The sequence below is a fragment of the Enterobacter cloacae complex sp. P6RS genome (genome assembly GCF_014982245.1).
Classification (GTDB): domain Bacteria; phylum Pseudomonadota; class Gammaproteobacteria; order Enterobacterales; family Enterobacteriaceae; genus Enterobacter; species Enterobacter bugandensis.
The window spans coordinates 1-57,671 of record NZ_JADCLB010000014.1; the positions used below are offsets into that span (position 1 = coordinate 1).

Here is a 57,671-nt window from a genome sequence, read left to right on the forward strand (position 1 = left end):
TGTTAAAGAGCAGTGCCGCTTCGTTTTCGCTGCGGCGCGGGGTGTGCATATTACGCTTTCCCGCTTCAGAGTCAAGCGTTTATTTTGCTTTTCTCTGCTGACCCGGCGGCGTGTGTGCCGTTGTTCCGTGTCAGTGGAGGCGCATTATAGGGAGTTATTCTGAAGTGACAAGCACAAAATACAAAAAACTTTTCGTTCGCTCACTTTTCAAACTTAACGCTTATTTAAGTCGCGAATCGCCCGCTAAATGGGCAATTTCCCGCGCAAAACTGGCCACCTGCGACCAGTCGGTATAAACCACTTCTTTACGCGTATCGGTTTCGCCACCCGTCATCTTCATTATCAGGCGGATCATGAAGCGGTCATACCAGCGGTAGCGAGGATAGCGTAGCGCACCGGCAAAGACGGCGCACAGGTCTGGCTGCCACGGCGAGCCGAGCAAAAACTTGCGCGTGTAGCTGTTGGTCTGCGGCGTACGCTTCTCAGCTTTACGGGCAACCAGATTGACCGAGTAAAACGCGCCCGGCAATGTGTTGAGTACCGCCGTATGCTTTTTCACAAAGCGATCCAGCGCCGGATGGAAGTGTCCGTAACGAATGGAGGCGCCAATCACCACGCGATCGTACTCCTGCCAGGCAATCTCCTCCGCGCGATTCAGGTTCACCACATCCGAGTAAATGCCCAGCTCTTTTAATTCCGACGCCAGATACGCGGCAATCTCACGCGTTTGTCCGTCTCGCGTAGAGAAAAGAATCAGTGTTTTCATCAACGGCTCCTTATTCGCGCCAGAATGTTGGGGTAAACAGTACCAGCAGCGTAAAGACCTCAAGGCGACCAAACAGCATATTGGCAATAAGGATCCATTTCGCAACCGGGTTCATGCTGGCAAAGTTATCCGCCACAACCCCCAGGCCAGGCCCGAGGTTGTTCAGTGTTGCGACGACGGACGCAAAGGCGGAGAAATCATCCACTCCCGTCGCGATGATAGCCAGCATGCTGACGATAAAGACCAGCGCATACGCCGAGAAGAACCCCCACACCGCTTCGAGGATACGTTCCGGCAGCGCGCGGTTCCCCAGCTTAATGCTGTAGACCGCATTCGGGTGGACCAGGCGCTTCAGCTCACGGTTCCCCTGCTTGAACAGCAGCAGAATACGAATCACCTTCAGACCACCGCCCGTCGACCCGGCGCAGCCGCCGATAAACGCGGAGCACAGCAGAAGTACCGGCAGGAACAGCGGCCAGCGCGCGATGCTGTCCGTGGTAAACCCGGCGGTCGTCGCCATCGACACCACCTGGAAAAACGCCTGATTGAGCGTGGTCAGCGCCGAGTTGTAAACATCATGGAACCACAGCACCAGGGTGCAGATGACGACCAGGGTAAGCTGGACGCCAATGAACATGCGGAACTCAGGATCGCGCCAGTACACCTTCAGGCTACGTCCGCTCAGTAAAGAGAAGTGCAGGCCGTAGTTACAGCCGGAGATCAGCAGGAAAATCGCAATGATGGTGTTAATCGTTGGGCTGTCGAAGTAGCCCACGCTGGCATCGTGAGTGGAGAACCCGCCAATGGCAATCGTCGCGAAGCTGTGCCCGATAGCATCAAACGCAGGCATCCCGGCAAACCACAGCGCAAGTGCGCAGGCTACCGTCAGCAAAACATAAATCAGCCACAGAGTTTTCGCCGTCTCGGCAATACGTGGACGCATCTTGTTGTCTTTCAGCGGCCCCGGCATTTCAGCCCTGTACAGCTGCATCCCCCCGACGCCCAGAATCGGCAGGATGGCCACCGCCAGGACGATGATCCCCATCCCCCCGAACCACTGCAGCATCTGGCGATAAAAGAGAATAGCGTGGGGTAACGAATCCAGCCCCACCAGCGTCGTCGCACCGGTGGTCGTTAAACCAGAAAACGATTCAAAAAAGGCATCCGTGATGCTGAGGTTAGGCTGCTCAGAGAAGATAAAGGGCAGCGAACCGACGCTTCCCAGCACCGTCCAGAACAGGACCACAATCAGAAAGCCTTCGCGAGATTTCAGCTCACCTTTCTGACGACGGTTCGGCCACCACAGCAGCGAGCCGATCGCCAGCGCGACAAAGAAGGTCTGGGTAAAAGCCCGCCCCGCGCCGTCCCGGTAGATAAGCGCCACCAGTCCAGGGAGAATCATCGTCCCCGAAAAGAGTATGACCAGCAGTCCAACGATTCGGGTTATGGCACGAAAATGCATCTCTGCCGCTTCCTTTGGTATTCAAAAAGTGAGGTGGGGATTATTCTTCAATCGGCAGCAATTGCAACGAACCGCGACTGAAATCAGCCAGTTTTGCTGAAAAAGCAGCCAGTTCTGCCTGAGGAAGCGCCACGCGTAATTGCACCATTGCCTGGTAATCACTGTGCGCAATCACGCCGTTAAATTGTTTGAGCAGTGTTTCAATGCCCGATAGCTGAGCGTAATCGCACAATAAAGTATATTCGGTGAGCGGCGTTTTGCGGGTGGTCGTCAGGATATTCAGTGCCTGCTGAACGCCGCCGCCATACGCTTTTACCAGCCCACCCGTACCTAACAGGATGCCGCCGTAGTAGCGCACCACCACGGCGGTAATTTCACCCACGCCGCTGCCCATCAGCTGGGAGAGCATGGGTTTACCGGCTGTGCCCGCCGGTTCACCGTCGTCTGAAAAACCGAGCTGTTGCGAATCGTCCGGTGGCCCTGCCACCCACGCCACGCAGTGGTGACGTGCGTCAGGGTGCTCCGCGCGAACGGATTCGACAAACGCTTTCGCCGCCTCTACGCCGTCGGTGTGCGCCAGCAGCGTAATAAAGCGGCTTTTCTTGATTTCCTCAACAAAGGTGACCGGTTCAGCCGGTATCAGCCAGCTTTCCATCAGGCCAGCTTCAGGTCTCGCGTCATATTCTCGATACCGTTCTCGTGAACCACCACGTTATCTTCGATACGAATGCCGCCAAACGGTTTCAGCGCGTCGATTTTTTCCCAGTTGAAGTGCTTGCTGAACTGCCCTTCACGCCACGGCGCCAGCAGGGATTCAATAAAGTAGATCCCCGGCTCGATGGTCAATACCATGCGCGGCTCAAGAATACGGGTGCAGCGCAGGTAAGGATATTTAGACGGTGCCGCCAGGTGCGTGCCGGTATCATCCTGCATGAAGCCCGCAACGTCGTGAACCTGCAGGCCCAGCGGGTGGCCGATACCGTGCGGCATAAATGGCCCGGTCAGGTCGTTTTCGACCATCGCCTCTTCGCTCATGTCTTTCACAATCTGATGCTTACGCAGCAGTTTGGCAATGCGCTGATGGAACTGGATGTGGTAATCCACGTAGCTGGTTCCGGCCTTCATGGTGCCAATCAACGCCAGCTGTTCGTCGTTTACGTCCTTAATAAGCTGCGCAAAATCGGTATCCGCATTCGCCGCCCAGGTGCGGGTCAGATCGGCCGCATAGCCGTTGTACTCTGCGCCTGCGTCCAGCAGGAAGCTGCGCATCTCAGACGGAACCTGATGATCCAGTTTGGTGTAGTGGAGAACAGACGCATGCTCATTCAGCGCGACGATGTTGCTGTACGGTACGTCGGTGTCACGATGACCGGTTGCGGTCAGGTAGGCCAGGTTGATATCGAACTCGCTCATGCCTGACTGGAACGCTTCGTGCGCGGCGCGGTGACCATTCACCGCCGTTTTTTGCGCTTCACGCATGCAGTAGAGTTCATAGTCGGTTTTATACGCGCGGTAATAGTGCAGGTAATCCAGCACGCCTTTCGGATTGAGTTTGTCAGCCGGAATATCCAGACCGAGCGCACGTTCAGGTACAGGGCCAATGTAGCCGATGTTGCCGCGCGCCGCTGGCAGCTGGCTGCCAATGCCGTCCGCTTTTGGCAGGGCGATCACCTCAATTTCTTCGGTCCAGAAAGAGGTCGGCAGCGGTTCGACGTTGTGCCAGTAATCAACCGGCAGGTAGAACCACAGTTTCGGCTTGTTCACGCCGTCCACCAGCAGCCAGCAATTCGGAACCTGTGTCACCGGCACCCAGGCTTTAAACTGCGGGTTAACCTTAAACGGATAGGCGTGGTCATCAAGAAAAGTATTCATCAGCTCGCCGGAGTGGATCAGAAGAGCATCCAGCTTGAAGCGGGCCAGTACATCGCGGGTACGTTCCTGTAGGGTAACGATATGATTTTTATAAAGCGAAGCCAGTGAGTCCATCATTCTTCCTTTCGTTTTTTTGACCTCAAGTCATCGCATCTTAGCACACCTCACTCCGGCTGCGTGATTTCCACCGACCGTGATCAACGCAGCAATTTCTTAATGAGTAATTTGCATTTTATTAACATAAATTCCACACTCCGTCTCATCTGGTATGACCAGATCCACTTGCTGGATTCAGGAGACTGACATGCTTTACAAAGGCGACACCCTGTACCTCAACTGGCTGGAAGATGGCATTGCCGAACTGGTGTTCGATGCCCCCGGCTCAGTGAATAAGCTTGATACCGCGACGGTGGCCAGTCTTGGCCAGGCGCTGGAAGTACTTGAAAAGCAATCTGAATTAAAAGGGCTGCTGCTGCGTTCTAACAAAGCGGCCTTTATTGTCGGTGCCGATATCACCGAATTCCTCTCGCTGTTCCAGGTTCCGGAAGAACAGCTGAGCCAGTGGCTGCACTTTGCCAACAGCGTCTTTAATCGTCTGGAAGATCTGCCTGTTCCAACGATCTCTGCCGTGAACGGCTACGCGCTGGGCGGCGGCTGCGAGTGCGTGCTGGCGACCGACTACCGTCTGGCGACGCCAGACCTGCGTATCGGCCTGCCGGAAACCAAGCTGGGCATCATGCCGGGCTTTGGCGGTTCCGTGCGTATGCCCCGCATGCTGGGCGCCGACAGCGCCCTGGAAATCATTGCCGCTGGTAAAGACGTGGGTGCAGAACAGGCGCAGAAAATCGGCCTGGTCGACGGCGTCGTGAAACCAGAGAAGCTGGTTGAAGGTGCACTCGCTATTCTGCGTCAGGCGATTAACGGCGACCTCGACTGGAAAGCCAAACGCCAGCCGAAGCTGGAACCGTTAAAGCTTAGCAAGATTGAAGCCACCATGAGCTTCACCATCGCCAAAGGCATGGTGATGCAGACGGCGGGTAAACACTACCCGGCGCCAATCACGGCGGTGAAAACCATTGAAGCGGCAGCCCGCTTTGGCCGCGACGAAGCCCTGAAGCTGGAAAACCAGAGCTTTGTTCCACTGGCGCACACCAATGAAGCCCGCGCGCTGGTTGGCATCTTCCTCAACGATCAGTTCGTGAAAGGCAAAGCCAAACAGCTGACCAAAAACGTTGAGACGCCAAAACACGCGGCGGTACTCGGCGCCGGTATTATGGGCGGCGGCATCGCTTACCAGTCGGCCTGGAAAGGCGTGCCGGTAGTGATGAAAGACATCAACGAGAAATCTCTGACGCTGGGCATGACCGAAGCCGCCAAGCTGCTGAATAAACAGCTTGAGCGCGGAAAAATTGACGGGCTGAAGCTCGCAGGCGTGATCTCAACCATCCAGCCTGTGCTGGAATACAGCGGTTTCGACCGTGTGGACGTGGTGGTTGAAGCGGTCGTTGAGAACCCGAAAGTCAAAAAAGCGGTGCTGGCGGAAACGGAAGACAAGGTTCGCCCGGACGCCGTCCTGGCCTCAAACACCTCCACCATCCCCATCAGCGAACTGGCGAGCGTGCTGAAGCGTCCGGAAAACTTCTGCGGAATGCACTTCTTCAACCCGGTACACCGTATGCCACTGGTCGAAGTGATCCGTGGAGAAAAAACCTCTGACGAAACCATCGCTAAAGTCGTGGCGTGGGCAAGCAAGATGGGTAAAACGCCGATCGTCGTTAATGACTGCCCTGGCTTCTTCGTCAACCGCGTGCTGTTCCCGTACTTCGCCGGCTTCAGCCAGCTGCTGCGCGACGGCGCGGACTTCCGCAAAATCGACAAAGTAATGGAAAAACAGTTCGGCTGGCCGATGGGCCCGGCGTATCTGCTGGACGTCGTCGGCATTGATACCGCCCACCACGCGCAGGCCGTCATGGCGGCGGGCTTCCCGCAGCGCATGCAGAAAGATTATCGCGATGCCATTGACGCCCTCTTTGACGCCAACCGCTTCGGACAGAAAAACGGCCTGGGCTTCTGGCGTTATAAAGAAGACAGCAAAGGCAAACCGAAGAAAGAAGAAGATGCGGCGGTGGATGGCCTGCTGGCCGACGTATGCCAGCCGAAACGCGACTTCACCGACGACGAAATTATTGCCCGCATGATGATTCCGATGATCAACGAAGTGGTCCGTTGCCTGGAAGAAGGCATTATCGCCAGCCCGGCAGAAGCGGATATGGCGTTGGTATATGGCCTGGGCTTCCCTCCGTTCCACGGCGGCGCGTTCCGCTGGCTGGATACGCTCGGCAGCGCCCGCTATCTCGATATGGCGCAGCAGTATCAGCACCTCGGCCCGCTTTATGAAGTGCCGGAAGGGCTGCGTAACAAAGCGCGCCATAACGAACCCTACTATCCAGCAGTTGAGCCAGCCCGTCCGGTTGGCGCGCTGAAAACGGCTTAAGGAGTCACAATGGAAAAGGTTGTCATTGTTGATGCGATTCGCACCCCGATGGGCCGTTCAAAAGGCGGTGCGTTCCGTAACGTGCGAGCGGAAGATCTCTCCGCGCACCTGATGCGTAGCCTGCTGGCGCGTAACCCGGCGCTGGACCCAGCAGCGCTCGACGATATCTACTGGGGCTGCGTGCAGCAAACGCTGGAGCAGGGATTCAACATCGCCCGCAACGCGTCGCTGCTGGCGGAGATCCCGCATTCGGTTCCGGCCGTTTCCGTCAACCGCCTGTGCGGTTCGTCGATGCAGGCCCTGCACGACGCGGCGCGCATGATCATGACCGGCGATGCGCAGGCCTGTCTGGTCGGCGGCGTTGAACACATGGGCCACGTGCCGATGAGCCACGGGGTCGATTTCCACCCGGGCATGAGCCGCAACGTGGCGAAAGCTGCGGGAATGATGGGCCTGACCGCCGAGATGCTCTCCCGCCTGCACGGCATCAGTCGTGAAATGCAGGATGCTTTTGCCGCGCGCTCTCACGCCCGCGCCTGGGCCGCCACGCAGTCCGGTGCCTTCAAGAATGAGATCATCCCGACCGGGGGCCACGATGCAGACGGCGTACTGAAGCAGTTCAGCTACGACGAAGTTATTCGCCCGGAAACGACGGTCGAAGCGCTTTCTACCCTGCGTCCGGCATTTGATCCGGTCACCGGTACGGTAACGGCAGGGACGTCGTCGGCGCTGTCCGACGGTGCCGCCGCGATGCTGGTGATGAGCGAAAGCCGCGCCCGCGAATTGGGCCTGACGCCACGCGCTCGCGTGCGTTCGATGGCGGTGGTGGGCTGCGATCCTTCAATCATGGGTTACGGCCCGGTTCCGGCCTCGAAGCTGGCGCTGAAAAAAGCGGGCTTAACTGCCAGCGATATCGATCTGTTCGAGATGAACGAAGCGTTTGCCGCGCAGATCCTGCCGTGCATTAAAGATCTGGGGCTGATGGAGCAGATCGACGAGAAGATTAACCTCAACGGCGGCGCGATCGCCCTCGGTCACCCGCTGGGCTGTTCCGGGGCGCGTATCAGCACGACGCTGATTAACCTGATGGAACGCAAAGATGCCCAGTTTGGTCTGGCAACGATGTGTATCGGCCTGGGTCAGGGTATCGCGACGGTGTTTGAGAGAGTGTAAGTAAGGAAAAGTATCTCAAAGCCAATGACGTCAGAACAAGGCGGCAAGCGAGCGAATCCCGATGAGCTTACATTAGTAAGTGATTCGGGTGAACGAGCGCAGCCAACGCAGTTATGGCGTCATTGGCGAAGAGAGACAGTTTAGTTGCCGTTCTTCCCGCCTGTCAGGGGCGGGTTTTTTATTTAAATGAAGGCAAACGCATCGCCAAACAGGCGATCTTCACGCGCATCGCGTTCGTTACAGAACAGGTCGCGGGCAATTTTCGCCATCTCGAAACGGCCTGCAATGTAGATATCATGTCCCGCCAGCGTGCCGTGATCCTGCAGTACCGCCGTCAGCACCGTCCCGCTACGTCCACGCCAGCCCTCTTCCGGCTGCTCGACCACTGGCTCAATGCGCAGGTTAGGATGGTTAACGCTCAGCGCTTCCAGTTCAGACAGGTCGTACAGGTGCTTCTCTTCACGGCCGCCCCAGTAGATGGTGATGTCACGGTCTGGATTACGCGCCAGCGCGGTCAACAGAATAGAGCGCACATAGGAGAAGCCCGTACCGCCCGCGATCAGAATCAGCGGACGGTCTTCGTCATCACGCAACCACGCGTCGCCGTGAGGAATGTCGACCACAATCTCACGCTCTTTCAGGATGCGGTCCATCACGGCCATCGCGTACAGGTTAAGCTCAGACGCACCAATATGCAGCTCAATAAATTCCTGCTCTGCTGGCGTAGAAGCCATAGAGAAAGGACGCTTATCACGCTCATCCATCACTACCATCAGGTACTGGCCGGCACGGAATGAGAATGCCGCTTCAGGAACCAAACGGACGCGATATACGGTGTCGGTAATAGCATCTACCGACGTCACTTTACAGCTTAAGGTTGTCATTCGCTCTCTCTGTCGGGAAGTCTATAGGGCTTAACGGTCAGCTCAGGGTTTACCGTTATTCATTATGGCCAGTTCGTCCCAGATCGCGTCAATTCGCGCGGTCACAGCAGGATCTTTTTTGATCGGGCGACCCCATTCACGGTCGGTTTCGCCAGGCCATTTATTTGTGGCATCCAGTCCCATCTTTGAGCCAAGACCGGAAACCGGCGAGGCAAAATCCAGATAATCTATCGGCGTATTTTCGACTAACACCGTATCACGCGCAGGATCCATTCGCGTGGTTATCGCCCAGATAACGTCGTTCCAGTCACGGGCGTTAACGTCATCATCGCAGACAATAACAAATTTGGTATACATAAACTGGCGCAGGAAAGACCATACGCCCATCATCACGCGTTTAGCATGTCCGGGATACTGCTTCTTCATCGTGACCACCGCCATGCGATACGAGCATCCTTCAGGCGGCAGATAAAAATCAACGATTTCCGGGAACTGCTTTTGCAGGATCGGCACAAATACTTCGTTCAGCGCCACGCCGAGCACCGCCGGTTCATCCGGTGGGCGGCCAGTATAGGTGGAGTGATAAATCGCATCTTCACGTTGAGTAACATGCGTGACGGTAAACACCGGGAAGTTATCCACTTCGTTGTAATAGCCGGTATGGTCGCCGTATGGGCCTTCTGGCGCCATTTCACCCTGCTCAATGTAACCTTCCAGCACAATTTCGGCGCTGGCCGGCACTTCGAGATCGTTGGAGATACACTTCACGACCTCGGTTTTAGTCCCGCGCAGCAGGCCAGCAAACGCATATTCAGAGAGCGTATCCGGTACGGGCGTAACCGCCCCCAGAATGGTGGCCGGATCGGCACCTAACGCGACAGACACCGGGAACCGTTCACCCGGATGTGCAGCACACCACTCCTGGAAATCCAGCGCGCCGCCGCGGTGCGACAGCCAGCGCATGATGAGCTTATTCTTGCCAATCAGCTGCTGGCGATAAATACCGAGGTTTTGCCGCTCTTTATGCGGTCCGCGCGTCACGGTGAGGCCCCAGGTGATCAGCGGCGCAGCATCTTCAGGCCAGCACTGCATGATAGGGATTTTGGTGAGATCCACCGCATCGCCTTCCAGCACTTTCTGCTGACACGGCGCGCCGCGCAGGCGTTTGGTGGGCATGTTCAACACCTGCTTAAACTGCGGCAGCTTATCGAACAGATCGCGGAAACCTTTCGGTGGCTCAGGCTCTTTCAGAAATGCCAGCAGTTTCCCCACTTCACGCAGCGCGGTAACGTCTTCCTGCCCCATTCCCAGCGCGACACGACGCGGGGTGCCAAACAGGTTGCACAGCACCGGCATTGAGTAACCTTTTGGATTTTCAAACAGTAATGCAGGGCCACCGGCACGCAGGGTGCGGTCAGCAATTTCTGTCATTTCCAGATAAGGATCAACAGGAAGTGTAATGCGTTTCAGTTCACCCTGCTTTTCCAGCAGCGTCAGGAAGTCGCGGAGATCGTGGTATTTCATGCAGTTAGTCATGGCCTCTCTGTAAGCGCTTCATTATACGGCGTAAGCCTGCTTGATGCTGTAATTTTGTTAAATTAGCGTGAACTTATCCGCTGTGTTCGAATTTCCCCCATTATAATCAACTTAGCGATCCCTCCAGGGTTTTGATATGCTTGCGCCCCGAACTAAGGGAAAGAGTGATTATGCAGGCCTGGTATTTACTGTATTGCAAACGCGGGCAACTTCAGCGCGCGCAGGAACATCTTGAACGTCAGTCTGTAAATTGTCTGACACCCGTGATCACGCTTGAAAAAATGCAGCGCGGGAAGCGCACAACCGTCAGTGAGCCTTTATTCCCGAACTATCTGTTCGTGGAGTTCGACCCTGAGGTGATCCACACCACTACCATCAGCGCAACGCGCGGCGTCAGCCACTTCGTTCGTTTTGGTGCCCACCCGGCAACCGTTCCGTCGACCGTCATTCATCAGCTGTCTGTTTATCAACAGCCTGAAGGGATCACCGACCCGGAAACCCCTTACGCGGGTGATAGCGTCGTCATTACCGAAGGCGCATTCGAAGGCCTGCAGGCGATTTTCGCCGAGCCGGACGGTGAAGCGCGCTCCATGCTGTTGCTCAATCTGCTGAACAAGCAGGTGCTGCAGAGCGTGAAAAACACCGACTTCCGCAAAGTTTAAACGTTTATCCCGAACAGGCGACGCACGTTGTCATCCGTCTGCGCGGAAAGCCAGTGCGGACCCTCTCCACGCCAGTGCGCTACGCGCTCAACAATGTGCCCCAGCAAGGCGGGCTCGTTTCGCCGCGATGCCGGTTTGGGCTTCATATCTCGCGGCAGCAGGTATGGCGCATCGGTTTCAAGAAGCAAACGGTCTGCCGGGATTATCGGCAGCAGCTCGCGAAGCTCAAGCCCTCGGCGCTCATCACACACCCAACCGGTGATCCCCAGATACAAACCGCGGTTCAGGCAATCCAGCGCTTCCTGGCGAGACCCGGTGAAGCAGTGGAGCACTGCGCCGGGCAGTTTATCCAGCCACGGGTCCAGCAGTGCGAGAAAACGTTCATGCGCATCGCGACAGTGCATAAAGACGGGCATTTCAAGCTCTGCCGCCAGCGCAAGCTGGGCAGTGAACGCCTTTTCCTGTTCTTCAGGCGTCGAGAAGTTGCGGTTAAAATCGAGCCCGCACTCGCCAATAGCCACCACCTCTGCCGTTTTTGCCAGTGTGCGCAGGGTTTCTGCGCTCTCCGCCGTCCACTGGCTGCTGTCATGAGGGTGGACGCCTGCGGTTGACCAGCAGTGTTGATAGCGTTGCGCCAGCAGCAGCGCCTGCTCGCTCTCATGCAGGTTGGTCCCGGTCAGGAGCAGCCCTTTTACGCCAGCCTCAAAAGCACGCGCAACCACCTCGTCACGATCTTTCGCAAACTGCGAGCTGGTCAGGTTGAGTCCGATATCAAACATGCGATTCCCCATAGAACAACCGCCCTGACGGGCGGCTGGTTTTACTCTTCAGTGGTCTTTTCGGACGCATCGTCTTCATCGTCCGACCGGCGTCCTTTTCCCACGTAGAAACGCGAGAAGAATACGCCAACCTCAAACAGGCAGTACATCGGTATTGCCAGCAGCGTTTGTGAGAAGACGTCCGGCGGCGTCAACAGCATGCCGACTACGAAGGCGCCCACCAGAATATAGGGACGTTTCTTACGCAGGTCATCAGGGGTGGTTACCCCAACCCAGCAGAGCAGCACAATGGCCACCGGCACTTCAAACGCCACACCGAACGCCATAAACAGCGCCATCACAAAGCTGAGGTAGCTGGCGATATCCGTCGATACCTGAACCCCTTCCGGCGCGGTATGCGTCAGGAAGCCAAAGGCCAGCGGGAAGACAACGAAGTAGGCAAACGCCATGCCGATATAGAACAGCAGCGAACTGGAGACCAGCAGCGGGATCACCAGTTTACGTTCGTGCCTGTACAGTGCTGGCGCCACAAATGCCCATACCTGATAAAGGATGACGGGTGCAGACGCAATCAACGACACCCAGAAGGTGAGCTTAATAGGGGTGAAAAACGGTGATGCAACGTCTGTTGCAATCATCGTTGCCCCCAGCGGCATCTGCTTGATCAGCGGCGCAGAAACCACCTGATAAATATCGTTGGCGAAATAGACCAGGCACAGGAATATGAGGAATACCGCAATAATGCAGTTTAACAGGCGCTTACGCAGCTCAATCAGGTGCGTAATAAGCGGTTGGGTATCATCTACTGCCATAGTTACGCTTTATCACTCGACGAGGGGGATGATTCGGAAACGGGCGCGGCGGGTTTCGCTTCAGCCGCTTTTACAACCGGCTCTTCCGGCTGCGCCTGTTTTTTCAGTTCAGTTTCCTGCGGCGTTTGTTCAGGCGCTGCGGCCTGGTGCTCCGCACTCGCTGGCGTCACGCCCTCACGCTGCGCTTCGCTGTCCTTCACCACCGGGTTATGAATAGTGTTCGCTTCATCGCTCGCTTTTTCAGGATCGTTAACGCTGTAAGAGCGCTTCATGGATTCCGCCGCTTCGCGCAGCTCATCCATTGAGGCTTTCAGTTCCGGCGTCAGGTTATCCATGCTCGCCTTCTCAACCTTTTTCAGGCTTTCCTGAAACTCCTGCAGCTTAAGTTCCTGCGCCAGCTCGTTCTGAACGGTCGAAGCCAGCGATCTTAGCGCTCGAACCCAGCCCACGACGGTTTTCACCGCTACCGGCAGACGCTGCGGCCCCAGCACGATCAGACCAATCACAAAGACCAGCAGCAGCTCACTAAAACCAATGTCGAACACGACTTACACCTGCTCTTTATCGTGGCGTTTAGCGTCTTCCTTTTTGGCATCTTCCTGCTTATCGGAGATGGATTTAGCAGTAAAGTCAGCGTCCTGGCTGGTTTTATCCTGCTTGCTCTCATCATCGCTCATTGCTTTCTTGAAGCCTTTGATAGACGCGCCCAGATCGGAACCAATAGAACCGAGCTTTTTGGTGCCAAACAGCAGCACAACGATGACGGCAATAATGACTAATTGCCAGATACTGATACCACCCATACATATTCCTCAGGGATAGATGATTAATTGGTCAGGTCGCATTATACGTATGCGACCTGTCGATGGCGATGCAAACTCAGCGCGTTTTTCTCCATCCTGCAAGCCAGACAACAACCCCGCCAGCCATCAGCCAGGCGGGCATCATCTGCCAGTCAGGACGGTTGATCAGCAGCAACGTACCGCTCAGCAGCAGCGTTGCGCCAATGCCAAAGAGGTAGCGTGACTGTCCCTGGCGCACACGGCTGGACTGAAGCTCGCGGGCGATTTTATCCATGCTGTGCTGAAGATTCTTGCTCTGACGCAAACTGTCGTAAACCAGTTCAGGAATTTCAGGCATTTTTTCGATCCAGAACGGTCCTTTCTCTTTCAGCGAACGCACCAGCGCTGGAAGGCCAACCTGATCCTTAATCCAGGATTCCAGGAAAGGTTTAGCCGTCTTCCACAAGTCTAACTGAGGATAGAGTTGTCGACCTACACCCTCAACGTAAAGTAATGTTTTCTGAAGTAAAACTAACTGTGGCTGAACTTCCATATTAAAGCGGCGGGCCGTATTGAACAGGTTTAACAGCACGTGTCCAAAAGAGATCTCTGCTAGCGGTTTTTCAAAAATCGGTTCGCAAACGGTACGGATAGCAAACTCGAACTCTTCGACGTTGGTGTCTGGCGGAACCCAGCCGGAATCCACATGCAGCTCGGCCACCTTACGGTAGTCGCGGTTGAAGAAGGCGATGAAGTTCTCAGCCAGATAACGTTTATCTTCTTTATTCAGCGAGCCCACAATTCCGCAGTCGATACCGATGTATTTCGGATCCTCAGGATGCTCATAGCTCACGAAGATATTGCCCGGATGCATGTCCGCATGGAAAAAACTGTCGCGGAATACCTGGGTAAAGAAGACCTGCACGCCACGTTCGGCCAGCAGCTTCATGTTCGTTCCCTGCTTCTCCAGGGCCACCACATCCGAAACCGGAATACCGTAGATGCGCTCCATGACCATCATGTTCTGGCTGCAATAGTCTGAATAGACTTCAGGCACGTAGAGCATCGGGCTGTTTTCAAAATTGCGGCGCAGCTGAATGGCGTTTGCCGATTCTCGCAGCAGATTAAGCTCATCAATCAGCGTTTTTTCATATTCCCGCACCACTTCCATCGGGCGCAGTCGACGGCCGTCCGGCAGCAGACGCGGAACCCAGCGCGCCAGACGATAAATTAGCTTCATGTCGGCTTTGATGATCGGCAGGATATCCGGGCGGATCACCTTGATCACCACCTCTTTGCCGTTCTCTTTCAGACGCGCAGTGTGCACCTGAGCGATAGAAGCCGACGCCAGCGGTTCTATTTCGAAATCGTCAAACCAGGTTTCAACGGGAAGGTTACCCATCGCCTCCTCGATCTGTTTCTTCGCTCTCACCCCGTCAAACGGGGCGACACGGTCCTGCAGCATCGCCAGTTCATCGGCAATGTGCGGCGGGAAGAGATCGCGGCGAGTTGAGAGCATCTGTCCGAACTTAATCCATACCGGGCCGAGCTCCTGCAGCGCCAGACGCAGGCGTTCACCCAGCGGCTGACCTTTATGGCGATTTGGCATCCAGAACAGCGTCCGCCGCCAGATCCTGAGCGGCAGCGTGATACGCATTTTGGGGATGAGCTCGTCGAGCCCGTAACTCAAAAAGGTGTGGATGATAAAATAGAGGCGCCGAATTTCACCAGGCGTCATTTGCCCTCCAGTTTTTCCAGCCGTTTGCTTAGGGCATCAACCGCACGTTCAACCGCGGCCGTCTCTTCTGCGAACCACGCAACTTCCAGCGGCCCGGGCGCCATGCGCCACTCTTCGGTCAGCACTTCTGCGGCATAACGCTGTTGGCGTTGCAGATTTTTGCGCAGGAACGCCGTGCCGCCATGAATAACTTTCCCGATCCCTTCAGCGGCGATGTCGCCAATAAAAGGCGCCAGCAGCTCTGCCGGGTCAAACTCAGCCAGATCGCTGAGCGCAACGAAGTTCTGCACGACCTGGATGTCGCCTTCCACTTCCAGCTCACCGCTGCGGATAAGCGCCGTTAATTGCTGGCGATCGCGCAGTTTTGGCAGCACGCTCATATGGGTAATGACCGAGCAATCAGCTTCACCTTCCCACTCACCCAGAACGTCAAGCTGACGTTCGCTGAAAACCAGCACGAGCGGCGTCGAGAACTCTTTTAACACAATGCGCAGTACCTTCCCGTTTAGCCGCTGACGTGCGGCTTTCAGCGCCGGAGCGCGATACAGGAAGGCATTCAGCACATTCTCGATGCCTGCGGTGACTAAGGGTTTAAAGGGCACGGGACACCTCCACTCAGAATTTGTAACCGCGATGCAGCGCGACGACACCCGCCGTCATGTTGAAGTACTCAACGTTCTCAAATTCCGCATCCTGCATCATGGCTTTTAAGGTGTCCTGATCCGGATGCATGCGAATTGATTCCGCCAGATAGCGATAGCTTTCCGCGTCGTTTGCCACCAGTTCGCCAATACGCGGCAGCACGTGGAAGGAATATGCGTCGTAGGCTTTGCTCAGCGGGTCGATAATCGGTTTAGAGAACTCGAGCACCAGCAGGCGTCCACCCGGCTTCAACACGCGGTACATGGAACGCAGCGCTTTTTCTTTATCGGTGACGTTACGCAGACCGAAGGAAATCGTGATGCAGTCAAAAGTATTGTCCGGGAACGGCAGCGCTTCGGCGTTGGCCTGCACGTATTCCACGTTACCCACCACGCCGATGTTACGCAGCTTTTCGCGTCCCATTTTAAGCATGGAGTCATTAATATCAGCCAGTACAACGCGACCGGTTTCGCCCACCAGACGGGAGAATTTCGCCGTCAGATCGCCCGTACCGCCAGCCAGATCGAGAACCGTTTGTCCACGACGCACACCGCTGCAGTCGATGGTGAAGCGCTTCCACAAGCGATGAATGCCGAACGACATCAAGTCATTCATCACATCGTACTTCGCCGCCACGGAATGAAATACGTGGGCCACCATGTCAGCTTTCTGCGCTTTGGCTACAGTCTGAAAGCCAAAGTGCGTCGTGTCTTGTGAATCGTCAACCATCTCAGAGCCTGCTAATCAGTCAAATGTTCGTGAAGTGTAACAGATTGGGCGCAATTGCCCTACGATTCAACCACCGCGAAAGAAACGCGCTGGCTGCTCGTCTGGCGATAAATCCGCCGCTAAATCGTTGTCCTGGTTGGGGGTATTTTGTTCATCCCCGCCCTCACGCAGTCGGAACTCTTCGTCCTGCGCTGTGGCCTGTTCGACCAATTCCGGATTAATCTCGCGTTTAACCTCCACTCCCAGGCTGCGGAATGCTTCAGCCTGCGCAAGCAGATTGCCACGCCCGGAGGAGAGCTTTTTCATCGCCTGGCGGTAGTTATCCTGCGCACGATCCAGGCTTTGCCCGACGGAGGTCATGTCGTCCACGAAGAGGCGCATTTTGTCGTACAGCTTGCTGGCGCGGTCGGCAATCTGCTGCGCGTTACGGCTCTGGTGTTCGTAGCGCCACAGGTTAGCAATGGTGCGTAAGGCCACCAGCAGCGTGGTGGGGCTGACCAGCATAATGTTATTTTTCAGCGCTTCGGTGATCAGTTCGGGCTGTCTGTCGAGCGCCAGCAAAAACGCGGGTTCGACCGGGATAAACATCAGCACGTAGTCCAGCGAGCGCAGCCCAGGCAGTTGCTGATAATCCTTTCTACCCAGCAGGCGAATATGGTTACGCACGGAGGCAATGTGCTCCTGCAGCGCCGATTCGCGCGTATAGTCGTCTTCAGCGTTGAAGTAGCGCTCATAGGCCACCAGCGTCATTTTGGCGTCAATGACCACATCTTTGCCCTGCGGCAGACGCACAATCACATCCGGCTGCATTCGCGAGCGGGCATCGTTTTCGATACTCACCTGCGTTTCGTATTCATACCCTTCCCGCAGGCCAGAGGCCTCCAGCACGCGGGTGAGCACCACTTCCCCCCAGTTACCCTGGGTTTTGTTATCGCCTTTCAGCGCCCGCGTCAGGTTGACCGCCTCCTGCGCCATCTGGGCATTCAGCTGTTGAAGATTGCGGATCTCATGCGCCAGCGTGTGGCGTTCGCGGGCTTCCTGACCAAAGCTGTCCTGTACCTGACGGCGAAAGCCGTCCAGCTGTTCGCGCAGCGGCGTCAGCAGGCTGTTCAGGCTCTGGCGATTTTGCTCATCAACGCGGCGGTTGCTGTGCTCAAAAATACGGTTGGCGAGGTTCTCGAACTGCTCGCTGAGGCGCTGCTCGCTGTTGATCATCTGGCGGATTTTGTCTTCGGCGTGCAGCTGGGTGGATTCAAGGCGGGTAGTCACTTCGCGGAGATCGGCCTCCAGCGAGGTGTTGATGTCGCGCAGGTTACGCAGTTCGTTATTGAGCAGTTCACACTCGTCGCGCCAGTGGTCGGTCAGCGCAAGCTGTTGTTTTGCGGCGCTTAAATCGGCGACGATCTCTTCGCGTTCAGCCAACTGCTCGGCCTTCTGCTGTGCATGCTGATAGCTGGATATCAGCCAGCCTATCGCCACGCCAGCCAGCGCAATTACCGCATAAATCAGGATTGAGATATCCATAACGCCCCCTGCATCAACGTATTACCCGCACAAAATAAGATTGTGCTGTATAAACGTCCAGTTTGAAAGGGTTTTCCTGCGAGGCGCTACGCAAAAAATAAAGGCCGAACGCGTCGGCCTTTTATCTCAGAGAGGAGGACTAGATCAGGCGGCGAGCCGCTTCAACCACGATTTTCACCGCGTGACTTTCTGTCTGCTTCATGGTTTCGGCGTTCGGGATCTCCTGCTGGGTGCGGTTGACGATAACGCCCGCCACCATACCGGCACGCAGACCCTGGCTTGCGCACATGGTCAGCAGCGTTGCGGATTCCATCTCGTAGTTCATCACGCCCATGGATTGCCACTCTTCCATTGAGCCTTTGAAGCGGCTCACTACGCGGCCTGAGAAGGTGTCGTAACGCTCCTGGCCCGGATAGAAGGTATCAGAAGAGGCAGTTACGCCCACATGAGTGGTTGCGCCCACGGATTTCGCCGCTTCAACCAACGCGGTGGTGCACTCGAAGTCAGCCACTGCCGGGAATTCCATCGGTGCAAAGTGCAGGCTTGCGCCGTCCAGACGCACGGATGCGGTCGTCACCAGCACGTCGCCGACGTTGATGTGCGGCTGAATCGCGCCGGTGGTGCCGATACGCAGGAAAGTACGAATGCCCAGCTGCGCCAGCTCTTCCACGGCAATAGAGGTAGACGGGCCACCGATACCGGTAGAGCACACAATCACCGCTTTGCCATCCAGCTCTGCGCGCCAGGTGGTGAATTCACGATGGGCAGCCAGCTTGACCGGCTTATCCATCAGCGCGGCGATCTTTTCCACACGCTCTGGGTCGCCAGGGACGATAGCGAGCGTAGCCCCTTGTAAATCGTTTTTAGTGAGGCCGAGATGAAAAACATCAGACTTAGACATAGGTGACTCCTCTGTGGGTCGGTTAGTCAGAAGAAGTAAAACGGTACTTTACAGAAGCGGTAAGCATAATTTCGTGACGCATCTCACCATGAATGAAAATGATTGCATTGAATTTCCATCAAAAAGTGATTCACATCACATTAACAAGTTATATCGTCGGGTGCTGCACAAAAGATAGACCGTTTAAGGCACTGTGAGTTGTTAACCTGGTGTCTATATTTACCTTTGCGCTAACTCATTGGTACGGAGAATGCCATGACTGAAAAAACCGGATTTGCACCTGCTGCGGCTCCGCATGCTTCAACTATCGTCTCAACCTCAGAAGAGGCCATTACGGCAGGCGAGACCTCCATCCCCTCTCAGGGGGAAAATATGCCTGCATATCACGCGCGGCCAAAGTCAGCAGACGGCCCGCTACCCATCGTGATTGTGGTTCAGGAGATTTTCGGCGTTCACGAACATATTCGCGACCTCTGCCGCCGCCTGGCGCTGGAGGGTTATCTGGCCGTTGCGCCAGAGCTCTACTTCCGTCAGGGCGATCCGAATGACTACAGTGATATCCCGACGCTGTTCAGCAACCTGGTCAGCAAAGTGCCGGACGCGCAGGTGCTGGCAGACCTCGACCATGTCGCCAGCTGGGCGGCGCGCAACGGCGGCGACCCGCACCGCTTAATGGTCACCGGTTTCTGCTGGGGTGGACGCATTAGCTGGCTGTATGCCGCGCATAACCCGCAGTTGAAAGCCGCCGTTGCCTGGTACGGCAAACTGGTGGGCGAAAAGACGCTGAACTCACCGAAGCATCCGGTTGATATCGCTACCGATCTCAATGCCCCGGTGTTAGGGCTATATGGTGGCCAGGATACCGGCATTCCGCTTGATACCGTCGAGACGATGCGCCACGCGCTGCGGGCGGCGAACGCGAAGGCCGAAATCGTGGTGTATCCCGATGCCGGACACGCGTTTAATGCCGATTATCGTCCGAGCTATCACGCGGAATCCGCGAAAGATGGCTGGCAGAGAATGCTGGCATGGTTTAGCCAGTACGGTGGGAAGAAAGCATAAAAAAAGCCCGGTGGCGACTGCGCCTTACCGGGCCTGCGTGTCATCAAGCCTGACGCAAATTCTGCGCCGCCTTCACCATGTTGGCGAGCGCCGCACGTGTCTCCGACCAGCCGCGGGTTTTCAGGCCGCAGTCCGGGTTTACCCACAGGCGTTCTGCCGGGATACGCTGGGCAGCTTTCCTCAGCAGCGCTTCAATCCACTCCACGCTCGGCACGTTCGGGGAGTGAATGTCATATACGCCCGGCCCAATTTCGTTCGGGTAGTCGAACTCTTCAAACGACTCCAGCAGCTCCATGTCTGAACGCGAGGTCTCGATGGTGATCACGTCTGCATCCAGCGCGGCAATCGAATCCATGATGTCATTAAATTCGCAGTAACACATATGGGTGTGGATCTGGGTGTCGTCCTTCGCCACTGCGGCGTTGATGCGGAACGCTTCCACGCCCCACTGCAGGTAAGCATCCCAGTCGCTGCGGCGCAGCGGCAAACCTTCGCGCAGCGCCGGTTCGTCAATCTGGATGATGCCAATCCCCGCCGCCTCCAGATCCGCCACTTCATCACGCAGCGCCAGCGCGATCTGTTTGGCGATGGTTTCACGGGTCACGTCTTCGCGCGGGAACGACCAGCAGAGAATGGTCACCGGGCCGGTCAGCATGCCTTTTACCGGCTTGTCGGTCAGGGACTGGGCGTACTTCGCCCACTCCACCGTGATCGGTTCCGGGCGGCTGACGTCCCCAATGACCACCGGCGGCTTCACGCAGCGGGAGCCGTAGCTCTGCACCCAGCCATTCTGGGTAAAGACGAAGCCGTCCAGGTGTTCACCGAAGTATTCGACCATGTCGTTACGCTCGGCTTCGCCGTGCACCAGCACGTCCAGCCCGAGGCGTTCCTGCTCGATAATCGCCTGCTTGATGTGTTCCGCAATGCCGGTGCGGTAATGATTCGCGTCCAGATTGCCCTTTTTGAAGTCCAGACGCAGGCCGCGGATCTCGGTAGTTTGCGGGAATGAACCGATGGTCGTGGTCGGCCACGCGGGAAGATTGAAGCGGGCGCGCTGGGCTTCGGCACGTACCTCGTACGGGCTCTGACGCTGGCTGTCCCGGGCGGTGATGGCCGCCAGACGTTTTTCCACCGCCGGGTTGTGCACGCGAGCCGAGTGACGACGCGCCTGAATCGGTGCGCTCCAGTCGGTAATCGCCGCCGTATCGCCGCTGTTGAGCGCGTCGCGCAGCAGTGCCAGCTCTTCACATTTTTGCAGGGCGAAGGCAAACCAGCTCTTCACTTCAGGGTCGAGACGGGTCTCCACGCTCAGATCGATCGGACTGTGCAGCAGCGAGCAGGATGAAGCCACCCACAGCTCGCGTTTACCGACGATGTCTTTAATTTGGGCGTATTTCTCGCTCAGATCGGCGCGCCAGACGTTACGGCCGTTGACCAGACCGGCGGAGAGCAACCACTCCTCAGGCAGGCGCTCGTGCAGCTCTGCGACATCGTCCTTACCGTGAACCAGGTCAACGTGCAGGCCCTGAACCGGCAGCGCGGTGATAGTGTCGAGGTTTGGCGTCACGCCCTCGAAATAGGTGGTCAGCAGCAGCTTCACCTGGCCGGTGAGCGCGTCATACGCCGGTTTGAAGGCATCGAGCCACTCCTGCGGCAGCTCCAGCACCAGCGCGGGTTCGTCGATTTGCACCCACTGAATGCCGCGCTTGCCCAGCTCAATCAGCACCTGCTTATATACCGGCAGAATATCGTTCAGCAGGCTGAGGCGGTCAAATTGTTCGCCCTTCACTTTACCCAGCCACAGGTAGGTTACCGGCCCCAGCAATACGGGCTTCACCTGGTGGCCCAGCGCCAGCGCTTCATCCACTTCGTCCAGAAGCTGCGTCCAGGTCAGCGTAAACTGCTGACCTTTGACGAACTCCGGCACCATATAGTGATAGTTGGTGTTAAACCACTTGGTCATTTCCGCCGCTGCCGCTGGCTCACCCGTTGGCGCGCGGCCACGGCCGATGCGGAACAGGGTGTCGATATCCACCGATCCATCTTTGTTCTGATGACGAGCCGGCACGTTGCCCAGCAGCAGGCTGGTCGTCAGAACATGGTCGTACCAGGCGAAATCGCCCACCGGCAGCAGGTCAATACCCGCCTGTTTTTGCTGATCCCAGTGACGGGCGCGCAGCTCCCGCCCCACCGCCAGGAGTTCTTCACGGGAGGCGTTGCCCGCCCAGTAGCTTTCTTGCGCTTTTTTCAGCTCGCGACGCAGGCCAACGCGAGGAAAACCGAGAGTGTGAGTGCGGATTGTCATGGTATGCCCCTTGTCAAATTTGTTATTTAGACGTCCAGATGTTTACACATCTATAATTGGCAGGTACTGTATATTCCTCAAGCGCAAAATGTTCATGGCGGAGTGAAGGACTTTCATGATCGAGATTAAACACCTGAAAACGCTACAAGCGTTGCGGAATTGCGGTTCGCTCGCGGCGGCGGCGGCCACGCTGCACCAGACCCAGTCCGCCCTTTCTCACCAGTTCAGCGATCTGGAACAACGCCTCGGATTTCGTCTTTTTGTGCGTAAGAGCCAGCCTTTGCGCTTTACGCCGCAGGGTGAAATTCTTCTTCAACTGGCGAATCAGGTACTGCCGCAGATCGCCAGCGCGCTGCAGGCGTGTAACGAGCCGCAGCAGACCAAACTGCGGATCGCCATTGAGTGCCACAGCTGTATTCAGTGGCTGACCCCCGCGCTTGAGAACTTCCGCCAGAAGTGGCCGCAGGTGGAAATGGACTTTAAATCCGGCGTGACGTTCGACCCGCAGCCCTCGCTCCAGCAGGGCGAGCTGGATCTGGTGATGACGTCCGACATCCTGCCGCGCAGCGGCCTGCACTATTCGCCGATGTTCGATTTTGAGGTGCGTCTGGTGCTGGCGCCGGACCATCCGCTGGCGGCCAAAACGCGCATTACGCCGGAAGATCTGGCGACAGAAACGCTGCTGATTTACCCGGTTCAGCGCAGCCGCCTGGATATCTGGCGTCATTTCCTGCAGCCGGCAGGCATCAGCCCGCAGCTGAAAAGCGTGGATAACACCCTGCTGCTGATCCAGATGGTGGCGGCCAGCATGGGTATCGCGGCGCTGCCGCACTGGGTGGTGGAGAGCTTTGAACGCCAGGGTCTGGTGGTCACCAAAACCCTGGGGGAAGGACTGTGGAGCCGGCTGTACGCCGCCGTGCGCGATGGCGAGCAGCGTCAGCCGGTTACGGAGGCGTTTATTCGCTCAGCGCGGAACCACGCGTGCGACCATCTTCCGTTTGTGCGGAGCGCGGAGCGACCCAGCGGCGATGGACCCACAGTGAAGCCAGGATCACCGCCCCCCCAATAAGGAAGCTCGGCCAGTGCGGCTGTTCCTGCCAGATGGCAAGGTTCACCAGCAGCCCCGCCGGGACGTGCACGTTGTTCATGATCCCCAGCGTACCGGCGTCTACCTGCGTAGCGCCGTAGTTCCACATAAAGTACCCCAGCCCCGACGCCACCACGCCCAGCCAGACCAGAACGCTCCACTGCACGGTGGTGGTCGGCAGCTTTTGCGGGTTGCCGAGCATAAACCACGCCGCCACCGCGACGATCGCCGCGCCCATATAGAACCACGCAAACGCGTTGTGCTGCGGCATCGGGCGGGTTTCCATCAGGCGCTTATAGCCCACCATACCAATGGCAAAGCTGATGTTGGCAAGCTGGACGAACATCAGCCCTGTCCAGAAGTGATCGCTCACTTTGTCGTAGCGAATGATCGCCGCGCCAATAACCGCCAGCGCGGCGCTTAGCAGATATCCCCAGCGCAGGCGGCGCCTGCTGAGCAGATCGTAAATCAGCGTGATATAGAGCGGCGTCAGCACGGTAAAGAGCAGGAATTCGGAGACGGACAGGTAGACGTAAGCCCGGAAGCTGAACAGATACATGATGCCAAGCTGCATCGCCCCCACCAGCATGTACAGCAGAATAGTTTTCAGCGATTGCCCGCGCGTGCGCAGGAACGGCAGGAACACCAGCGCCGCCAGCCCCACGCGCATCAGCACCGAGAAGTAACTGTCGACCGAACCGGCAAGGTATTCGCCAATCAGGCTAAAGGAGAAGGCCCACAGGATAGTGGTGATAATGAGTAGCGCCACAATGCTTGTCTCTCAGAAAGAAGGACAGGCATTGTAGCGAACTCTTTAGTTGACAACTGAACAATAAACAACCGAATGAAGATTATTCAAGGAACAGTTTGCGCAGGTATTTCGGTACCGCGTTGTCTGCGTTGGTGCCGATGACCTCCAGCTCAGGATGCAGATCCTTCAGGCGCTGGTGCGCGTTTTCCATGATGCAGCCTTTGCCCGCCATAGAGAGCATCTCGGCGTCGTTCATGCCGTCGCCAAAGGCGATACAGTCTTTAAGCGCGAAGCCCAGACGTTTCGCAACCGCTTCGAGCGCGTGACCTTTAGAAACGCCGCCCGCCATCACTTCCAGACAGGTCAGGGTGGAGAAGCTCACGTTGACGCGATCGCCCCAGCGGGCGTTGATCGCCTGCTCAAGCGGCAGCAGCTCTTCGTGGCTGTCGCAGGTGAAGAACACCTTGCTGATCCCCTCTGGATCCAACAGGCCCGGCTCATACAGGGAGTAGTTGAATACCGCTTCCTTGAAGAAACGCATTTCATCCGGGCGGTGGCGGTTCATGAACCATTCGTCGTCACGGTATACGTTAGTGACGATAGCTGGATTGTTATGCACCACGCCGAAGAGATCGGCGGCAATATCGCGATCCAGGTTATGGGTGAAGATCAGGTTGCCGTCGGTATCATGCACGCGCGCACCGTTGGAGGTGATCATGTACGACTTGATCTCCAGATTATCGCGGATCTGCCCCACGTCCACGTGGTGGCGGCCGGTAGCGAACACAAAGTTCACGCCACGGGCGGTCAGAAGCTTTAAGGTCTCTTTCGCATAAGGCGACAGGGTGTGGTCGGGGGAAAGCAGCGTGCCATCTAAATCAGATGCAACAACCTGGTACATAGGAAAATTTAACCTCAATAGAAAATCAGTTATGCCGGTCGAAAAACTCGACGATGGCGTTAAGCGCGACTGAGCGCATAGCGTCCTTTTCAAAAAGGATCTCATGGTACGCGCCGTTGATGACCAGCGGTTTACCCCCTTCACAAGGGTGACCGGCGGCAGCGCGCAGTTCACAATAGCGGTCATGCATGCGGTTATCCACCACACGCTCTTCTTCCGCCTGAATCAGAAGCGTCGGCGTGTCATCATCGCCTACGCCTGCCAGCACCTGCTCACCGGCCAGAATACCCTCACGCACCCAGTGCCAGGTCGGGCCGCCGACGCGCAAGCGCGGTTCATCGGCATAAAAGCGCAGGTTGCGGCGATAGCGCTGCCGACTGTGGGTTAAGACGTTGATGGCGAACGGCAATGCGCGCCAGCGTCCGGTTCCGATGGCATAGCCTTCACGAATGCGCTGATGGCCCTCAGCCCAGTCGAGAAGATGGCGCACCATCCAGTCGGGAAAACGAATGACAATACCGTACATCGGCGCGGTGAGCGCAATGGCGTCGCACTGGTGCTCATACCGCTGCAAAAACAGCGTCGAAATGGCGCCGCCCATGGAGTGCGCAAGGATGTACCGCTTGCGCCAGGGGCCGGGCTGAACTTCCTGCTGCCAGAACGCGGCAAAATCGTCGACATAATCGCTGAAGTGATCCACATGCCCGCGGTGCGTATCCGGCAGCATGCGCCCGGACAGCCCCTGCCCACGGTGGTCGATGATCAGCACGTCAAACCCCATGTTGACCAGGTCGTAGGCCAGTTCGGCATATTTAACGTAGCTTTCGATACGCCCGGGGCAGACCACGATCACCCGGTCATTTTTTTCATTGCGGAAGCGAACGAAGCGCACCGGGATGCCACCGACGCCCGTAAACTCGTCTTCCTCACGCTGCCGCCAGAAATCGGTCAGCGGCCCCATTGAGAAAGCAGCAAACGCGTTTTCTCGTGTTTCCCAGTCCTTTTTCTGCTGAAACATTGGGTTTCCACTCACGTAATCCAGGGAATATCGTTTTTTTTCGTCACTGGTCACAAAATGACTCAACAATAGCGTATTGTGGCATAAAAATAGACGGTTCGGGAGCTTCAAATGACCTTCGAGTGGTGGTTCGCCTACCTGCTGACATCAATCATCCTTAGCCTTTCACCCGGCTCTGGCGCCATTAACACTATGACCACCTCCATCAACCACGGCTATCGCGGTGCGGCGGCGTCCATTGCCGGTTTACAGACCGGGCTCGGCATTCATATTGTGCTGGTGGGGATTGGTCTGGGGACGCTGTTCTCTCGTTCGGTGCTGGCGTTTGAAGTGCTGAAGTGGGCCGGTGCGGCATATCTGATTTGGCTCGGTATCCAGCAGTGGCGCGCGGCAGGCTCGATTGACCTGAATACGCTCTCCAGGACGCAAACGCGCGGCCACCTGTTTAAGCGCGCGGTGTTCGTGAACCTGACGAACCCGAAAAGCATTGTGTTCCTCGCCGCCCTGTTCCCACAGTTTATCGTGCCACATCAGCCCCAGGTGATGCAGTACGTGGTGCTGGGCGCGACAACCATTATTGTCGATATCATCGTGATGATTGGTTACGCGACGCTGGCGCAGCGGATTGCGGCGTGGATCAAAGGGCCTAAGCAGATGAAGGCCCTGAATAAAGTCTTTGGTTCGCTGTTTATGCTGGTTGGCGCGCTGCTTGCGTCAGCGCGTCATGCTTAGCGAGAAATGATGAGATGAATGCCGAAGCCGGCGAACAGCGCGCCGGCGAAGCCGTCGATCCACTTCGCGATGCGCTGATAGCCGCGGCGCATCGCCGGTAAGGCGAACAGGCTGGCCACGATGGTAAACCAGGCGAACGTCTCAACAACGATCAGCAGGAAGATCCCCCAGCGCGCGCCTGCGCCGACGCTGTCACCCACAAACAGCGAGAACACGGAGCCGAAATAGATAATCGCTTTCGGGTTTGCCAGATTAGTCAGGAGCCCTTTTACAAAGCTGCGGCCGCCCGTTGCCAGCTCTACCTTTGGCTCTTCCGGTTTTTTCTCTTCTTTCTTCAGCGCCCCGCGCAGCATCTGGTAGCCCATCCAGCACAGGTACAGCCCGCCGCCAACCATAATGATGTTATGCAGCCACGCCATCTTCGCCAGGATCAGGTTCAGACCGAGCAGCGCGACCGCCGCCCAGACCATAACGCCCATGGTAATACCGAGCACGCCCATCATCGCCTCTTTGCGGGAGCGGCTGACGGCAGTTTGCGACACGAAGAAAAAGTCTGGGCCAGGGCTCATCAGCGCAACGATGTGCACTAACGCCACGGTGAGAAATAGCATTAACATAATTAGCTCGCGGGGAAATAATTCAGTGAGTCATCATCCTGGCACTTTTTCGCCCGTCTGACTACTCCTCATCATCACCATCGGCGTGAGAGCGGATAAGCGCCATAAACTCTTTACCGAAGCGCTCCAGCTTGCGCGTCCCCACGCCGTTAACGCTGAGCATTTCGCTGGCGCTGAGCGGCATCTGCTCGGCCATCTCAATCAGCGTCGCGTCGTTGAACACCACGTATGGCGGGATGTTCTCTTCGTCAGCGATAGCTTTACGCAGCTTGCGCAGTTTGGCAAACAGCTTGCGGTCATAGTTACCGCCGTAGGATTTCTGCATCACGCGCGGCTTGAGGGCGACCACGCGCGGCACGGCGAGCTTGAGTTCAACGTCACCGCGCAGGACCGGACGCGCTGCTTCGGTCAGCTGTAGCGCGGAGTGCTGGGCAATGTTCTGCGTGGCAAAGCCGAGGTGGATTAGCTGACGAATAATGCTGACCCAGTGCTCGTGGCTCTGGTCTTTACCGATGCCGTAAACCGGCAGCTTGTCGTGGCCCATGTCGCGGATACGCTGGTTATTGGCACCGCGCAGTACTTCCACCACGTAGCCCATCCCGAAGCGTTGATTCACGCGGTAAATGGTCGAGAGCGCTTTGCGCGCGTCCATCAGGCCATCGTACTGCTTTGGCGGATCCAGGCAGATATCGCAGTTGCCGCACGGCTCCTGTCGCCCCTCACCAAAGTAGTTGAGCAGCACCAGACGGCGGCAGGTTTGCGCTTCAGCGAAGGCACCCATCGCGTTGAGCTTGTGGCGCTCAATGTCCTGGAGTTGTCCCTGCGGCTTCTCTTCCAGACAGCGGCGCAGCCACGCCATATCGGCCGGATCGTAAAACAGCATCGCTTCCGCAGGCAGGCCGTCACGGCCGGCGCGGCCGGTCTCCTGATAGTAGGATTCGATATTGCGCGGAATGTCGAAATGCACCACAAAGCGCACGTTGGGCTTGTTGATCCCCATCCCGAACGCCACCGTTGCGACCACGATTTGCAGGTCGTCGCGCTGGAATTTCTCCTGCACGTCGGCGCGGATATGGTTTTCCAGCCCGGCGTGATATGCGGCGGCGCTAAAGCCACGGTTTTGCAGACGCGCGGCGGTGTCTTCCACCTTCGCACGGCTGTTGCAGTAGATGATACCGGACTTGCCACGCTGTTCCTGAACGTAGCGCAGGAGCTGGTCCAGCGGCTTGAATTTTTCCATCAGCATGTAGCGGATGTTCGGGCGGTCGAAGCTGCTGACCTGAATATACGGGTCGTTCAGCCCCAGCAGGCGAACGATATCCAGACGCGTGGTGTCATCCGCCGTGGCGGTAAGCGCCATAAACGGCAGTTCAGGGAAGCGCTGACGCAGCTGGCCGAGGGCGGCGTATTCCGGACGGAAATCGTGTCCCCACTGGGAGATACAGTGCGCTTCATCCACCGCCAGCAGAACCGGATTCCAGTGCGCCAGGTGATCGAGGAAGTTGTCCAGCATCAGGCGTTCCGGCGCGATATACAGCAGGCGGATCTGCCCGGTGCGGCACCCGGCCATCACCTCTTGCTGCTGCTCGCGGGTTTGCGTCGAGTTCAGGCAGGCCGCCGACACGCCGTTGGCGAGCAGCTGGTCGACCTGGTCTTTCATCAGGGAAATGAGCGGGGATACCACGACCGTCAGGCCGTTCAGCACCAGCGCGGGCACCTGATAACAGAGGGATTTACCGCCGCCGGTCGGCATCACCACCAGGCAATCGCGGCCTTCCAGCACGGTTTCAATGATGGTTTCCTGGCCCGGGCGGAACTGCTGGTAGCCAAAGGTTTCATGCAAAACCTGTTTAGCCAGCGACTCCTGATTCAATACTTCCGCCTGCGCCACGTTAACCCCATTTGCGAAAAATAAAACAGGCGCTATTTTCAGCGCCTGAGAGAGAAACTTCAACGTTTAACGCAAAAACATTCGAGCAGCTTAGAGAATATCGTTCAGCATTACGCCCACGCCAACGCGAGTCTGATTGAAGTTGTAGTCGATCAGCGACTCGCCGTAGCCGCTATACACCTGGGTATAGAGACGCACGTGCTTCGTCACCGGGTAGCTCAGACCGAGCTCCGCACCGCCGTAGCCGGTGTTCCAGTTGTACTGCCCTTTCGCGCTCAGCACGGCATCACCAAGCTGGTAGCCGACCTTGAGCTGGTAGTAGCCCATATATTTGGTGATATCCGGGTTGTCATCGGTACTGCCGAGCACATACCACGGCTTCACTTCCACCATCCAGTTACCGTTCTGCGCCATCAGGCGCGTATAGGCGCGGTTCCAGCTACGGGAGGTTGGATCGGAACGGCCGTTAGAATCATGGTTAAAGCCCACTTCGACGTCGCGCAGCGTCCAGCCAGCAAATTCATAATCCGTTGCGAAGCCGAGGAAAAGCTGCGGCTCATAGTTGGTTTCACGGAACGGTGAAGATTCCCCGCTGTTGGAGAGCTGCCACCAGGATTTCTGCGTATAAGAGGCACCGAGCACCGAGTTTGGCCCCAGAATACCGCGCCAGAACGGGAACGCGAGGCTAAGCTGGAACTTCACCTCATCCTTACGCGCATTATCAGACCAGTTATAGGAGCTTATCGCTTCTTTGTTGAGATCGCTGGTTTGGGTATAAATCACGTAGTTCGTGTCATACGGGTAGAGCGTGAACGGATTGTCATGCTCCTGCAGCATATTGGCGATAATGCTGCCCTTAACGGCAGGTTTATCATGGACTTCTTTAATCGTCGCTTCCTGCGCATATGCTGTGAGGGGCAGCGCAACCGCCGCCAGTAACCAGGCCAGATACGTCCGCATCGGTGGTGTTCTCCTGCAAAGAGTAAAATTACCTGAATAGTTATGAGGCGAACATTCTACAGACTTCTGCGATAACTGCTGCATCCTCGTTTCTGAAAGTGGAATTCCTTATTGCTGAAGCATAAAATCAACATTTCATTAACAATAAGGATGTAATGTCTCATGTCAGCCATGCTTACCGCCGAAGAAGTGTTAAAACTCGTGGGCGAGATTTTTGTTTACCATATGCCGTTTAACCGTGCACTGGGTCTTGAGCTGGAGCGTTACGAGAAAGAGTTTGCCCAGCTGAGTTTCAACAACCAGCCGATGATGGTGGGTAACTGGGCGCAAAGTATTCTGCACGGCGGGGTGATTGCCTCCGCGCTGGACGTGGCGGCAGGCCTGGTCTGCGTGGGCAGTACGCTGACGCGCCATGACACCATCAACGAAGATGAACTCCGCCAGCGTCTGGCGCGCATGGGCACCATTGATTTACGCGTCGACTATCTTCGCCCGGGGCGCGGAAACCGCTTTACCTGCACCAGCAGCCTGCTGCGTGCCGGGAACAAAGTTGCCGTTGCCCGCGTTGAGCTGCATAACGAGGAGCAGGTTTATATCGCCAGCGCAACCGCCACTTATATGGTGGGTTGAGGCGGCAAATTCGGGTAAAATTGATTCACTTTTTTGTAACGGATTTTCCCGATGGATGCTAAACAGACGCGGCAGGGCGTTTTACTCGCCCTTGCCGCTTATTTTATTTGGGGTATCGCCCCGGCGTACTTCAAATTTATCGCCTATGTTCCGGCCGACGAGATCCTCACTCACCGCGTCATCTGGTCGTTCTTCTTCATGATCGCGCTGATGAGCCTCAGCCGTCAGTGGTCCGGCGTTAAAACGCTGCTGCAAACCCCTAAAAAGGTCTTCCTGCTGGCGCTTTCTGCGGTGCTGATCGGCGGCAACTGGCTGCTGTTTATCTGGGCGGTGAATAACCACCACATGCTCGAAGCGAGCCTGGGGTACTTCATTAACCCGCTGGTGAATATCGTGCTGGGGATGATTTTCCTCGGTGAGCGCTTCCGCCGGATGCAGTGGGTGGCGGTGATTCTCGCCTTCTGCGGCGTGCTGGTGCAGCTGTGGACGTTTGGCTCGCTGCCGGTTATCGCCCTCGGTCTGGCGTTCAGCTTTGCTTTTTACGGCCTGGTACGTAAGAAAATCGCGGTGGAAGCGCAAACCGGGATGCTGTTTGAAACCCTGTGGCTGCTGCCGGTGGCGGCGATCTATCTGTTCGGTATCGCCGACAGCGCCACCAGCCATATGGGCAGCAACCCGTGGTCGCTGAATCTGATGCTGATGGCGGCGGGCGTAGTGACCACCATTCCGCTGCTGTGCTTCACCGGTGCGGCAACGCGCCTGCGCCTCTCCACGCTGGGCTTCTTCCAGTACATTGGCCCGACGCTGATGTTCCTGCTGGCGGTGGTGTTTTACGGCGAAGTGCCGGGTGCGGATAAGATGGTGACCTTTGCCTTTATCTGGGTGGCGCTGGCGATTTTCGTCGCCGATGCGATTTATACCCAGCGCAGAACCCGCAGAGGAATGTAGGTGTTTTGTAGGGCGGGTAAGCGCAGCGCCACCCGCCAGATTTTACAGCCAGTTCCGACGCTTAAAGTACAGATACGGTGCCAGCCCGGCGAGGATCATAAAGATAATCGCCCCCGGGTAGCCAAAGCTCCACTTCAGCTCCGGCATAAACTCGAAGTTCATCCCGTAGCTGGACGCCACCAGCGTCGGCGGCAGGAACACCACGGACACTACCGAGAAGATCTTGATGATGCGGTTCTGCTCGATGTTGATAAAGCCCATTGCCGCCTGCATCAGGAAGTTCACCTTCTGGAACAGAGATTCGTTGTGCGGCAGCAGGGATTCGATATCGCGTAAGATCTCACGCGCCTGCTCCAGCTGACCGCCCGGCAGACGCGCCTTGCGCACCAAAAAGTTCAGCGCGCGCTGGGTATCCATCAGACACAAACGCACCTTCCAGCCGATATCTTCCAGCTCTGCCAGCGTCGAAAGCGCTTCGTCGTACTCATCCCCCTGATGGCCTTCCATGATCACGCGGCTCAGCTTTTCCAGATCGCTGTAGATGTTTTCAATTTCGTCCGCCAGCTGTTCAATTTTAGTTTCGAACAGATCGAGCAGCAGCTCGTAAGCGTTGCCGTCCACCATCGCCTGGCTGCGGGCGCGCATGCGGTAGAGACGGAATGCCGGCAGTTCGCGTTCACGCAGAGTAAACAGACGACCGTCGCGAATGGTAAACGCCACGGTGGAGTTGCCCGCGTGATCTTCCGCATCTTCAAAGAAGAAGAAGGAGTGAATGTGCAGGCCGTCTTCATCTTCAAAGAAACGCGCGGAGGCTTCGATGTCTTCCAGTTCCGGGCGGGTTGCCAGGCTTTGCCCCAGCTCAGATTGTACGCGAAGGCGTTCATCGTCGTCCGGCTCGACCAGATCCACCCATACGGCATCAATGAGGGGCTGTGACTCTTCGGCTTCAAGCCGAGTCAGTCGGTTATTTTCGAGTTGAAATGCGCTCAACATGACCGGGACTCCCAATGCAAAAAATATCGGACAGTTCGGTGGGCACACAGAAACAAATTGGGTTTCAGACCATTAAACAGCCTGACTCAGCGCGACGGGAATAATGCAGTCGCTGACAACCACTAAGGCCATCAGCATGAGGAGATAGCCTTAGGAGTTGTTCCTGGATGACAGGGAATTGAGCCAGTATCTACTGGGTGTGTCCAAGGCGAATGTCCTCTTAGCGTAATCGTGCGCGCATGTTACGCCAGCAGTAACTGTGGCGTCAACACGCAACGGAACGCTGAAGGGCATTAATTGACCTTCACTGTATAAGGCTAGCAGATTATTACAAAATAATGATATTTTTCTGAATGTTAGACTGTTTCCAGCTTCGCGTAGGCCGCCACCAGCCATTTGATCCCCTGCCCCTGGAACGCGACCTGCAGGCGGCTGTGCTCGCCGCTGCCTTCCAGATTCACAATGGTACCTTCGCCAAACTTCGAATGGCGCACGCGCTGGCCCAGCTTGTAGCCGGTGTCGGTTTCAGAGATCGGCGAGCCCATGCGCGGATGGCTAACCGGACGGCTGATGCTGGCGCGCAGACGCACCTCTTCCACGCACTCTTCCGGCAGTTCGCCGATGAAGCGCGACGGACGGTGATAGACCTCTTTACCGTACAGGCGGCGAGTTTCAGCGTAGGTTAGCGTCAGCTTCTGCATCGCTCGCGTCACGCCCACGTAGGCCAGACGACGTTCTTCTTCCAGACGCCCGCCTTCATCCAACGACATCTGGCTTGGGAACATGCCCTCTTCCATGCCGACGATAAACACCTGCGGGAACTCCAGACCTTTGGCGGAGTGCAGGGTCATCAGTTGAACCGCGTCCTGCCAGGTGTCCGCCTGCCCTTCACCCGCTTCCAGCGCGGCGTGAGAGAGGAACGCCTGCAGCGGCATCAGGTCTTCGTCTTCTTCGTTGTAGCTGAACTGGCGCGTTGCCGTGACCAGTTCCTCTAAGTTCTCTATACGGGTCTGCCCCTTTTCGCCTTTTTCCTGCTCGTACATGGTACGCAGCCCGGAGTCTTTAATCACCCGGTCGGTCTGCACGTGCAGCGGCATGTCGGCGGTTTCCTGCGCCAGGGCATCAATTAATTCCAGGAAGCGCTGGAGCGCGCTGGCGGCGCGTCCGGCGAGGGCTTTTTCCTGCAGCAGCTCGCGGCACGCCTGCCACAGCGTCAGCTGGCGATCGCGCGAGGCCTGACGCACCACGTCCAGCGTACGGTCGCCAATCCCGCGGGTCGGCGTGTTCACCACGCGCTCAAACGCCGCGTCGTCGTTGCGGTTGGCGATCAGGCGCAGATACGAAAGCGCATCTTTGATCTCCTGACGTTCGAAGAATCGCATGCCGCCGTAAATGCGGTACGGCATGCTCACCTGCAGCAGCGCCTCTTCCAGCACGCGCGACTGGGCGTTGCTGCGGTAGAGAATGGCGCACTGCTCCAGCGCGCCGCCGTTGTCCTGCCAGGTTTTGATGCGGTTCACCACGAAGCGCGCTTCGTCGAGCTCGTTGAAAGCGCAGTAAATCGAGATCGGTTCGCCGTCGACGCCGTCGGTCCACAGCTTTTTGCCCAGACGCCCGTTGTTGTTCTCAATCAGGGCGTTGGCCGCGCTCAGGATGTTGCTGGTTGAGCGGTAGTTCTGCTCCAGACGGATGGTTTGCGCGCCGGGAAAATCGTTGAGGAAGCGCTGGATGTTCTCCACCTGCGCGCCTCGCCAGCCGTAGATCGACTGGTCGTCATCGCCCACGATCATCACCTTGCCGGTATCTCCGGCCAGCAGGCGGATCCACGCGTACTGGATGTTGTTGGTATCCTGGAATTCGTCCACCAGGATGTTGGTGAAGCGTTCGCGGTAGTGCTGCAGGATGTGCGGTTTGTTGAGCCACAGCTCGTGGGCGCGCAGCAGCAGCTCGGCGAAATCCACCAGGCCGGCGCGGTCGCACGCTTCCTGATAGGCCTTATAGACGTTCTGCCAGGTCTGCTCGACCGGATTACCGAAGCTCTGAATGTGGTGCGGACGCAGCCCTTCATCTTTCTGACCGTTGATGTACCACATCGCCTGACGCGGTGGCCACTGCTTCTCGTCGAGGTTCATCGCCTTGATCAGGCGCTTCAGCAGGCGGAGCTGATCTTCGCTGTCGAGGATCTGGAAATCCTGCGGCAGGTTAGCGTCCATATGGTGCGCGCGCAGCAGACGGTGCGCCAGGCCGTGGAAGGTGCCAACCCACATGCCGCCCTGGCTGGTGCCCATCAGCTGGGCGATACGGTGACGCATCTCCGCCGCCGCCTTGTTGGTAAACGTCACGGCCATAATCGAGTACGGTGAGCAGTTTTCCACGCTCTGCAGCCAGGCGATACGGTGAACCAGCACGCGTGTCTTACCACTCCCCGCCCCAGCCAGAACCAGCAGGTTGGTGCGCGAGGCGGCAACCGCGTCACGCTGTTTGTCATTAAGGCTGTCGAGCAGGTAAGAAACGTCCATTGGCACCGTCACGTCATGTCGGGCAGGCAAATGTTTCCACTCGCCAAAACCCTGTTAATTTATACAGAACAATTGATGATTATATCAGCGTCGTGAGGGATGCCAACCGCGAAATTTCCACGTGCGGCAGAAGACGGCTGTCTGTTGCGGTCATCAGCTCCGCATTTTCTGGCTTGATCCAGCAGGCCTGCATGCCGCAGCGGATGGCACCCGCCACGTCGGTGGTCAGATCGTCGCCCACGTGAAGAATGTTACCGAGCGGCAAATTCAGTTTTTCCGCTGCCAGGTGATACATGTCGCTGAACGGCTTCGCGCGCCCGTGCGGACCCGCGCGCAGCACGAATTCAAAATAATCGCTGAGGCCAAACAGCTCCGGCTGGGCATTGCCGTTGGTGATGGCCACCAGCGGCCACTTTTCGGCAAGCTTCGCCAGCGTGTCGTGGGTTTCCTGTGGCACGTCGATGCGGCTGCGCCATTTGGCGAAGTTTTCCATTGCCGCTTCGGCACCGACGGCGGCATCCTGTGCGCTCAGACCCGCGTTAAGCATCGCCTGCTCAACCGCACGGCGACGCCATTCGGTCACGTCGTGGTAAATATCCGGCTCGGTCTCCCGCAGGGACTGGCGCAGCTTCTGGAAGTCCTTGTTTTGCATCGCTTTCAGCGCCGGATGGTAGTTCTGCACAAACGCCAGCGACTCCTGCTCGGTACGCAGGATCACCTCGCGGTTGTCATAAAGGGTGTCATCAAGGTCAAACGTCAGGGCTGAGATCTGACCGAGTGGGCGGTAAAAACGCATTATTTCCCCCGTTTGGCGCGTGGATGCGCCGCGTCATACACCGAGGCAAGGTGTTGGAAGTCTAAGTGGGTATAGATTTGAGTGGTCGACAGATTCGCGTGACCAAGCAGTTCCTGTACGCCGCGCAGATCGCCGCTCGATTCCAGCATGTGTGTCGCAAAGGAGTGGCGCAGCTTGTGGGGATGCACGTGGCTGTTCAGCCCCTGCTTGATGCCCCACTCCGCAAAGCGCTTCTGCACGTTACGCGCGGAGATCCGCTTGCCGAGCTTTGATAAAAACAGCGCATCCTCTTCCGCGCCAAACAGGCCGCGCAGATCCAGCCAGTGCTCAATCCAGGAGACGGCGTTGCGGCCAATCGGCAGGCGGCGCTCTTTGCTGCCCTTGCCCATCACCCACACTTCGCCGGATTCCAGATCGAGATGCTTTAAGTCGAGGTTCACCAGTTCGGAGAGACGCAGGCCCGCGCCGTACATCACCTCAAGCATCGCGCGGTCGCGCACGGCCAGCGGATCGTTTAGATCGATATCCAGCAGGCGGTTTACGTCGTCGACGTCAATATTTTTCGGCAGATGGCGCGGGGCTTTTGGCGTGGCGATCCCTTTTGCCGGGTTAGCTTTCAGCTTGCCCTGGCTGACAAGCCAGTCGAAAAAGCTGCGCAGGGCAGAGAGCCGGAGCGCAAGGCTCGCCGGGCTAAGATTTTTTTTACGGCTACGCACGACAAACCCGCGTACCGTGGCGGCGTCACATTGTTGCCAGCTTTTCAGGCCGATTTCTTCGGCAATCTGCATGATGGCATCAAGCTGACGCTGATAGTTGAGCAGCGTGATGGGGCTGAGCTGACGTTCCACGCCCAGATAGCGCAGAAACCGGGTGACGTCAGTGGCAAGCAGTCCGTCCGTCATACGCGTTCAATCCAGCGCTCCAGCAGCTCGGGCAGCATCAGGGCGATCTCCTGCAGCAGGTGCGTGGCTTGCCCCTGCTCATAGTGGTGCGCGTCGCGGCTGGTAAATAATATTACCCCCAGGTCGCCATCGCGTCCCATCAGCGACATCGCTACCGAGCCAATCGCTTTGGCTTCCGGCAGCACTACCAGCAGCTCAGGTCCGTTAAGCGGCCCCAGATAGTGATGCTCATGGCCCAGGCGCTGAATGCGCAGCGGTTCAAACGCCTGACGGCTGAGCGCCAGATGGGTAAAGCCGGACGGCGCGCCGATGCGCCAGCGGTCAGGGAACAGACGAATCGTTGCGCCCGCCAGCCCCAGCTCGCGCGCCCAGCGGTGGAAGCGGCTGAGAAACTCTTCTAGGCTGTGCGCCGAAGCCAGACGCGCCTGCAGGTGCAGAAGGCGATAGAACAGGCTTTCGTTGGTGCTGGCCTGCTCCATCAGCAGCGTCATGTTCTCTTCAAGCTGGTTGATGTGGTTACGCGAGCGCGCCATGTGCCATTCGACCAGCGACACGGTCCCGCGAACCGGATGCGGCACGCGCATTCGTTCGACGACGCGTGCATTGCGAATAAAAAACTCAGGATTGTTCAGCAGATAATCAACAACAGCGCTGTCGTCCAGTTCCGTCACTGTTTCCTGCAGTTCTTCCCCTGGTTGTTTCATAGATGGATAAACCCGTCATAAACATGTGTCGCCGGGCCAGTCATGTACAGTGGATGACCCGCTCCTTTCCAGGCGATATCAAGACGACCGCCCGGTAATTCCACGCGAACCTCTTCTGCCAGTAACCCCTGGGAGATACCGACGGCCACCGCCGCACAGGCGCCGCTTCCGCAGGCCTGGGTTTCGCCCGCGCCGCGCTCGTAAACCCGCAGACGGATGTGTTCACGCTTCACCACCTGCATAAAGCCGATGTTCGCCCGCTCCGGGAACCGCTCGTGGCTCTCCAGCACCGGACCGAGCGTTTCGACCGCCGCGGTTTCCACGTCATCCACCTGAATCACGCAGTGCGGGTTACCCATCGAGACAACGCCGCACAATACTGTCTGCTCGGCCGCCCGCATAATATAGGTCTTTTCCGCTTTGTTTGCGCGAAACGGCACGGCGGAAGGCTCGAAGTTAGGCTCGCCCATATTGACGCGCACCAGTTCATCGTCGGTAACGCTGAGCACCATACGACCGTTGGCGGTACTGACGCGGATATCGCGCTTATTGGTGAGCCCTTTCAGGCGGACAAAGCGGGCGAAACAGCGCGCGCCATTGCCGCACTGGTTAACCTCACTGCCGTCAGCGTTGAAAATACGGTAGTGGAAATCGAGGTCAGGATCGTAGGGCGGCTCAACCACCAGCAGCTGATCGAACCCCACGCCCACGTGCCGATCCGCCAGGCGGCGGATCAGTTCCGGGGAGAAAAACACATTCTGCGTTACCGCGTCGACGACCATAAAATCGTTGCCAAGGCCATGCATTTTAGAGAACTGCATCATTTGCTCCATTGCGCGGGTACAGAACGTTGTCGTCAGAGGTTAACCTGAGTCGGACCGCCGTTATCGCCACGATCGTTAGTCTTTGGCGTGGAAGACTCGATGCCGCTGTTAACCGGTTTTGTCGGCGGCGGCGCGGTTTTATCCGCAGGCGGGAAGTAGAGTGGTCCCTTCAGTCCGCAGCCGGTCAGGCTAAACAGCGTGATGAGAACGGCAAGCGTTCGGAAAGCGTTTTTCATTATAAAGTTGCCCGTAAGTTCAAATCTGTTTCTATCATCGCAGGAGAAGACACAAAAGCAAGAGTTTGCCGCTTTCCTGCAACGGGAATTATTTAGCGTTATACTGCCGCCATCACGAAAAACAGGAACAAAACCATGAACGACAGTGAATTCCATCGCCTTGCCGACACCCTGTGGATGACCATCGAAGAACGTATCGACGACTGGGACGGCGACAGCGATATCGATTGTGAAATCAACGGCGGCATTCTGACCCTGAGCTTCGAAAACGGCAGCAAAATTATTATTAACCGTCAGGAGCCGCTTCACCAGGTGTGGCTGGCGGCCAAACAGGGCGGCTATCACTTTGATTTGAAGGGTGACGAGTGGGTTTGCGATCGCAGCGGCGAAACGTTCTGGGATCTGCTGGAACAGGCGGCGACCGCGCAGGCGGGCGAGGAAGTGCGTTTCAGGTAGTTTTGTTGCCCGGTAGCGGCTGCGCCTTACCGGGCCTACAACGGCTCGAACCGTAGGCCGGGTAAGCGTAAGCGCCACCCGGCGAAAAGCCTCAGGAAAAATACTGCTGCAACAGCGGTGCAGTATCCTGATTCGCAGGCGCCGCAGGGGTAATCGCCTGCGTACGGAACGGGATCACCTGCGCTCGCCCATCTACGTTCACAATCTGGTAGAACTGCGGCAGATTGAAGTTGATAAAGCTGGAACCGTAGGTGAAACGGTCATGCGAGGAAGAGTAGAAGCGGCTGACGTCGCGCACCAGCTCCTCTTTGCTGCCTTCACAGTGGTGATACACCTCGGCGCGGTTGGTCTCATCCAGAATGTAGATGTTGAACCCGGCATCGTCGCCCGACTCTTCAAAGAAGAACTGAATAATCCCTTCACTGGCAAAGCCATCCACCACCTGCGGCAGCTTGACGTGGTTGGTTTCCACCTGAACTGAGAGGCCGTGCAGCTTGTTGTGTGAAATCGCGCCGTAGAACTCGATAGCGTTTTCCAGCTTCTGCACCGACACGTTCAGACGCTCGAAGAACAGGCCCCACGTCTGCCCGGAGACGCGCAGCGCTTTAAAGCGCCCTGTTTCCTGACGGGTGCTGGAGAGGCGCAGTTCGATGCACTCAGACACCAACTGCTGCACGCGAGTACGAATTAAACCGCGAAGGTGCTGGCTGTAGCAGAACACTTCGACGCTGTCCGGCGGCGCGGCGTCCTGGTGCATCTTGCCGAGAATGGTTTTCAGCGCTTCAATCATCGCCTGCTCGCCGTTGAAGTGCAGGGTACGCACTTCGTTCCACGAGTTGCGGTAAAGCAGGTCTACGCTGCCCACCAGGCAGTTTTGCTGCTCGCCAAAGCTGAAGACGTCCAGCTTGCGGAAGTCAAAATGGACCACCTGATTGCGGAAGGCCGCCGTCGGGTCGTACTCCAGGTTGACGATGATCGCCAGGTGACGAATCTCACACGGGCTGTAGAGCGCTTTTGGCGTTGGGGCAGGCAGACGCAGCGGGAAGTGGTGCGACACATCCGCCACCATCTCCTGCAGCTTGGCTAAATCGACCACCTCATTGCCCTTGATAAACAGGCGCGTGCGCGAGGTCAGCAGGCCGTTAAACCAGGCCCACGCCACCAGCTTGTTCAGATAGCGGTTATATTCCAGCGGCTGATGGCTGATAATCGAATCCATGCTTGGCGCACGGTTGTACAGATACCACCCGGTGCGGTTTGCGCGGCCCGGCGGCACATAGATAAAGGTCAGGTTTGGTTCAGACAGGTCAGGCGAAATCTGCGGGTTAACCAGGGTCACTTTGCCCGGCAGCGCTTCAAAAGCGGCGTACAGCTTACGGGTTAACACCCCGATATCCTGCGGGCTGGCGGAGACGCTAAGGTTATTGCGGCGCGCAAAGCGGATCAGGTTACGGTAGCTTTGCATCATCGCGTCGAGCAGTTCGTTGTGCGCTTCACGCACCTGATCGATCTTCCAGTTGGCGCGGTTATCAAGCATGGACAGACGCGCTTCGTCCCATCCCCACTCTTTCACAAGCTGACTGACCACTTCACGACGCCAGCCCACGCAGGCGCGCTCACGGCTCAGCTTTTCACAGACCTTGAGATAGAAACATCGACGCACCAGGTCAAGACGCGTGGTGTCATCAATGGCTTTCAGGTATTCGGTAACGCGCTCCAGCATCATGCAGTAGGCGTCGAGCCCGTAGGAGACAATTTCGCCATCGTGCAGGCGCTGCTTGATATCTTTCGCCAGCAGGCGCGGCGTAGGGTATTCCCACGAGTAGGCTTCAAGCAGCAGGGTTTTCAGCACCGCTTTGTACGGTGAATCAATGCTCTTGTAGAGCTGCCAGAGGCTTGCGCCAAAGTACTCTTCGGCGGACAGGGAGCTGAGGCCGCCCAGGTCCAGCCATTCGTTTGGCGTCAGTACGCCCTGCGCGTAAAGCGACATGACGTAGTCGTCGTAATGCTCTTCTTCTTCGCACGGGACCATATTCCACAGAATACGCTTCCCGGCCAGACGAACGGCAGTACGGTAAAATTCATCCAGCAACAGGATGTGCTGAGTCGAGCCGCAGTCCTCACCACCCAGACTGCCGCTTTCATTATGGCGGAAACGGTTTTCATCAATCAGGAAGAAGCTCACTTCCACGCCAAGCGAGGCCGCCCAGCTTTCCAGCAGGCTGCATTTACGCTGCAGCAGCTGGCGCTCTTCGTTATCGAGCCAGGATTGATGGCAGACCCAGATATCCAGGTCCGAAGAACAGCTCTGCCCTACCGATGAGGTGCTCCCCATCGAGTAAACGCCGGTAATCGGCAGTTCACCTTTCGGAGAAACCTGAGGCGGCATGCCGCGGTAGAGTTCCAGCTCGTTCAAATAATGCTGTTGGGTTTCATCAGGCGTGAAGAGGCAAATGCCCTGGGGAACGTTACCATCAAGGTAGCCAGGCATTAGCGGGTGGTGATAGTGCAATAATGTCGGCAGCAGACTGTATACCTGCTGGAAAGCAGGGCCCATGGCAGCAAGCGCGCGATCCACACGCAGTTGATTTATGGCATCCAGTCTCTGTTTCAGAGTCTCAATATAGAGGTACAAGACGTATCGCCTGATGTTTCCGGGTGTCGTAAGCTATTCAAAACACGAATAACAGCGAGCCCGCAGTATTTCAAAAAGATAACCGTTACCCTTTTTTCGCCCTTGTCATTATGGTGATACCGACGAAAAAATGGTCTAAAACGTGATCAATTTAACACCTTGCCGGTTGACCGTAAAGAAAGATGCGCTACATACAAGTGTAGCACCGTTCTGTACGTGTAAATTCCTGAATACGGCTATGGCTTACGAATACGCCGCCTTGTCCCTCTCACGCTTCATCAACCGTAAAACTGCCATCCCAGAGTCAACAATGTTAGGATGGTTAGCGATTGATAATGACGGTAACAAGCATGTTAGACAATGTTTTGAGAATTGCCACACGCCAAAGCCCTCTCGCGCTCTGGCAGGCACATTATGTTAAGCAGCGCCTTGAAGCCTGCCACAGTGGATTGCGCGTCGAACTGGTGCCGATGGTCACGCGCGGTGACGTGATTCTGGATACGCCGCTGGCGAAAGTGGGCGGCAAGGGCCTGTTTGTCAAAGAGCTGGAACTGGCATTGCTTGAGAACCGCGCCGATATCGCCGTACATTCGATGAAAGACGTGCCCGTCGAGTTCCCGGAAGGGCTGGGGCTGGTGACCATCTGCGAGCGCGAAGATCCGCGTGACGCGTTTGTCTCGAACCACTATGACTCGCTCGACGCGCTGCCGGCGGGTAGCGTGGTTGGCACGTCCAGTTTACGCCGTCAGTGTCAGCTGGCGGAGCGTCGTCCTGACCTTATCATCCGCTCGCTGCGCGGTAACGTTGGCACGCGTCTGGGCAAGCTGGATAACGGCGATTACGATGCCATTATTCTTGCCGTTGCCGGCCTGAAGCGCCTGGGGCTTGAGGAACGCATTCGCGTGGCGTTGCCGCCAGAGCTGTCGCTGCCGGCCGTCGGGCAGGGCGCCGTCGGCATTGAGTGCCGTCTGGACGATGCGCGCACCCGCGAGCTGCTCGCTCCGCTGAACCATGACGAGACCGCAACCCGCGTAAAAGCCGAGCGGGCGATGAATACTCGCCTCGAAGGCGGGTGTCAGGTGCCGATTGGCAGCTATGCTGAATTAACAGACGGTGAACTGTGGCTGCGCGCGCTGGTGGGCGCGCCGGACGGTTCACAGATGGTGCGCGGCGAACGTCGCGGCAAGCCGCAGGATGCCGAGCAGCTTGGCGTGTCGCTGGCGGAAGAGCTGCTGAATAACGGCGCACGTGAAATTCTGGCCGAGGTCTATAACGGAGAACCCCCTGCATGAGTATTCTTGTCACCCGCCCTTCTCCCGCAGGAGAGCAGTTAGTGAGCCGTCTGCGCGCACTGGGGCAGGTGGCCTGGAGTTTTCCGCTCATTGAATTCTCCCCCGGTCGGGAGCTCACTGCGCTCGCCGACCAGATGAATACCCTGCAGGAAGGCGACCTGCTGTTTGCGCTATCGCAGCATGCCGTGGAATTTGCCCATGCGCAGCTGCAACAGGCGGGAACACGCTGGCCGACCGCTCCGCGCTATTTCGCTATCGGCAGAACCACCGCGCTGGCCTTACATACCGTGAGTGGAACAGACGTTCGCTACCCGTTGGATCGGGAAATCAGCGAAGTCTTGCTACAATTACCTGAATTACAAACTATTGCCGGAAAGCGCGCGCTCATTTTGCGCGGCAACGGTGGCCGCGAACTGCTGGGTGAAACGCTGCGGGAACGCGGGGCTGACGTCACGTTTGTTGAGTGCTACCAGCGCTGTGCGAAACACTACGACGGTGCAGAAGAGGCGATGCGCTGGCACGCGCGCGGTATTAATACGCTGGTGGTCACCAGCGGTGAAATGTTACAACAGCTTTGGTCGCTGATACCGCAGTGGTATCGCGAAAACTGGTTACTCCGCTGTCGGCTTCTGGTCGTCAGTGAGCGTCTGGCGAACCTCGCCCGGGAACTGGGCTGGCAGGATATTCGGATCGCTGATAACGCCGACAACGATGCGCTGCTGCGCGCATTACAATAACTCTCAAATGGGAAGCCATAATGACGGAACACGAAAAATCCTCCGCCGTGGTTGAAGAGACCAGGGAGACTGTGGAGACGACGCCACAGCCAGAGACGACAGAGAAAACCGCTGAGAAGAAAAACGGCAGCAATAAAACCAGCCTCGCGCTGAGCGCGATTGCCATCGCCATTGCGCTGGCAGCAGGCGTCGGCCTGTATGGTCTGGTAAAGCAACAGAGTGCTAACCAGACTGCCACCAGCGATACGCTGGTCAATCAGCTTACCTCCCTGCAAAAAGCGCAGGAAACGCAGAAAACCGAGCTGGAAGCGGTGATTAAGCAGCAGGCCGCCGCGCTTGCCGAGGCGAACAGCAAACAGGAAGAGCTGACCAAACAGCTGGGCGAAGTACAGCAGAAAGTCGCCACGATCTCCGGCACCGATGCCAAAACCTGGCTGCTCTCGCAGGCCGATTTCCTCGTCAAACTCGCCGGGCGTAAGCTGTGGAGCGATCAGGACGTGACCACCGCCGCCGCGCTGCTGAAAAGCGCCGATGCGAGCCTGGCCGACATGAACGATCCGAGCCTCATTACCGCGCGCCGTGCGATTACCGAAGATATCGCCAGCCTCTCCGCCGTTTCACAGGTGGATTACGACGGCATTATCCTCAAGGTGAACCAGCTTTCGAATCAAATAGATAACCTGCAGCTGGCGGATAACAATGACGACGACTCCCCGATGGACTCTGACGGTACCGAGCTGTCCAGCTCCCTGAGCGAATGGCGCATAAACCTGCAGAAAAGCTGGCAGAACTTTATGGACAGCTTCATCACCATCCGCCGTCGCGATGAAACCGCCGTACCGCTGTTAGCGCCGAATCAGGATATCTATCTGCGCGAAAACATCCGTTCCCGCCTGCTGGTCGCGGCGCAGGCCGTGCCGCGCCATCAGGAAGAAACGTACAAACAGGCGCTGGATAACGTCTCGACGTGGGTACGCGCCTACTACAACACCGATGATGCAACGACCACCGCCTTCCTCGAAGATATCGACAAGCTGAGCCAGCAGAACATCACCATGAACGTGCCGGATAAACTGGCCAGCCAGCCGATTCTGGAGAAGCTGATGCAGACGCGCGTGCGTAACCTGCTGGCGCAGCCGGGCGTTCCGGCCGGGCAGACCGGCACAGCGGCGGCACCAGCGCCAGAAAGCGCGCCACAGGGAGAGTAATGATGCTAAAAGTCCTTTTACTCTTCATTCTGCTGATCGCCGGGATCGTCCTGGGCCCGATGCTTGCGGGTCATCAGGGATACGTCCTGATCCAGACCGATAACTACAACATTGAAACCAGCGTAACGGGTCTGGCGATCGTTCTGATCCTCGGCGTCGTGGTCCTGCTAGCCGTTGAATGGATCCTGCGCCGTATTTTCCGCACCGGTGCCCATACCCGCGGCTGGTTCGTCGGCCGTAAGCGCCGCCGCGCCCGTAAGCAAACGGAACAGGCACTGCTAAAGCTGGCCGAAGGCGATTACCAGCAGGTTGAAAAGCTGATGTCGAAAAACGCCGATCACGCGGAACAGCCGGTGGTGAACTATCTTCTGGCCGCCGAAGCGGCGCAACAGCGCGGTGATGAAGCCCGCGCTAACCAGCATCTGGAACGCGCGTCAGAACTGGCGTCTGGCGACCCGATCCCAGTGGAAATTACCCGCGTCCGCCTGCAGCTCGCGCGCAATGAGAACCACGCGGCGCGCCACGGCATTGACCGTCTGCTGGAAATCGCACCGCGTCATCCAGAAGTCCTGCGCCTTGCGGAGCAGGCCTATATTCGTACCGGAGCGTGGGGCTCGTTGCTGGACATCATCCCGTCGATGGCGAAGGCCGAGGTGGGTGATGATGAACATCGTGATGAACTTCAGCGTCTGGCATGGATTGGCCTGATGGATCAGGCGCGCGCCGACCTGGGCAGCGAAGGCCTGAAAACCTGGTGGAAGAATCAGAGCCGGAAAACGCGCCAGCAGGTCCCCCTGCAGGTGGCCATGGCGGAACATCTTATTGAATGTGACGATCATGACACTGCCCAGGAGATCCTTCTCGACGGCCTGAAGCGCCAGTACGACGATCGCCTGGTCATGGTGATCCCGCGCCTGAAAACCAATAACCCTGAGCAGGTCGAAAAAGTGCTGCGCCAGCAGATCAAAACCGTCGGTGACCGTCCGCTGCTGTGGAGTACCCTGGGCCAGTCGCTGATGAAGCACGGCGAATGGCAAGAGGCGAGCCTGGCCTTCCGTGCGGCACTGAAACAGCGTCCGGACGCGTTTGACTACGCGTGGCTTGCCGATACGCTGGACAAACAGCATAAGCCAGAAGAGGCGGCCGCCATGCGGCGCGATGGGCTATTGCTGACGCTGCAAAATAACGGTAACCCGCAATAAATAAAAAAGGAGGCCAGACGGCCTCCTTTTTTTATCGCCTTTCTCCTGCTACATTCTTTACACCCACATCTGCAAACGAACCCGCCAATGTAACGAAGTCTTTTCATTAACCTTTTTTCACACACGCGCACTTTCTGCAGCGTGGATTAAATCGTTTTTGAAAGGAAATCTTCATGAACTCGCTTTTGTATGCGCTTATTGAAGCGCTGCGCTGCCACCGCTGGCTGCGCCTGCTTGCCTGTGCTTTTATCTTTTCTTCGCTGGGAAATGGTCTAACCCAGGTCGTGGTCTTTGGTTTACTGTTAGCGTGGTCGGCCCCGCCCGCCCTGCTCACTCTCGCTTTTCTTTTCGCAACGGTTCCGGGATTCATCGGCAGCGCGATCGGCGAAAAGCTGTGCTCGCGCTATTCTCCAGTATTTCTGCTGATACTGACCGAGGGGCTGGGATTGTTCGCCCTACTCTTCCCCCTGCTCGGTGCGGGTTATCACAGCATTGCCTCGCTACTCGCCGTGCAATCCACCGAAGCGCTGCTCAGCGGGATGAGCTGGCCCGCGCTGACATTGCTCTTTAAACGCGGACTTAGCGAAACAGAGCTGCCTGCTGCAACCTGTCTGGAAAATGTGATTTTTGCTTCTCAGGTGTTATTAGGTACTGGACTCGGCGTGGTGCTATTCAAGCAGACCTCCGTGTTTACCTTGCTGGCTATTGATGCCGCCAGTTTTCTCGGGTCGCTGCTGCTGCTGTGGCTGGCTGGGCGCCGGTTTTCTGCGCCATTGCTACCTCTCCCCGGTGAAGATGCAGCCCCCGCGCCACTGCGCTGGCGGACGTTGACCGTTCGGCAAAAGCGCAGCCTGCTCATTTTGCCGGCGCTGGCGGCCGTCGGCTCACCGGCTATGGCGCTACTTCCGGCCCTGGCGCAGCAGCTCCATCCTCAGGATGCGGCGGGCCTTGCTCTGCCTCTGCTTTTCGCAAGGAGCATGGGACAACTTTGCGGCCCCATGCTGCTAAAAAAAGAGAGCCTGACGCGCTTTGCCGTCCACACGCCGCGAATCATCGTTTGTCTCGGTATTTTTCTTGCCGCTTATGGAATGCTGCCGTTGTTGTCCGGGTGGATGGCATGTGCGCTGGGGATGATCTTTATCGCGCATCTGGCCTCAAACGTTCTCTTCACAGCCGGCACGTTTGGCGTACTCAGCAGTTTTCATATCACGCAAACCGCGTCAGCCAGCGGTAAAGCCTGGCGCTGGCAAACGCTCAGCGCCTCGCTTTTCACCGGCATTACAGCGATAGTGGCTGTTGGGCTTGGCTCAGTGCTGGCGCTCTATACGGTCTCGTCAGCCGCCCTGCTGTTGGTCGCCCTGATCATGCGTGGGTATCGGGAATAAGACATAAAAAAACGCCTGCTATAAAAGCAGGCGTTAAAACAGGTCTGTAAGACAACATATTTGGTGCTTCACTCAACGTTATGTCCATGGTGTCTGATGAGGCCGAAGCGACATCTGTCAGTGGACGATAAGCACCGTAAATGGCTCTGCGTCATTCCTGAGTTTATGAGGCACTAAGGCGAACATAAGAGATGGAATGAGCATCTACGCGTATATTATTGCACGTAACGTGCCAGATTTACACGCAGAACTTTTACATGGCGCAACATTTTAAGATAAAAGGAAATTATGCTGTTAAGTAGCCTCTGAAGCTTCATAGCGTATCGGTAAAAGCAGAAATATGTCGCCAGGAAGAGACAGTAAATCCTATAAATAATTATTTATTTTATTTTCAATGGCTTGCATGTCACTGAATCGCGACAATGATAAAGGGTACTTTCTGGAGATAACGACAGGGAAGAAAACTTACAGAAAACAAAAAACCCCGCCGAAGCGGGGTTCAAAATTGGTCGGCGAGAGAGGATTCGAACCTCCGACCCACTGGTCCCAAACCAGTTGCGCTACCAAGCTGCGCTACTCGCCGATGTACTGCTTTTTTGAATTTTTAGTTCAATTCATTTAAAAAGTCGTGGTGCGAGGGGGGGGACTCGAACCCCCACATCCGTAAGGACACTAACACCTGAAGCTAGCGCGTCTACCAATTCCGCCACCTTCGCAATTCACAACTCTTTCAATAATGGGGTGGCTAATGGGATTCGAACCCACGACAACTGGAATCACAATCCAGGGCTCTACCAACTGAGCTATAGCCACCACTGTATTCTTTCACGCGGTACTGACTACTTCTCAGACCACCGCAGCTCTAGCGCCGGGAACTAAAATGGCGCGCCCGACAGGATTCGAACCTGAGACCTCTGCCTCCGGAGGGCAGCGCTCTATCCAGCTGAGCTACGGGCGCTTAGCGCCGTTGCGGGGCTGGATATTACGTACCTCCGTCCCCGCTGTCTAGTGCTTTTTTGAAAAAAATGCGCGTTTGGTTATGGTTTGCACATTTTGCCGCTTATTCCTCCACTTTCTGCGTGGTGGCACGGCGACCCAGACCAAAAAGCTTATACGCGGCCGTCACTGCCGCCAGGAAGATTAGCCCGACAAACAGCGACATGCGGGTATCTTCATTAAAGTACATTCCAATTAATACGCAAATCAGGAACGCCATCGTCAAATAGTTCGCATACGGGAAAAGGATCGAGCGGAACGGATGGCTGGCGATCGCTTTTTTATGCGCATGGCGAAAACGCAGCTGGCTGATGAGGATAACAAACCACGGCACCATGCCCGGCAGCACGCTGGCGCTGTAGACGTAAACAAACACGCGCTGCGGATTAGGGATGATGTAATTCAGGCAGGAGCCAATCAGCAGGATGACAATGGAGACCGCGACGCCCGCTACCGGCACGCCAGCACGCGATACTTTACTCATTGCCGCAGGCAGCTGGTTATTTTTCGAGAGCGCGTAGAGCATACGGCCACAGCTGTACATCCCGCTGTTACAGCCTGAAAGCGCTGCCGTCAGGACCACAAAGTTGATGATACCCGCTGCTGCTGTAATCCCAATCTTCGCAAAGGTTAATACGAACGGGCTCCCCGTCGTGCCGATTTCGTTCCACGGGAAGATGGTCACAATAACGAAGATTGCGCCCACGTAGAAAATCAGGATGCGCCACAGCACTTTGCCCACCGCGCTACGCAGCGTAACCTGCGGGTTTTTCGCTTCCCCGGCGGTAATCCCGATCAGTTCCACGCCCTGATACGAGGCCACAACAATACACAGCGCCGTCAGGAAGCCCTTCCAGCCGCAGGCGAAGAAGCCGCCGTGTTCAGTCAGGTTGCCAAAGCCGATGGCGTGTCCGCCGTTGCCAAAACCATAGAAAATCACGCCCAGGCCAATAACAATCATCACGATGATGGTGGTTACTTTGATCATCGCAAACCAGAACTCGATTTCACCGTAAAGGCGCACGGCGGCCAGGTTTGCCAGCGCCACCAGCCCCACGGCAATGAGTGCCGGTATCCACTGGACCATGTCCGGGAACCAGAACTGGACATAAACCCCTATGGCGGTGATTTCAGAGATGCCCACCGCCATCCACATAAACCAGTATGACCAGGCCGTCAGGTAGCCGAAGAACGGGCTCATATAGCGGTGTGCGTAAACGGCGAAGGAACCGGTCACCGGCTCCAGAAAGAGCATTTCGCCCATTGAGCGCATGATGAAGAAAACAAACAGCCCGGCGATGATATACGCCAGTAATACGGAAGGGCCTGCCCATTTGAGGGTGCTTGCGGAGCCCATAAACAGGCCAACGCCGATAGTGCCGCCCAGCGCTATCAGTTCGATATGACGAGCTTCCAGCCCACGCTGTAGCTCCGGTTGTTTCTCTGCCATAGATCCTCGATTGTGTTTGCTGTTTCCCGGCTTAATACCGGTTATTGTTTTTTAGGGGTACTAAAATACGGTGCGAATGGTTTCTCAAAATCGGCCAAATGGCAAACGATGCATTAAAAAAATGAATGCATTGTACAAATTATCAGCAGTTTTGCAGGTGAGTTGCAGCGCGAACAGCATATCGCGCTACATTTTGATTACATTTTACCGGTATAGTGCCAGGTGAGGTAGCGAAGCAGTCGAATCTGTCGTTTAATGCGGGTGGGTTGGGAGAGCAGGCGGTAGAGCCACTCCAGCCCCATATTTTGCCAAATCTTCGGCGCGCGCTTCACGTGGCCGGTAAAGACATCGTAGGTGCCGCCAACGCCCATGTAGAGAGCATCCGGGCAGACCAGACGGCAATCGCGCATCAGGATCTCCTGGCGCGGGGACCCCATCGCCACGGTGACGATTTTTGCCCCGCTGTCGCGCACGCGGGCAAACAAAGCCTGCTGGTCTTCAGGCTTGAAGTAACCATTCTGGCTACCAACAATATTAACATTCCATTGACGACGCAGTTTCTCTTCGGTCTCGGCCAGCACCTCAGGCTTACCGCCAATCAGGAACACCGGCGTACCCTCCGCACCAGCGCGGGCCATAAGCTGCTCCCAGAGATCGGCACCCGCCACGCGAGATACATTAGCATCAGGATATTTTTTACGGATAGAGCGGACCACGCTGATACCGTCCGCGTATTTAAATTCAGCTGCTTCTATCAGGCTTTTGACTTCGGCGTTATCTTCCACCGCCAGCATCTTTTCCGCATTGATAGCGACCAGCGTACCGGATTTCATCTGCCCATCGGCGAACAGAAAATCCAGCGCGTGCTGCATGTCGCGCCAGCCAATCAGCTGCAAACCACGAAGCGCATAGCGCGGTGCAGAAGTTTTATCAGTCATTACTTTCCCTACTCAGACTTGCGACAGCGTTGTGCTGCCCTGTGGCTCACGCTTGTGCACAAGCCCTGCGCTGTCGAACAGCCAGTACAACAGTTTGGCCAGTAACAGGCAGATGCCAAAAACGACCATGAAGAACACCACGCGCGAAACGAACGAGTCCAGCCCCTCGCGCGCCAGAACGATCATATTGAAAATGGCACCAAAGCAGAAACTGTGCAAAATGGCCGCTTTATAGCGGTTGGTCTCTTCGTTACCGCGCACGTAAAGCCAGTCAAACCACTTAATAATCAACCCTACGACAAACGCGCCCGGCAGGATAAACCAGCCTCCCCCCATCACCACCAGGGAACCAATCAAGGTTGGCGAGATCGCCAGGCCCGAATGGTTGTTCAGCACTTCCCAGGTAAAATAGTTCGCGGTATTGAGTACTACGCCAGGGCGGTCCGGCCAAAGCCAGCTCGGGATAAAGACGTAGAAATCGCGCACAATCGGCGCCAGCCCCTGGAAATCAATCTTGTCGTAGTTTTGCAGCAACAATGCCAGGTTTTCCCACGGCGAGAAGGTGTCGCGCGTCAGGTAGAGGAACGTGTAAAACGCCTCGTCGCCCGCCACGTTCATCCCGTAGCGCTTCAGCGCCAGCCAGAACATCCCCACAATGCCAAATACCCCTGCCGCAACCAGCATCCACAGCGAGATCCAGCCGCGGATGATGCCGATGAAGAGGAAGATAGCGAAAGCGATGATAATGTTGGCACGCGTACCGCCCACGATCATGTAGGTCAGGATACCGAACGCAACCGTACTGACCAGGAAGAACAGCCATGCCTTGCTGTCCTGGCGAAGGAAGAAGATCACCAGCATCGCCGGGATGAAGAAATAGAAGAATCGCTTAAGCGCCACGCCTGAGACTTCAGCCGAAAAAATCTGGCTGTAGGAGTGGAGCTTAAACAGCAGGAAGCCGTTATGCATGAAGAAGATGCCGACGCTGACCAGGGCGATCGTCATGAGCATCACCCACGTCAGATGGGTCTCCACCCGGTTCATGGTAAAGAGCGCCCGACGCGGGGCAGCGGCCTGCGCTGGTCGCAGACGCGTTTTATAGGTGACGTAGTAAACACCATAGAAGCAGGTCGCCGCCAGCAGGGCCTGGAGAAGAATTTCCGGCGGCGCGACGCTCACGTCAAAACGGAAGACCAGAATGCTGGTCAGCGGGAAGCCGAAAAAGAAGGTCAGCAGAAACAGCAACGAGAAGAACACGTTAAAGTTGAAGCGCACCCGGCGGAACTCAAACCAGGTGAGCGTGGCGATAAATAGCGTGCTCAGAAGCCAGACAACCAGTAAGCCGCTAAACTGCAACTGACTCATGCGTTGTCTCCTGAAGCGATACGCAGCGCGCGGTGCCACGGCGTGAGGTAATTCGGGCTGAAAAAGTCGATGCTATTTTTATCCACCAGCGTGAGCTGGCGTTGTGCTTCACGTACCACTTCAACATTCAGCGCGTCTGAGGTGAACAACACCGGAATATGCTGCTCGGCCATGTCCTGCCAGAACGGGTTTTCACGATTAAGCACGCACGGTACACCCGCCTGAATGAGCAGGCACAGCGTACCAATCCCCTGCTGGCGAGCAAAGATGAAATAGCCCAGATCGCATTTTCGCAGCAGCGCAAGATAGTCATCAAACTCCAGCTTTTCGCTGAGAATGTGCAGATTTTCTTCGCTGAATAACGCAAGCCCCTGCTGGCGAACCTCATCAATGTAGGCGTCGTTGTTGGCCGGATAACCCATCGGCACCACCACGTTCACCGTGTCGCCAAACTGCTGGTGTACCGCCCGGAGCGCGGCGACATGTTCGTTACTGCGGTCGCCGGAATTCCCCACCAGCACCGTCAGCTTGCCTTCGCGAACCGCGTCATTCGCCATGGTGTTCAGCGCCGGATCCATACGGGTTGGGAAATAGAGTAGCTCACCGCGCACGTTAGGGTGCTGCTTCGCAAAATAATTCAGATCGCCACGGGTGGCAAAAACGCGGCCCACCCTTCCCTGCGCCATGCGACGCAGCGGATAGAAAAGACGGAATTTCCAGCCGCGCGAGACTTCGTAGAGATCGGCTCCCCAGATATGCCAGCTGCACTGGGAGGGTTTAATTCCCCCGCTGAGCAGAGCCAGCCACAGGCCGGTATTGAACTGCCCGTGGAAAAAGAAACGTTGCTCACGATCCGCTTTGGCTTTGGCAATAACCGCCTTCGCCAGGGTAGCTTTATCCGGCCAGAAGGTGATTGTCAGCGCCGGAAACGCCGCGCTCAGGCCATTATCCTGACCTGCAACCATAAACTCGCGCGCATCAGGATTGCCCGATGCCAGCTCGTCGTTGAAGAACCGCAAAACGGTCTGGTTATGGTGTGGGATATCCGATCCCAGGATGTGAATCAGTGCAGTCATGCGCGTTTACGCCACAATAAAAATACGCCGCAGCAGGCAGCGAAATAAACGATATAGGTTGCCATGTAGGCCTGAGCCGCCCCCAGCGCACCGTGCGCGGGTATCAGCCAGTGCGAAAATGCTGTCAGCAATGCAAACTGGCTAACCTCCGCGAGGATATACAGCCGCAGCGAGGCTTTCGCAATCACCAGATAGCCGAAAACGTAAGCCCCCACTTTCAGCACATCACCCACCAGTTGCCAGGCAAAAAGATCGCGCATGGCGGTAAACTTCGCCGAGAACAGCAGCCAGATGGCGACATCACGCAATAACCAGACGGTCAAACTGGCCGCCGCCACTGCGGGTAATACAAAACGCAGGGAGCGGAAAATTTCGCGGGTAATATCCTGCCTGGACGTCAGACGCGATAAGGTTGGCAGCAAATAAACGCTAAAGGAAGCCGTTATAAACTGGAGGTAAGCATCGGAAATACTGCTTACGCCCTGCCAGATCCCTACCTCATCCCAGCTGTAATGCGCCGCCAGCAGGTTTCGCATCATCACGTAAGCCACCGGCAGCGTGACGGAAGTAATGAGCGCCATCAGGGTAAACTTACCCAGCTGGCTGGCAAGCACCTTGTCCCATTGCGGTTTCAGGTAGCTCAGAGGGATAACGCCCTGGCGCATCAGCATGAACGCCGCAGGCACAACAACCAGTGCCGGAACCAGCGCCAGCCCAAGCAGTGCGCCTTCATAGCCGCCCAGGCGGTAGCAGAAATAATAGGCAATCACGCCGATGACGCTACCCAGGATGAGCGCAAGCGCGTTCCCGGCAGCATCGCGAAAACCTTTCATCAGCGCCAGCAGCAGGTTAGCCCAGGCAATGCCCATCTGGACCAGCGCGACCAGACGCACCAGTCCCTGATAATGGGGGTGCCCGAACAATCCCTGGCTAATGGGTGCCGCGGCCAGCAGAAACACAATCGCCAGCAGGGTCGAAAAGCCCGTGACCATTGCCGACGCGGTGCCCACTACCCTGCGAAGCTGGGCCGCATCATCATGATACTGAGCAACGTATTTGGTCACGCCGTTGAAGATCCCGGCACCGGCCAGCACCCCAAGGACGGTAACAAGCTGGCGGAAGTTGCCCGCCAGCCCGACGCCTGAGGGGCCGAATGAGACGGCCAGCAGCTTGACGACCAGCAGTCCGGCACCAATTTTTACAAGCGTGGACGCGGCGGTCCACACCGATGCTTTTGCCAGAGACATATCAGCCGAAATAGCTCAGAAGGGTATTGATCACCGTACGCTGGTTAACTGGCACGAGGTTGAAGAACAGTGGCAGGCGAAGCAAACGCTCACTTTCTTTCGTGGTGTAACGGTCTTCACCTGCGAACATTCCAAACGCTTCGCCCGCTGGGCTGGAGTGCAGCGGAATATAGTGGAAGACCGCCATAATTTCGGCCTCTTTCAGCCAGGCGATGAGCTGACTGCGATCGTCGTTATCGCGCAGCTTGATGTAAAACATGTGGGCGTTGTGGACGCAATCGGCCGGAATGGTTGGCAGCTCAATGCGTCCGGCTTTTGCCAGCGGCTCAAGCGCATCGTAATAGGTTTGCCACAGGGACAGGCGCTGGAGATTAATTCGCTCTGCCGCTTCCAGCTGTGCCCACAGATACGCTGCCTGCAGGTCGGCCATCAGATAGCTTGAGCCGATATCGCGCCAGGTGTACTTATCAACCTGACCGCGGAAGAATTGGCTGCGGTTGGTGCCTTTTTCACGGATCACTTCCGCACGCTCAACCAGGGCACGATCGTTAATCAACGTCGCACCGCCTTCGCCACCCGCCGTATAGTTTTTCGTTTCGTGGAAGCTGAAGCAGCCGATGTGGCCGATAGTGCCCAGCGCGCGCCCCTTGTAGGTGGACATCACGCCCTGCGCGGCATCTTCTACCACAAACAGGTTGTGCTTTTTGGCGATTGCCATGATGGTGTCCATTTCACAGGCCACGCCCGCGTAGTGAACCGGCACAATCGCACGCGTTTTGTCGGTGATCGCCGCTTCAATCAGCGTCTCATCAATGTTCATGGTGTCCGGGCGGATATCCACAAAGACGATTTTCGCTCCGCGCAGGACAAATGCATTCGCGGTAGATACGAAGGTATAGCTCGGCATGATCACTTCATCACCGGGCTGGATATCCAGCAGCAGGGCCGCCATTTCCAGCGATGCCGTGCAGGACGGGGTCAGCAGCACTTTAGCACTGCGAAAACGCTGCTCCATCCACTGCTGACAGCGACGGGTAAAACCGCCGTCACCGCAGAGTTTGCCGCTGCCCATGGCAGACTGCATATAGTCGAGCTCGGTTCCCACGACGGGTGGTGCGTTAAATGGAATCATCTTGTCACCTGTATAACCAGTAGGCGGTGGCGTCGATGTTGGCACCACTCGCAATATAACGTTTAAGCGCGGCGGTGTTGCCCACCTGGGTCGCCACCCGCAGCGTCTCAACCTGCTGCAGCTGCGACCAGTGCAGCGCCGCCTGCATGAGTTTCTCCCCCATGCCGCGCCCGGCTAATAAGCCAATACGCGCCTCGCGCTCGTTAAGCTTGCGCAGCGAGACAAATCCCTGGATCTGGCCGTTCGCTGCACGGAAAATCAGGCAGACGTGGTCAAAGGTACCTTTGACCGCATTCTCTACCCACTGGGCATAGAAACGTCCGCTATCGTCAGGCGCATACCAGGGCGTGCGAAAGCGGCTCTGCGCAAACGCCCGGCCCGCCATCTGGCGCAGCACAGGAATGTCCTGTTCCGTTGCAATTTCCGCGCCGGACGCATCGTGCCGGGTGAGGGTGATGGAAAGGTCTACCTCGCCTTCAACCAGCTGAAAACCGTGTTGCTGGAGCGCGTCAAGCAGGTCGGCACGGTCCGCCGGGATCTTAGCCTGCACGCGCTGCCAGGCGCTGAAGTCAGCGTCCTGCAAAGCTGGCGCATTCTCACGCCAGCGGACTATCGCCGAGGGGCGGGCAAAAAATGCGCTTTCCCACTCAAGGAATTCCAGCACGCCGTGGAGTGCACTCAACGCCATACGCCTTTCGTATCAACCACATACTGCTGACGCACTGCATCACCGGACGTCGCTTTAAACTCTTTATGGTCCACCAGCAGCACCAGCACGTCCGCCGTAGCCAGCGCGTCATTGAGCGCCGTCAGCGTGCAGTGCCCCGCCAGTTTTGTCGGCAGTTCATGAATATTTGGCTCGACCACCAGCGTTTCGCCCTTGTGCCATTCGGCAATCATCTCAGCAATTTCCATCGCCGGGCTTTCGCGCAGATCGTCAATATTGGGTTTAAATGCCAGACCAAAGCAGGCAATTTTCAGCTCGCTGGCGCGCTTGCCGCTCTCTGCCAGACAATCCGCTACAGTCGCTTTAACCTGGTTGAGCACCCAGTGAGGTTTGCTATCGTTCACTTCACGTGCGGTGCGAATCAGGCGCGCCTGCGCCGGGTTCTGCGCCACGATAAACCACGGGTCGACGGCGATACAGTGACCGCCCACCCCTGGGCCAGGCTGGAGAATGTTGACGCGCGGATGGCGATTCGCCAGGCGGATTAACTCCCAGACGTTAATCCCCTGATCGGCACAGATCAGCGACAGTTCGTTTGCGAAGGCGATGTTAACGTCACGGAAGCTGTTTTCCGTCAGCTTGCACATCTCGGCGGTGCGGGAGTTGGTTACTACGCATTCGCCTTCCAGGAAAATCTTGTACAGCGAGCTGGCGCGTTCAGAACAGACCGGCGTCATGCCGCCTATCACCCGGTCGTTTTTAATCAGTTCGACCATCACCTGCCCCGGCAGCACGCGCTCCGGGCAGTAGGCGATGTTGATATCCGCCTGCTCACCGGCCTGCTGTGGGAAGCGTAAATCAGGACGCGCATCGGCCAGCCACTGCGCCATCTGCTCGGTAGCGCCGACGGGAGAAGTCGACTCCAGAATTACCAGCGCCCCTTTCTTCAGCACGGGGGCAATAGATTTTGCCGCCGCCTCGACGTAGACCATATCGGGCTCGTGGTCGCCTTTAAAGGGCGTTGGAACGGCAATCAGGTAGGCATCCGCTTCCACTGGCGTCGTGCTGGCGCGCAGGAAGCCGCCATCAACCGCCTCTTTTACCACGCGGTCAAGATCGGGCTCCACAATATGAATTTCGCCACGATTAATGGTTTCTACCGCACGTGCGTTGATATCCACACCAACAACCTGCTTTTGACGGGAGGCGAATGCCGCCGCAGTAGGCAGGCCAATGTAGCCAAGACCAATAAC

The 57,671-nt window shown here is 56.9% G+C and carries 53 protein-coding genes and 4 tRNA genes (1 of these 57 running past the window's edge); 14 read left to right on the plus strand and 43 right to left on the minus strand.

Translation table 11 applies throughout. The features are described from left to right. Positions 1-220: 220 nt before the first annotated feature. From hemG to pepQ, 4 genes are read right to left on the minus strand one after another with little or no spacing between them, the layout of a single operon-like run. Positions 221-766, minus strand: coding sequence for a menaquinone-dependent protoporphyrinogen IX dehydrogenase (hemG, locus tag INF73_RS08185; protein ID WP_028014767.1), 546 nt, complete (start codon positions 764-766; stop codon positions 221-223). Between the two features lie 10 nt (positions 767-776). Next, a complete protein-coding gene (trkH, locus tag INF73_RS08190; protein WP_013099227.1) occupies positions 777-2,228 on the minus strand; it encodes a Trk system potassium transporter TrkH in 1,452 nt (483 codons plus the stop codon). A gap of 40 nt (positions 2,229-2,268) precedes the next feature. Continuing rightward, positions 2,269-2,883, minus strand: coding sequence for an IMPACT family protein (locus tag INF73_RS08195; protein ID WP_041911843.1), 615 nt, complete (start codon positions 2,881-2,883; stop codon positions 2,269-2,271). Continuing rightward, positions 2,883-4,214, minus strand: a complete 1,332-nt coding sequence (pepQ, locus tag INF73_RS08200; RefSeq protein ID WP_028014769.1) for a Xaa-Pro dipeptidase — start codon at positions 4,212-4,214, stop codon at positions 2,883-2,885. Before pepQ ends, INF73_RS08195 begins: the two co-directional genes overlap by 1 nt. Before the next feature lie 190 nt (positions 4,215-4,404). Here pepQ and fadB point away from each other — a divergent pair, with 190 nt between their 5' ends. Beyond that, positions 4,405-6,594, plus strand: a complete 2,190-nt coding sequence (fadB, locus tag INF73_RS08205) for a fatty acid oxidation complex subunit alpha FadB (protein ID WP_045260977.1) — start codon at positions 4,405-4,407, stop codon at positions 6,592-6,594. Positions 6,595-6,603: 9 nt separating this feature from the next. Then, complete coding sequence (fadA, locus tag INF73_RS08210; RefSeq protein WP_193541508.1) at positions 6,604-7,767, plus strand: acetyl-CoA C-acyltransferase FadA; 1,164 nt, start codon at positions 6,604-6,606, stop codon at positions 7,765-7,767. A 182-nt stretch (positions 7,768-7,949) separates the two neighbouring features. On the opposite strand, the gene fre is transcribed toward fadA, so the two are convergent. Beyond that, positions 7,950-8,651 (minus strand): NAD(P)H-flavin reductase, encoded by a 702-nt coding sequence (fre, locus tag INF73_RS08215; protein ID WP_028014772.1) that lies wholly within the window; start codon positions 8,649-8,651, stop codon positions 7,950-7,952. 42 nt (positions 8,652-8,693) lie between these two features. Then, positions 8,694-10,187 carry a 4-hydroxy-3-polyprenylbenzoate decarboxylase gene (ubiD, locus tag INF73_RS08220; RefSeq protein WP_028014773.1) on the minus strand — a complete coding sequence of 498 codons (1,494 nt, stop codon included), beginning with the start codon at positions 10,185-10,187 and terminating at the stop codon, positions 8,694-8,696. A 170-nt stretch (positions 10,188-10,357) separates the two neighbouring features. Between ubiD and rfaH the strand changes: the two genes are divergently transcribed. Then, positions 10,358-10,849, plus strand: a complete 492-nt coding sequence (rfaH, locus tag INF73_RS08225) for a transcription/translation regulatory transformer protein RfaH (RefSeq protein ID WP_020882871.1) — start codon at positions 10,358-10,360, stop codon at positions 10,847-10,849. Here the strand turns inward: rfaH and tatD are convergent. The 9 genes from tatD to udp all read right to left on the minus strand — a co-directional run bounded on the left by tatD (position 10,846) and on the right by udp (position 18,756). Next, positions 10,846-11,628, minus strand: a complete 783-nt coding sequence (gene tatD / locus INF73_RS08230) for a 3'-5' ssDNA/RNA exonuclease TatD (RefSeq protein WP_193051446.1) — start codon at positions 11,626-11,628, stop codon at positions 10,846-10,848. The two genes, rfaH and tatD, sit on opposite strands and share 4 nt — an antisense overlap. A 41-nt stretch (positions 11,629-11,669) precedes the next feature. Further along, on the minus strand, positions 11,670-12,440 hold the full coding sequence (gene tatC / locus INF73_RS08235) for a Sec-independent protein translocase subunit TatC (protein ID WP_028014775.1): 771 nt from the start codon (positions 12,438-12,440) through the stop codon (positions 11,670-11,672). A gap of 2 nt (positions 12,441-12,442) precedes the next feature. Next, positions 12,443-12,985 carry a Sec-independent protein translocase protein TatB gene (tatB, locus tag INF73_RS08240; protein ID WP_028014776.1) on the minus strand — a complete coding sequence of 181 codons (543 nt, stop codon included), beginning with the start codon at positions 12,983-12,985 and terminating at the stop codon, positions 12,443-12,445. A gap of 3 nt (positions 12,986-12,988) precedes the next feature. Then, positions 12,989-13,243, minus strand: coding sequence for a Sec-independent protein translocase subunit TatA (gene tatA / locus INF73_RS08245; RefSeq protein ID WP_013099238.1), 255 nt, complete (start codon positions 13,241-13,243; stop codon positions 12,989-12,991). A gap of 76 nt (positions 13,244-13,319) precedes the next feature. After that, complete coding sequence (ubiB, locus tag INF73_RS08250) at positions 13,320-14,960, minus strand: ubiquinone biosynthesis regulatory protein kinase UbiB (protein ID WP_028014777.1); 1,641 nt, start codon at positions 14,958-14,960, stop codon at positions 13,320-13,322. Next, complete coding sequence (gene ubiJ / locus INF73_RS08255; RefSeq protein ID WP_028014778.1) at positions 14,957-15,562, minus strand: ubiquinone biosynthesis protein UbiJ; 606 nt, start codon at positions 15,560-15,562, stop codon at positions 14,957-14,959. Before ubiJ ends, ubiB begins: the two co-directional genes overlap by 4 nt. 13 nt (positions 15,563-15,575) lie before the next feature. Continuing rightward, positions 15,576-16,331, minus strand: coding sequence for a bifunctional demethylmenaquinone methyltransferase/2-methoxy-6-polyprenyl-1,4-benzoquinol methylase UbiE (gene ubiE / locus INF73_RS08260; protein WP_028014779.1), 756 nt, complete (start codon positions 16,329-16,331; stop codon positions 15,576-15,578). 66 nt (positions 16,332-16,397) lie between these two features. Next, positions 16,398-17,855, minus strand: a complete 1,458-nt coding sequence (gene rmuC / locus INF73_RS08265) for a DNA recombination protein RmuC (RefSeq protein WP_193541510.1) — start codon at positions 17,853-17,855, stop codon at positions 16,398-16,400. Positions 17,856-17,994: 139 nt separating this feature from the next. After that, on the minus strand, positions 17,995-18,756 hold the full coding sequence (gene udp, locus INF73_RS08270; protein ID WP_003860792.1) for a uridine phosphorylase: 762 nt from the start codon (positions 18,754-18,756) through the stop codon (positions 17,995-17,997). Between the two features lie 255 nt (positions 18,757-19,011). Here udp and INF73_RS08275 point away from each other — a divergent pair, with 255 nt between their 5' ends. Then, the gene (locus INF73_RS08275) at positions 19,012-19,818 is read left to right on the plus strand and encodes a dienelactone hydrolase family protein (protein ID WP_047366706.1); all 807 of its coding nucleotides are present in this window, start codon (positions 19,012-19,014) and stop codon (positions 19,816-19,818) included. Positions 19,819-19,861: 43 nt separating this feature from the next. Here the strand turns inward: INF73_RS08275 and metE are convergent, their stop codons facing one another. After that, positions 19,862-22,123 carry a 5-methyltetrahydropteroyltriglutamate--homocysteine S-methyltransferase gene (gene metE / locus INF73_RS08280; RefSeq protein WP_193541513.1) on the minus strand — a complete coding sequence of 754 codons (2,262 nt, stop codon included), beginning with the start codon at positions 22,121-22,123 and terminating at the stop codon, positions 19,862-19,864. A gap of 115 nt (positions 22,124-22,238) precedes the next feature. Here metE and metR point away from each other — a divergent pair, with 115 nt between their 5' ends. Beyond that, entirely contained in the window at positions 22,239-23,192 is a 954-nt protein-coding gene (gene metR / locus INF73_RS08285) for an HTH-type transcriptional regulator MetR (protein ID WP_028014783.1), read from the plus strand. Here the strand turns inward: metR and INF73_RS08290 are convergent. The 3 genes from INF73_RS08290 to pldB form a co-directional block, all read right to left on the minus strand. After that, the gene (locus INF73_RS08290; RefSeq protein ID WP_032644934.1) at positions 23,080-23,979 is read right to left on the minus strand and encodes a carboxylate/amino acid/amine transporter; all 900 of its coding nucleotides are present in this window, start codon (positions 23,977-23,979) and stop codon (positions 23,080-23,082) included. The two genes, metR and INF73_RS08290, sit on opposite strands and share 113 nt — an antisense overlap. A gap of 82 nt (positions 23,980-24,061) precedes the next feature. Then, the gene (gene yigL / locus INF73_RS08295) at positions 24,062-24,862 is read right to left on the minus strand and encodes a sugar/pyridoxal phosphate phosphatase YigL (protein ID WP_028014784.1); all 801 of its coding nucleotides are present in this window, start codon (positions 24,860-24,862) and stop codon (positions 24,062-24,064) included. 25 nt (positions 24,863-24,887) lie between these two features. Next, on the minus strand, positions 24,888-25,880 hold the full coding sequence (pldB, locus tag INF73_RS08300) for a lysophospholipase L2 (RefSeq protein ID WP_041911835.1): 993 nt from the start codon (positions 25,878-25,880) through the stop codon (positions 24,888-24,890). A 111-nt stretch (positions 25,881-25,991) separates the two neighbouring features. Between pldB and rhtB the strand changes: the two genes are divergently transcribed. Continuing rightward, positions 25,992-26,612 carry a homoserine/homoserine lactone efflux protein gene (rhtB, locus tag INF73_RS08305; RefSeq protein WP_028014786.1) on the plus strand — a complete coding sequence of 207 codons (621 nt, stop codon included), beginning with the start codon at positions 25,992-25,994 and terminating at the stop codon, positions 26,610-26,612. Here rhtB and rhtC read toward each other — a convergent pair. The 3 genes from rhtC to pldA all read right to left on the minus strand — a co-directional run bounded on the left by rhtC (position 26,609) and on the right by pldA (position 30,080). Then, positions 26,609-27,229, minus strand: coding sequence for a threonine export protein RhtC (gene rhtC / locus INF73_RS08310; protein ID WP_010426287.1), 621 nt, complete (start codon positions 27,227-27,229; stop codon positions 26,609-26,611). The two genes, rhtB and rhtC, sit on opposite strands and share 4 nt — an antisense overlap. 61 nt (positions 27,230-27,290) lie before the next feature. Beyond that, entirely contained in the window at positions 27,291-29,120 is a 1,830-nt protein-coding gene (recQ, locus tag INF73_RS08315; protein WP_028014787.1) for an ATP-dependent DNA helicase RecQ, read from the minus strand. A gap of 90 nt (positions 29,121-29,210) precedes the next feature. After that, positions 29,211-30,080, minus strand: coding sequence for a phospholipase A (pldA, locus tag INF73_RS08320; protein WP_028014788.1), 870 nt, complete (start codon positions 30,078-30,080; stop codon positions 29,211-29,213). 162 nt (positions 30,081-30,242) lie between these two features. On the opposite strand from pldA, the gene yigI reads away from it, so the two are divergent. Beyond that, positions 30,243-30,710 carry an acyl-CoA thioesterase YigI gene (gene yigI, locus INF73_RS08325; RefSeq protein WP_028014789.1) on the plus strand — a complete coding sequence of 156 codons (468 nt, stop codon included), beginning with the start codon at positions 30,243-30,245 and terminating at the stop codon, positions 30,708-30,710. A gap of 51 nt (positions 30,711-30,761) precedes the next feature. Then, positions 30,762-31,658 (plus strand): EamA family transporter RarD, encoded by an 897-nt coding sequence (gene rarD, locus INF73_RS08330; protein ID WP_041911834.1) that lies wholly within the window; start codon positions 30,762-30,764, stop codon positions 31,656-31,658. A gap of 42 nt (positions 31,659-31,700) precedes the next feature. Here rarD and corA read toward each other — a convergent pair whose 3' ends face one another. The 8 genes from corA to INF73_RS08365 all read right to left on the minus strand — a co-directional run bounded on the left by corA (position 31,701) and on the right by INF73_RS08365 (position 38,632). Beyond that, entirely contained in the window at positions 31,701-32,651 is a 951-nt protein-coding gene (corA, locus tag INF73_RS08335; RefSeq protein ID WP_008501540.1) for a magnesium/cobalt transporter CorA, read from the minus strand. Positions 32,652-32,801: 150 nt separating this feature from the next. Beyond that, positions 32,802-32,858, minus strand: a complete 57-nt coding sequence (ysgD, locus tag INF73_RS22030; protein WP_212743980.1) for a YsgD/CorL family protein — start codon at positions 32,856-32,858, stop codon at positions 32,802-32,804. A gap of 149 nt (positions 32,859-33,007) precedes the next feature. Then, positions 33,008-35,170 carry a DNA helicase II gene (uvrD, locus tag INF73_RS08340; protein ID WP_041911833.1) on the minus strand — a complete coding sequence of 721 codons (2,163 nt, stop codon included), beginning with the start codon at positions 35,168-35,170 and terminating at the stop codon, positions 33,008-33,010. 79 nt (positions 35,171-35,249) lie between these two features. Then, positions 35,250-35,966 (minus strand): 5-amino-6-(5-phospho-D-ribitylamino)uracil phosphatase YigB, encoded by a 717-nt coding sequence (gene yigB, locus INF73_RS08345; RefSeq protein ID WP_063437758.1) that lies wholly within the window; start codon positions 35,964-35,966, stop codon positions 35,250-35,252. Further along, positions 35,966-36,868 (minus strand): tyrosine recombinase XerC, encoded by a 903-nt coding sequence (gene xerC, locus INF73_RS08350; RefSeq protein ID WP_041911832.1) that lies wholly within the window; start codon positions 36,866-36,868, stop codon positions 35,966-35,968. The genes yigB and xerC overlap by 1 nt, the downstream gene beginning before the upstream one ends. Next, positions 36,865-37,572: a DUF484 domain-containing protein gene (locus INF73_RS08355; protein ID WP_028014794.1), complete on the minus strand. Its 708-nt coding sequence runs from the start codon at positions 37,570-37,572 to the stop codon at positions 36,865-36,867. The genes xerC and INF73_RS08355 overlap by 4 nt, the downstream gene beginning before the upstream one ends. Continuing rightward, the gene (gene dapF, locus INF73_RS08360; protein WP_041911831.1) at positions 37,569-38,393 is read right to left on the minus strand and encodes a diaminopimelate epimerase; all 825 of its coding nucleotides are present in this window, start codon (positions 38,391-38,393) and stop codon (positions 37,569-37,571) included. The genes INF73_RS08355 and dapF overlap by 4 nt, the downstream gene beginning before the upstream one ends. A 35-nt stretch (positions 38,394-38,428) precedes the next feature. Next, on the minus strand, positions 38,429-38,632 hold the full coding sequence (locus INF73_RS08365) for a lipoprotein (protein WP_041911830.1): 204 nt from the start codon (positions 38,630-38,632) through the stop codon (positions 38,429-38,431). A gap of 135 nt (positions 38,633-38,767) precedes the next feature. Between INF73_RS08365 and cyaY the strand changes: the two genes are divergently transcribed. Then, a complete protein-coding gene (cyaY, locus tag INF73_RS08370) occupies positions 38,768-39,088 on the plus strand; it encodes an iron donor protein CyaY (protein ID WP_041911829.1) in 321 nt (106 codons plus the stop codon). Positions 39,089-39,179: 91 nt separating this feature from the next. Here cyaY and cyaA read toward each other — a convergent pair whose 3' ends face one another. Continuing rightward, on the minus strand, positions 39,180-41,723 hold the full coding sequence (gene cyaA / locus INF73_RS08375) for a class I adenylate cyclase (protein WP_028014798.1): 2,544 nt from the start codon (positions 41,721-41,723) through the stop codon (positions 39,180-39,182). Positions 41,724-42,073: 350 nt separating this feature from the next. Here cyaA and hemC point away from each other — a divergent pair, with 350 nt between their 5' ends. The 5 genes from hemC (at position 42,074) to INF73_RS08400 (ending at position 47,547) form a co-directional block, all read left to right on the plus strand. Then, entirely contained in the window at positions 42,074-43,015 is a 942-nt protein-coding gene (gene hemC, locus INF73_RS08380) for a hydroxymethylbilane synthase (protein WP_192979146.1), read from the plus strand. Then, positions 43,012-43,752: a uroporphyrinogen-III synthase gene (hemD, locus tag INF73_RS08385; protein ID WP_193541515.1), complete on the plus strand. Its 741-nt coding sequence runs from the start codon at positions 43,012-43,014 to the stop codon at positions 43,750-43,752. Before hemC ends, hemD begins: the two co-directional genes overlap by 4 nt. 20 nt (positions 43,753-43,772) lie before the next feature. Then, on the plus strand, positions 43,773-44,960 hold the full coding sequence (gene hemX, locus INF73_RS08390) for a uroporphyrinogen-III C-methyltransferase (RefSeq protein WP_041911826.1): 1,188 nt from the start codon (positions 43,773-43,775) through the stop codon (positions 44,958-44,960). 2 nt (positions 44,961-44,962) lie between these two features. Next, positions 44,963-46,162: a protoheme IX biogenesis protein HemY gene (gene hemY, locus INF73_RS08395; RefSeq protein WP_028014802.1), complete on the plus strand. Its 1,200-nt coding sequence runs from the start codon at positions 44,963-44,965 to the stop codon at positions 46,160-46,162. A gap of 173 nt (positions 46,163-46,335) precedes the next feature. Further along, positions 46,336-47,547 (plus strand): MFS transporter, encoded by a 1,212-nt coding sequence (locus tag INF73_RS08400; RefSeq protein WP_193541517.1) that lies wholly within the window; start codon positions 46,336-46,338, stop codon positions 47,545-47,547. Positions 47,548-48,053: 506 nt separating this feature from the next. Here the strand turns inward: INF73_RS08400 and INF73_RS08405 are convergent. The 12 genes from INF73_RS08405 to wecC all read right to left on the minus strand — a co-directional run. After that, a tRNA-Pro gene (locus INF73_RS08405) sits at positions 48,054-48,130 on the minus strand. Between the two features lie 46 nt (positions 48,131-48,176). Next, a tRNA-Leu gene (locus INF73_RS08410) sits at positions 48,177-48,263 on the minus strand. Between the two features lie 21 nt (positions 48,264-48,284). Continuing rightward, positions 48,285-48,360: transfer RNA gene (locus INF73_RS08415), tRNA-His, on the minus strand. 68 nt (positions 48,361-48,428) lie between these two features. Further along, positions 48,429-48,505, minus strand: a tRNA-Arg gene (locus tag INF73_RS08420). Between the two features lie 102 nt (positions 48,506-48,607). Then, positions 48,608-49,993 (minus strand): amino acid permease, encoded by a 1,386-nt coding sequence (locus INF73_RS08425; RefSeq protein ID WP_193542516.1) that lies wholly within the window; start codon positions 49,991-49,993, stop codon positions 48,608-48,610. Positions 49,994-50,190: 197 nt separating this feature from the next. Further along, positions 50,191-50,931 carry a lipopolysaccharide N-acetylmannosaminouronosyltransferase gene (wecG, locus tag INF73_RS08430; protein WP_045631338.1) on the minus strand — a complete coding sequence of 247 codons (741 nt, stop codon included), beginning with the start codon at positions 50,929-50,931 and terminating at the stop codon, positions 50,191-50,193. A 12-nt stretch (positions 50,932-50,943) separates the two neighbouring features. Continuing rightward, on the minus strand, positions 50,944-52,296 hold the full coding sequence (gene wzyE / locus INF73_RS08435; RefSeq protein ID WP_028014806.1) for an ECA oligosaccharide polymerase: 1,353 nt from the start codon (positions 52,294-52,296) through the stop codon (positions 50,944-50,946). Further along, positions 52,293-53,372, minus strand: a complete 1,080-nt coding sequence (locus INF73_RS08440; RefSeq protein ID WP_041911821.1) for a TDP-N-acetylfucosamine:lipid II N-acetylfucosaminyltransferase — start codon at positions 53,370-53,372, stop codon at positions 52,293-52,295. Before INF73_RS08440 ends, wzyE begins: the two co-directional genes overlap by 4 nt. Beyond that, the gene (wzxE, locus tag INF73_RS08445) at positions 53,369-54,619 is read right to left on the minus strand and encodes a lipid III flippase WzxE (protein ID WP_063155587.1); all 1,251 of its coding nucleotides are present in this window, start codon (positions 54,617-54,619) and stop codon (positions 53,369-53,371) included. Before wzxE ends, INF73_RS08440 begins: the two co-directional genes overlap by 4 nt. A gap of 1 nt (position 54,620) precedes the next feature. Further along, positions 54,621-55,751: a dTDP-4-amino-4,6-dideoxygalactose transaminase gene (gene rffA / locus INF73_RS08450; protein ID WP_193066576.1), complete on the minus strand. Its 1,131-nt coding sequence runs from the start codon at positions 55,749-55,751 to the stop codon at positions 54,621-54,623. A 4-nt stretch (positions 55,752-55,755) separates the two neighbouring features. Beyond that, the gene (gene rffC, locus INF73_RS08455) at positions 55,756-56,433 is read right to left on the minus strand and encodes a dTDP-4-amino-4,6-dideoxy-D-galactose acyltransferase (RefSeq protein WP_193542514.1); all 678 of its coding nucleotides are present in this window, start codon (positions 56,431-56,433) and stop codon (positions 55,756-55,758) included. Further along, on the minus strand, positions 56,430-57,671 hold the 3' portion of the coding sequence (gene wecC / locus INF73_RS08460) for a UDP-N-acetyl-D-mannosamine dehydrogenase (RefSeq protein WP_193542512.1). The gene runs 21 nt beyond the window's last position; 1,242 of the gene's 1,263 nt are visible here — the last part of the coding sequence; the start codon falls outside the window, past its right edge; it ends in the stop codon at positions 56,430-56,432. The genes rffC and wecC overlap by 4 nt, the downstream gene beginning before the upstream one ends.

Coding starts and splice junctions, on each gene's coding strand:
- hemG (WP_028014767.1), bottom strand. CDS start 766: ATGAAAACACTGATTCTTTTCTCTACGCGAGACGGACAAACGCGTGAG.
- trkH (WP_013099227.1), bottom strand. CDS start 2,228: ATGCATTTTCGTGCCATAACCCGAATCGTTGGACTGCTGGTCATACTC.
- INF73_RS08195 (WP_041911843.1), bottom strand. CDS start 2,883: ATGGAAAGCTGGCTGATACCGGCTGAACCGGTCACCTTTGTTGAGGAA.
- pepQ (WP_028014769.1), bottom strand. CDS start 4,214: ATGGACTCACTGGCTTCGCTTTATAAAAATCATATCGTTACCCTACAG.
- fadB (WP_045260977.1), top strand. CDS start 4,405: ATGCTTTACAAAGGCGACACCCTGTACCTCAACTGGCTGGAAGATGGC.
- fadA (WP_193541508.1), top strand. CDS start 6,604: ATGGAAAAGGTTGTCATTGTTGATGCGATTCGCACCCCGATGGGCCGT.
- fre (WP_028014772.1), bottom strand. CDS start 8,651: ATGACAACCTTAAGCTGTAAAGTGACGTCGGTAGATGCTATTACCGAC.
- ubiD (WP_028014773.1), bottom strand. CDS start 10,187: ATGACTAACTGCATGAAATACCACGATCTCCGCGACTTCCTGACGCTG.
- rfaH (WP_020882871.1), top strand. CDS start 10,358: ATGCAGGCCTGGTATTTACTGTATTGCAAACGCGGGCAACTTCAGCGC.
- tatD (WP_193051446.1), bottom strand. CDS start 11,628: ATGTTTGATATCGGACTCAACCTGACCAGCTCGCAGTTTGCGAAAGAT.
- tatC (WP_028014775.1), bottom strand. CDS start 12,440: ATGGCAGTAGATGATACCCAACCGCTTATTACGCACCTGATTGAGCTG.
- tatA (WP_013099238.1), bottom strand. CDS start 13,243: ATGGGTGGTATCAGTATCTGGCAATTAGTCATTATTGCCGTCATCGTT.
- ubiB (WP_028014777.1), bottom strand. CDS start 14,960: ATGACGCCTGGTGAAATTCGGCGCCTCTATTTTATCATCCACACCTTT.
- ubiE (WP_028014779.1), bottom strand. CDS start 16,331: ATGGTTGACGATTCACAAGACACGACGCACTTTGGCTTTCAGACTGTA.
- rmuC (WP_193541510.1), bottom strand. CDS start 17,855: ATGGATATCTCAATCCTGATTTATGCGGTAATTGCGCTGGCTGGCGTG.
- udp (WP_003860792.1), bottom strand. CDS start 18,756: ATGTCTAAGTCTGATGTTTTTCATCTCGGCCTCACTAAAAACGATTTA.
- INF73_RS08275 (WP_047366706.1), top strand. CDS start 19,012: ATGACTGAAAAAACCGGATTTGCACCTGCTGCGGCTCCGCATGCTTCA.
- metE (WP_193541513.1), bottom strand. CDS start 22,123: ATGACAATCCGCACTCACACTCTCGGTTTTCCTCGCGTTGGCCTGCGT.
- metR (WP_028014783.1), top strand. CDS start 22,239: ATGATCGAGATTAAACACCTGAAAACGCTACAAGCGTTGCGGAATTGC.
- yigL (WP_028014784.1), bottom strand. CDS start 24,862: ATGTACCAGGTTGTTGCATCTGATTTAGATGGCACGCTGCTTTCCCCC.
- pldB (WP_041911835.1), bottom strand. CDS start 25,880: ATGTTTCAGCAGAAAAAGGACTGGGAAACACGAGAAAACGCGTTTGCT.
- rhtB (WP_028014786.1), top strand. CDS start 25,992: ATGACCTTCGAGTGGTGGTTCGCCTACCTGCTGACATCAATCATCCTT.
- rhtC (WP_010426287.1), bottom strand. CDS start 27,229: ATGTTAATGCTATTTCTCACCGTGGCGTTAGTGCACATCGTTGCGCTG.
- pldA (WP_028014788.1), bottom strand. CDS start 30,080: ATGCGGACGTATCTGGCCTGGTTACTGGCGGCGGTTGCGCTGCCCCTC.
- yigI (WP_028014789.1), top strand. CDS start 30,243: ATGTCAGCCATGCTTACCGCCGAAGAAGTGTTAAAACTCGTGGGCGAG.
- rarD (WP_041911834.1), top strand. CDS start 30,762: ATGGATGCTAAACAGACGCGGCAGGGCGTTTTACTCGCCCTTGCCGCT.
- corA (WP_008501540.1), bottom strand. CDS start 32,651: ATGTTGAGCGCATTTCAACTCGAAAATAACCGACTGACTCGGCTTGAA.
- uvrD (WP_041911833.1), bottom strand. CDS start 35,170: ATGGACGTTTCTTACCTGCTCGACAGCCTTAATGACAAACAGCGTGAC.
- yigB (WP_063437758.1), bottom strand. CDS start 35,966: ATGCGTTTTTACCGCCCACTCGGTCAGATCTCAGCCCTGACGTTTGAC.
- xerC (WP_041911832.1), bottom strand. CDS start 36,868: ATGACGGACGGACTGCTTGCCACTGACGTCACCCGGTTTCTGCGCTAT.
- INF73_RS08355 (WP_028014794.1), bottom strand. CDS start 37,572: ATGAAACAACCAGGGGAAGAACTGCAGGAAACAGTGACGGAACTGGAC.
- dapF (WP_041911831.1), bottom strand. CDS start 38,393: ATGCAGTTCTCTAAAATGCATGGCCTTGGCAACGATTTTATGGTCGTC.
- INF73_RS08365 (WP_041911830.1), bottom strand. CDS start 38,632: ATGAAAAACGCTTTCCGAACGCTTGCCGTTCTCATCACGCTGTTTAGC.
- cyaY (WP_041911829.1), top strand. CDS start 38,768: ATGAACGACAGTGAATTCCATCGCCTTGCCGACACCCTGTGGATGACC.
- hemC (WP_192979146.1), top strand. CDS start 42,074: ATGTTAGACAATGTTTTGAGAATTGCCACACGCCAAAGCCCTCTCGCG.
- hemD (WP_193541515.1), top strand. CDS start 43,012: ATGAGTATTCTTGTCACCCGCCCTTCTCCCGCAGGAGAGCAGTTAGTG.
- hemX (WP_041911826.1), top strand. CDS start 43,773: ATGACGGAACACGAAAAATCCTCCGCCGTGGTTGAAGAGACCAGGGAG.
- hemY (WP_028014802.1), top strand. CDS start 44,963: ATGCTAAAAGTCCTTTTACTCTTCATTCTGCTGATCGCCGGGATCGTC.
- INF73_RS08400 (WP_193541517.1), top strand. CDS start 46,336: ATGAACTCGCTTTTGTATGCGCTTATTGAAGCGCTGCGCTGCCACCGC.
- INF73_RS08425 (WP_193542516.1), bottom strand. CDS start 49,993: ATGGCAGAGAAACAACCGGAGCTACAGCGTGGGCTGGAAGCTCGTCAT.
- wecG (WP_045631338.1), bottom strand. CDS start 50,931: ATGACTGATAAAACTTCTGCACCGCGCTATGCGCTTCGTGGTTTGCAG.
- wzyE (WP_028014806.1), bottom strand. CDS start 52,296: ATGAGTCAGTTGCAGTTTAGCGGCTTACTGGTTGTCTGGCTTCTGAGC.
- INF73_RS08440 (WP_041911821.1), bottom strand. CDS start 53,372: ATGACTGCACTGATTCACATCCTGGGATCGGATATCCCACACCATAAC.
- wzxE (WP_063155587.1), bottom strand. CDS start 54,619: ATGTCTCTGGCAAAAGCATCGGTGTGGACCGCCGCGTCCACGCTTGTA.
- rffA (WP_193066576.1), bottom strand. CDS start 55,751: ATGATTCCATTTAACGCACCACCCGTCGTGGGAACCGAGCTCGACTAT.